Annotated in this window: 45 protein-coding genes and 2 pseudogenes (1 of these 47 running past the window's edge); 20 read left to right on the top strand and 27 right to left on the bottom strand. The window is 50.8% G+C overall.

The genetic code is table 11. The features are described 5' to 3' along the window. The 4 genes from eutQ to maeB all read right to left on the bottom strand — a co-directional run. On the bottom strand, nt 1-461 hold the 5' portion of the coding sequence (eutQ, locus tag FEK42_RS00230; RefSeq protein WP_047668824.1) for an ethanolamine utilization acetate kinase EutQ. The gene continues 241 nt to the left of window position 1, outside the view; only the first 461 of its 702 coding nucleotides appear in the window; it begins with the start codon at nt 459-461; its stop codon lies beyond the left edge, outside the window. Next, nucleotides 436-915 carry an ethanolamine utilization acetate kinase EutP gene (gene eutP / locus FEK42_RS00225; RefSeq protein WP_000820782.1) on the bottom strand — a complete coding sequence of 160 codons (480 nt, stop codon included), beginning with the start codon at nt 913-915 and terminating at the stop codon, nt 436-438. Before eutP ends, eutQ begins: the two co-directional genes overlap by 26 nt. A gap of 12 nt (nt 916-927) precedes the next feature. Beyond that, nucleotides 928-1,263: an ethanolamine utilization microcompartment protein EutS gene (eutS, locus tag FEK42_RS00220; protein ID WP_000356956.1), complete on the bottom strand. Its 336-nt coding sequence runs from the start codon at nt 1,261-1,263 to the stop codon at nt 928-930. Between the two features lie 280 nt (nt 1,264-1,543). Next, nucleotides 1,544-3,823, bottom strand: coding sequence for an NADP-dependent oxaloacetate-decarboxylating malate dehydrogenase (gene maeB / locus FEK42_RS00215; protein ID WP_130207423.1), 2,280 nt, complete (start codon nt 3,821-3,823; stop codon nt 1,544-1,546). Nucleotides 3,824-4,110: 287 nt separating this feature from the next. Here maeB and tal point away from each other — a divergent pair, with 287 nt between their 5' ends. Together tal and tkt are read left to right on the top strand one after the other, a co-directional pair. Continuing rightward, a complete protein-coding gene (gene tal / locus FEK42_RS00210; protein ID WP_130207425.1) occupies nt 4,111-5,061 on the top strand; it encodes a transaldolase in 951 nt (316 codons plus the stop codon). Between the two features lie 20 nt (nt 5,062-5,081). Further along, on the top strand, nt 5,082-7,085 hold the full coding sequence (tkt, locus tag FEK42_RS00205; RefSeq protein WP_135492881.1) for a transketolase: 2,004 nt from the start codon (nt 5,082-5,084) through the stop codon (nt 7,083-7,085). Nucleotides 7,086-7,136: 51 nt separating this feature from the next. On the opposite strand, the gene FEK42_RS00200 is transcribed toward tkt, so the two are convergent. The 3 genes from FEK42_RS00200 to aegA form a co-directional block, all read right to left on the bottom strand. Continuing rightward, nucleotides 7,137-8,180: a DUF1176 domain-containing protein gene (locus tag FEK42_RS00200; protein WP_135492882.1), complete on the bottom strand. Its 1,044-nt coding sequence runs from the start codon at nt 8,178-8,180 to the stop codon at nt 7,137-7,139. 125 nt (nt 8,181-8,305) lie between these two features. Further along, nucleotides 8,306-8,881 carry a GDP-mannose pyrophosphatase NudK gene (gene nudK, locus FEK42_RS00195; RefSeq protein ID WP_089641172.1) on the bottom strand — a complete coding sequence of 192 codons (576 nt, stop codon included), beginning with the start codon at nt 8,879-8,881 and terminating at the stop codon, nt 8,306-8,308. Nucleotides 8,882-8,948: 67 nt separating this feature from the next. Further along, nucleotides 8,949-10,928 carry a formate-dependent uric acid utilization protein AegA gene (aegA, locus tag FEK42_RS00190; protein WP_135492883.1) on the bottom strand — a complete coding sequence of 660 codons (1,980 nt, stop codon included), beginning with the start codon at nt 10,926-10,928 and terminating at the stop codon, nt 8,949-8,951. A 205-nt stretch (nt 10,929-11,133) separates the two neighbouring features. Between aegA and narQ the strand changes: the two genes are divergently transcribed. Together narQ and acrD are read left to right on the top strand one after the other, a co-directional pair. Next, nucleotides 11,134-12,834: a nitrate/nitrite two-component system sensor histidine kinase NarQ gene (gene narQ / locus FEK42_RS00185; RefSeq protein WP_130207433.1), complete on the top strand. Its 1,701-nt coding sequence runs from the start codon at nt 11,134-11,136 to the stop codon at nt 12,832-12,834. 163 nt (nt 12,835-12,997) lie between these two features. Then, nucleotides 12,998-16,111, top strand: coding sequence for a multidrug efflux RND transporter permease AcrD (acrD, locus tag FEK42_RS00180; RefSeq protein ID WP_130207435.1), 3,114 nt, complete (start codon nt 12,998-13,000; stop codon nt 16,109-16,111). Nucleotides 16,112-16,203: 92 nt separating this feature from the next. Here the strand turns inward: acrD and ypfM are convergent, their stop codons facing one another. After that, nucleotides 16,204-16,263, bottom strand: a complete 60-nt coding sequence (gene ypfM / locus FEK42_RS00175) for a protein YpfM (RefSeq protein ID WP_001386977.1) — start codon at nt 16,261-16,263, stop codon at nt 16,204-16,206. 378 nt (nt 16,264-16,641) lie between these two features. On the opposite strand from ypfM, the gene FEK42_RS00170 reads away from it, so the two are divergent. Genes FEK42_RS00170 through FEK42_RS00160 form a run of 3 tightly spaced genes read left to right on the top strand, consistent with a single transcriptional unit; the run spans nt 16,642 to nt 18,357 of the window. Beyond that, a complete protein-coding gene (locus FEK42_RS00170) occupies nt 16,642-16,998 on the top strand; it encodes an ArsC family reductase (RefSeq protein ID WP_130207437.1) in 357 nt (118 codons plus the stop codon). A gap of 3 nt (nt 16,999-17,001) precedes the next feature. Continuing rightward, nucleotides 17,002-18,129: a succinyl-diaminopimelate desuccinylase gene (gene dapE / locus FEK42_RS00165; protein WP_130214573.1), complete on the top strand. Its 1,128-nt coding sequence runs from the start codon at nt 17,002-17,004 to the stop codon at nt 18,127-18,129. Between the two features lie 27 nt (nt 18,130-18,156). Further along, nucleotides 18,157-18,357 carry a YpfN family protein gene (locus tag FEK42_RS00160; protein WP_000383836.1) on the top strand — a complete coding sequence of 67 codons (201 nt, stop codon included), beginning with the start codon at nt 18,157-18,159 and terminating at the stop codon, nt 18,355-18,357. 97 nt (nt 18,358-18,454) lie between these two features. Here the strand turns inward: FEK42_RS00160 and ypfH are convergent, their stop codons facing one another. The 6 genes from ypfH to dapA all read right to left on the bottom strand — a co-directional run bounded on the left by ypfH (nt 18,455) and on the right by dapA (nt 25,142). Further along, nucleotides 18,455-19,153 (bottom strand): esterase, encoded by a 699-nt coding sequence (gene ypfH / locus FEK42_RS00155; protein ID WP_130260492.1) that lies wholly within the window; start codon nt 19,151-19,153, stop codon nt 18,455-18,457. A gap of 73 nt (nt 19,154-19,226) precedes the next feature. Beyond that, nucleotides 19,227-21,242 carry a tRNA cytosine(34) acetyltransferase TmcA gene (gene tmcA / locus FEK42_RS00150; protein ID WP_138211695.1) on the bottom strand — a complete coding sequence of 672 codons (2,016 nt, stop codon included), beginning with the start codon at nt 21,240-21,242 and terminating at the stop codon, nt 19,227-19,229. A 14-nt stretch (nt 21,243-21,256) separates the two neighbouring features. Then, nucleotides 21,257-22,120: a neutral zinc metallopeptidase gene (locus FEK42_RS00145; RefSeq protein ID WP_130207445.1), complete on the bottom strand. Its 864-nt coding sequence runs from the start codon at nt 22,118-22,120 to the stop codon at nt 21,257-21,259. A gap of 167 nt (nt 22,121-22,287) precedes the next feature. Continuing rightward, nucleotides 22,288-23,001, bottom strand: a complete 714-nt coding sequence (purC, locus tag FEK42_RS00140) for a phosphoribosylaminoimidazolesuccinocarboxamide synthase (RefSeq protein WP_061357655.1) — start codon at nt 22,999-23,001, stop codon at nt 22,288-22,290. Nucleotides 23,002-23,212: 211 nt separating this feature from the next. Beyond that, nucleotides 23,213-24,247, bottom strand: a complete 1,035-nt coding sequence (bamC, locus tag FEK42_RS00135) for an outer membrane protein assembly factor BamC (protein WP_130207447.1) — start codon at nt 24,245-24,247, stop codon at nt 23,213-23,215. 16 nt (nt 24,248-24,263) lie between these two features. After that, nucleotides 24,264-25,142, bottom strand: coding sequence for a 4-hydroxy-tetrahydrodipicolinate synthase (dapA, locus tag FEK42_RS00130; RefSeq protein ID WP_130207449.1), 879 nt, complete (start codon nt 25,140-25,142; stop codon nt 24,264-24,266). Between the two features lie 146 nt (nt 25,143-25,288). Here dapA and FEK42_RS00125 point away from each other — a divergent pair, with 146 nt between their 5' ends. Beyond that, a complete protein-coding gene (locus FEK42_RS00125) occupies nt 25,289-25,861 on the top strand; it encodes a glycine cleavage system transcriptional repressor (RefSeq protein WP_135492884.1) in 573 nt (190 codons plus the stop codon). Further along, nucleotides 25,861-26,331 carry a thioredoxin-dependent thiol peroxidase gene (gene bcp / locus FEK42_RS00120; protein WP_130207453.1) on the top strand — a complete coding sequence of 157 codons (471 nt, stop codon included), beginning with the start codon at nt 25,861-25,863 and terminating at the stop codon, nt 26,329-26,331. The genes FEK42_RS00125 and bcp overlap by 1 nt, the downstream gene beginning before the upstream one ends. 108 nt (nt 26,332-26,439) lie before the next feature. Here bcp and FEK42_RS00115 read toward each other — a convergent pair whose 3' ends face one another. After that, on the bottom strand, nt 26,440-27,501 hold the full coding sequence (locus FEK42_RS00115; protein WP_130207455.1) for an AI-2E family transporter: 1,062 nt from the start codon (nt 27,499-27,501) through the stop codon (nt 26,440-26,442). Nucleotides 27,502-27,713: 212 nt separating this feature from the next. Between FEK42_RS00115 and bepA the strand changes: the two genes are divergently transcribed. Both bepA and arsC read left to right on the top strand, forming a co-directional pair. Continuing rightward, nucleotides 27,714-29,177: a beta-barrel assembly-enhancing protease gene (gene bepA / locus FEK42_RS00110; protein WP_130260490.1), complete on the top strand. Its 1,464-nt coding sequence runs from the start codon at nt 27,714-27,716 to the stop codon at nt 29,175-29,177. Nucleotides 29,178-29,197: 20 nt separating this feature from the next. After that, on the top strand, nt 29,198-29,557 hold the full coding sequence (arsC, locus tag FEK42_RS00105; protein WP_131162103.1) for an arsenate reductase (glutaredoxin): 360 nt from the start codon (nt 29,198-29,200) through the stop codon (nt 29,555-29,557). A 137-nt stretch (nt 29,558-29,694) separates the two neighbouring features. Here arsC and FEK42_RS00100 read toward each other — a convergent pair whose 3' ends face one another. The 3 genes from FEK42_RS00100 to upp all read right to left on the bottom strand — a co-directional run bounded on the left by FEK42_RS00100 (nt 29,695) and on the right by upp (nt 32,495). Continuing rightward, nucleotides 29,695-30,396, bottom strand: a complete 702-nt coding sequence (locus FEK42_RS00100; protein ID WP_074399451.1) for a DnaA inactivator Hda — start codon at nt 30,394-30,396, stop codon at nt 29,695-29,697. 95 nt (nt 30,397-30,491) lie between these two features. After that, the gene (gene uraA, locus FEK42_RS00095; RefSeq protein WP_135404531.1) at nt 30,492-31,781 is read right to left on the bottom strand and encodes a uracil permease; all 1,290 of its coding nucleotides are present in this window, start codon (nt 31,779-31,781) and stop codon (nt 30,492-30,494) included. A gap of 87 nt (nt 31,782-31,868) precedes the next feature. Beyond that, nucleotides 31,869-32,495, bottom strand: coding sequence for a uracil phosphoribosyltransferase (gene upp / locus FEK42_RS00090; protein WP_130207463.1), 627 nt, complete (start codon nt 32,493-32,495; stop codon nt 31,869-31,871). Between the two features lie 168 nt (nt 32,496-32,663). Between upp and FEK42_RS00085 the strand changes: the two genes are divergently transcribed. After that, nucleotides 32,664-33,440 carry a hypothetical protein gene (locus tag FEK42_RS00085; RefSeq protein WP_135410254.1) on the top strand — a complete coding sequence of 259 codons (777 nt, stop codon included), beginning with the start codon at nt 32,664-32,666 and terminating at the stop codon, nt 33,438-33,440. Nucleotides 33,441-33,470: 30 nt separating this feature from the next. Here FEK42_RS00085 and FEK42_RS00080 read toward each other — a convergent pair. After that, nucleotides 33,471-33,818: pseudogene (locus tag FEK42_RS00080) on the bottom strand (family 1 glycosylhydrolase); the annotation flags it as partial. After that, nucleotides 33,811-33,915 (bottom strand): annotated as a pseudogene (locus FEK42_RS22890) (family 1 glycosylhydrolase); the annotation flags it as partial. The pseudogenes FEK42_RS22890 and FEK42_RS00080, both read right to left, overlap by 8 nt. 398 nt (nt 33,916-34,313) lie before the next feature. Here FEK42_RS22890 and purM point away from each other — a divergent pair. The 4 genes from purM to ppx all read left to right on the top strand — a co-directional run bounded on the left by purM (nt 34,314) and on the right by ppx (nt 39,776). Continuing rightward, on the top strand, nt 34,314-35,351 hold the full coding sequence (gene purM, locus FEK42_RS00070; RefSeq protein WP_130207469.1) for a phosphoribosylformylglycinamidine cyclo-ligase: 1,038 nt from the start codon (nt 34,314-34,316) through the stop codon (nt 35,349-35,351). Beyond that, nucleotides 35,351-35,992: a phosphoribosylglycinamide formyltransferase gene (gene purN / locus FEK42_RS00065; RefSeq protein ID WP_135492885.1), complete on the top strand. Its 642-nt coding sequence runs from the start codon at nt 35,351-35,353 to the stop codon at nt 35,990-35,992. Before purM ends, purN begins: the two co-directional genes overlap by 1 nt. Before the next feature lie 172 nt (nt 35,993-36,164). Continuing rightward, on the top strand, nt 36,165-38,231 hold the full coding sequence (gene ppk1 / locus FEK42_RS00060) for a polyphosphate kinase 1 (RefSeq protein ID WP_130207473.1): 2,067 nt from the start codon (nt 36,165-36,167) through the stop codon (nt 38,229-38,231). A gap of 3 nt (nt 38,232-38,234) precedes the next feature. Continuing rightward, nucleotides 38,235-39,776, top strand: a complete 1,542-nt coding sequence (gene ppx, locus FEK42_RS00055) for an exopolyphosphatase (protein WP_135492886.1) — start codon at nt 38,235-38,237, stop codon at nt 39,774-39,776. A gap of 44 nt (nt 39,777-39,820) precedes the next feature. Here the strand turns inward: ppx and FEK42_RS00050 are convergent, their stop codons facing one another. After that, nucleotides 39,821-42,064, bottom strand: a complete 2,244-nt coding sequence (locus FEK42_RS00050; protein ID WP_130207477.1) for a sensor domain-containing phosphodiesterase — start codon at nt 42,062-42,064, stop codon at nt 39,821-39,823. A gap of 181 nt (nt 42,065-42,245) precedes the next feature. After that, entirely contained in the window at nt 42,246-42,386 is a 141-nt protein-coding gene (locus FEK42_RS22735) for a hypothetical protein (protein WP_165383276.1), read from the bottom strand. Nucleotides 42,387-42,414: 28 nt separating this feature from the next. On the opposite strand from FEK42_RS22735, the gene FEK42_RS00045 reads away from it, so the two are divergent. From FEK42_RS00045 to FEK42_RS00035, 3 genes are all read left to right on the top strand, one after another. Next, nucleotides 42,415-42,606: a YfgG family protein gene (locus FEK42_RS00045; RefSeq protein WP_165383277.1), complete on the top strand. Its 192-nt coding sequence runs from the start codon at nt 42,415-42,417 to the stop codon at nt 42,604-42,606. A gap of 312 nt (nt 42,607-42,918) precedes the next feature. Further along, nucleotides 42,919-43,437 (top strand): glycine zipper 2TM domain-containing protein, encoded by a 519-nt coding sequence (locus FEK42_RS00040; RefSeq protein ID WP_165382790.1) that lies wholly within the window; start codon nt 42,919-42,921, stop codon nt 43,435-43,437. A gap of 15 nt (nt 43,438-43,452) precedes the next feature. Next, on the top strand, nt 43,453-43,992 hold the full coding sequence (locus FEK42_RS00035) for a DUF5384 family protein (protein WP_130207481.1): 540 nt from the start codon (nt 43,453-43,455) through the stop codon (nt 43,990-43,992). Between the two features lie 132 nt (nt 43,993-44,124). Here the strand turns inward: FEK42_RS00035 and guaA are convergent, their stop codons facing one another. Next, entirely contained in the window at nt 44,125-45,702 is a 1,578-nt protein-coding gene (gene guaA, locus FEK42_RS00030) for a glutamine-hydrolyzing GMP synthase (protein WP_000138266.1), read from the bottom strand. Nucleotides 45,703-45,770: 68 nt separating this feature from the next. After that, a complete protein-coding gene (gene guaB, locus FEK42_RS00025) occupies nt 45,771-47,237 on the bottom strand; it encodes an IMP dehydrogenase (protein ID WP_001296289.1) in 1,467 nt (488 codons plus the stop codon). A gap of 161 nt (nt 47,238-47,398) precedes the next feature. Between guaB and xseA the strand changes: the two genes are divergently transcribed. Further along, the gene (xseA, locus tag FEK42_RS00020; protein WP_135492887.1) at nt 47,399-48,775 is read left to right on the top strand and encodes an exodeoxyribonuclease VII large subunit; all 1,377 of its coding nucleotides are present in this window, start codon (nt 47,399-47,401) and stop codon (nt 48,773-48,775) included. 68 nt (nt 48,776-48,843) lie between these two features. Here xseA and FEK42_RS00015 read toward each other — a convergent pair whose 3' ends face one another. The 3 genes from FEK42_RS00015 to sinH all read right to left on the bottom strand — a co-directional run. Then, entirely contained in the window at nt 48,844-54,411 is a 5,568-nt protein-coding gene (locus FEK42_RS00015; protein ID WP_138211694.1) for a DUF823 domain-containing adhesin, read from the bottom strand. A gap of 116 nt (nt 54,412-54,527) precedes the next feature. Then, the gene (locus FEK42_RS00010) at nt 54,528-55,493 is read right to left on the bottom strand and encodes a SinI family autotransporter-associated protein (protein ID WP_131162108.1); all 966 of its coding nucleotides are present in this window, start codon (nt 55,491-55,493) and stop codon (nt 54,528-54,530) included. Nucleotides 55,494-55,548: 55 nt separating this feature from the next. Continuing rightward, nucleotides 55,549-57,671 (bottom strand): intimin-like inverse autotransporter SinH (gene sinH / locus FEK42_RS00005; RefSeq protein WP_138211693.1); only part of this gene is annotated, 2,123 nt, incomplete at its 5' end.

Raw genomic sequence — 57,671 nt, 5'->3', positions numbered from 1 at the left:
CCGTCGTCTCCGGTCACAAGATCAGTCAAGCCCACGCAATGCGGCTCTGCGCCATCAAAGCGACCAAACTTGACGCTGCTGCCATCAATCACTTTGATACCGCCTTTGCCGGTCACCGATTTGAAGCTCGGCTGCATTGCGCCCTGCTCCAGCGACTGTTTTTCCTTCATCACTTTTTCCATCAGCTGCGCGACCAGGCTTTCGGTAAACTGGCCTTCCGGCAGCTGGGCGATAATGGTTTCGCGGATGCGCTGGCTTTCGGTTTTATCGGCTGGCACGCTGGCGGGCACGGACGCCGTTACCGGGATCGATTCATCACATTCGGTGATGGTAAAACCCAGTAGATCCGCCACTTCACGGGCTTCCGGGGTAATAATGCTGGCGCGCAGAACCACGGACATTGCCTGTTCGCCGCGCGCGTGTGCTTCACGAATATCATTCGCTGTGATGAGTTTTTTCACCTGCTTCCTCCTGTTTGGTGAGAGATGCCAGATAATCCACCAGTTGCTGCACGCTTTGCGGGTCGTGGCTGTTTAGCTCGAAAATCGGCTCTTCGAAACCCGTCTCAAGCAATAACTTTCGCGTTGCGGCGACGTCAGCATCTGGCATGTCCGTTTTACTGATGACGGCGATTTGCCGTTTGCTGACGCCAATATCCAGCAACCCGGCAGGCAACCGACTTTCCGGGTCATTCGCGCCGTGGACATAGATCAGCATGTCCACATCCTGTAGCGTGGTAATTAAGGCGTGATACCAGCGGGGATGGCTAAAATATTCACCCGGCGTATCAATATCGCCCTTATCATTAAATTCCACGGCCTGTGTTTTTCTGGCGAGGGTATAATTCCCCTGCAACGCATTAAATAACGTTGTTTTTCCTGCCCCGACGGTACCCACAAACGCAATTCGTTTCATGAATGCCTCGTATTAACTTTTGGTCATTTCACACAGCGTATAATTTAATAAGCGTCCTAAACCACTGACGGTTTGTGATAACGCCTCTTCTACTGCGCCCACCGAGCCATAAATCACCAGCGCGCCGCTAAAACGGTCGAGAAAACCGATATGCACATCAGCGGCTTTCAGCGCTAAATCACCGGCGATCATCGCCGTTTCGCCGGGAGTTAGCGTCATAATGCCAATTGCGCCAGCATCCGGAACGCCGATTTTCTTCGCCAGTTCTTCACCCGGATGCGCAATCAAATGCGCCAGCGTGACCTGTTTCCCGGGTACAAATTCCTGAATGATGCGTTCTTTGTCCATGAGTCGCCGCCTGTAAAAAACGTGCGTGTATCGTGACAATTTTTCGTCAGAGTAAATAACAAAATTCGGCAAGCGTGTTTAAAAGGTGAGGTAGATCACTAAGAATGGAGAGATATTTACCGTGATACATAAACTTTCATATGCAGAGCATGAATAAATATATTGCTTTATTTTATGTCGGGTAATTTATTTGCTATTAGTAAAAGCAGTAAGACGTATTAATAATATAAAAATCGCTTACCCCGAATTACTCAGGGTAAGCGTGATAGTTAAGCAAGAATTACAGCGGTTGGGTTTGCGCTTCAACCACGGCGAGCGCCACCATGTTGACGATACGACGCACTGACGCGATCGGTGTTAACACGTGAACCGGTTTCGCCACGCCCATCAGCACCGGGCCGACGGTGACACCTTCCGAGCTGGAAACGCGCAGTAAGTTGTAACTAATACGAGCAGCTTCCATGTTCGGCATCACCAGAATATTAGCGGAACCTTTCAGGGTGCTGTCCGGCATACGGTCGTTGCGAATCGCTTCTACCAGCGCCGCATCACCGTGCATTTCGCCATCAATCATCAGCTCAGGCGCACGTTCCCTGACCAGCTCCAGCGCTTTACGCATTTTGCTCGACGACGGGCAGTTGGAAGAACCGAAGTTGGAATGCGACAACAGAGCAACACGCGGCTCAATACCGAAACGACGGACAGTTTCTGCCGCCATCAGCGTGATCTCCGCCAGCTCTTCTGCGTCTGGGTCATCATTAACATAGGTATCAGCAATAAAGGTGTTACCACTCGGCAGCAACAGCGCGTTCATTGCGCCTGCGGTGTGAACGCCATCGCGATAACCAAAGACATTTTTCACTACGCTAAAGTGTTCGTGATAATCGCCCACCGTTCCGCAGATCATCGCATCGGCTTCACCACGCTGAACCATGATCGCACCGATCACCGTCGGGTTGCTGATCAGCGCACGTTGTGCCTGTTCCTGAGTGACACCACGACGCTTCATGATCTGGAAGTATTCGCTCCAGTACTCTTTAAAGCGTGGATCGGATTCGTTATTGACGATCTCAAAATCAACGCCCGCTTTGATCTGCAAGCCCAGTTTCTGAATACGCATTTCGATCACGTTCGGACGGCCAATAAGGATCGGTTTTGCCAGTCCCAGGGTTACCAGTTCCTGCGTCGCATGCAGAACGCGCGCCTCTTCCCCTTCCGGCAGAACAACGCGCTTCGGCGCTTTGCGAGCCTGGGAGAATATCGGCTTCATAAACAGGTTGGTTTTGTAAACGAACTCGGTCAGCTTGTCGATGTAGACGTCAAAATCGGCAATCGGGCGCGTCGCCACGCCGGACTCCATTGCCGCTTTGGCGACCGCAGGGGCGATCTTAACGATCAGGCGCGGATCAAACGGTTTTGGAATGATGTATTCGGGGCCAAAGCTCAGATCCTGATCGCCATACGCAGAAGCCACCACTTCACTCTGTTCGGCATGGGCCAGTTCCGCAATCGCGCGGACTGCCGCCAGTTTCATCTCTTCATTGATAGCCGTTGCGCCAACATCCAGCGCGCCTCGGAAGATGAACGGGAAGCAAAGCACGTTGTTAACCTGGTTCGGATAGTCGGAACGACCGGTACAGATGATGGCATCCGGACGCACTTCTTTCGCCAGCGGCGGCAGAATTTCCGGTTCTGGGTTCGCCAACGCCAGGATCATCGGCGCGCGGGCCATTTTCTTCACCATTTCCTGAGTCAGCACTTTCGGGCCGGAACAACCAAGGAAAATATCCGCGCCTTCAATCACATCGTCGAGGGTACGTTTGCCGTCATCCACCACCGCGTAAGCCGCTTTGGTTTCCGCCATGTTCGGCTCACGACCCTGATAAATAACGCCTTTTGAGTCGCATACCACGATGTTATGTTTTTGCAGACCCAGCGCCACCAGCAGGTTCATACAGGCAATTGCCGCTGCGCCCGCACCAGAAACTACCATCCGTACGTCAGAGATATTTTTCTCTACTACGCGTAAGCCGTTGAGAATGGCGGCGGTGCTGATGATTGCCGTCCCGTGTTGGTCGTCATGGAATACCGGAATGTTCATCCGCTGGCGCAGTTTCTGTTCAATATAGAAACATTCTGGCGCTTTAATATCTTCGAGGTTGATACCGCCGAAGGTCGGCTCAAGTGCGGCGACCACTTCGATAAATTTGTCCGGGTCGAGTTCATCAACTTCGATGTCAAACACATCTATCCCGGCGAATTTCTTAAACAGAACGCCCTTACCTTCCATCACCGGTTTGCCTGCCAGCGCGCCAATATTACCCAACCCCAGCACCGCCGTACCGTTAGAGATAACTGCCACCAGGTTACCGCGCGCGGTATATTTGTAGGCGTTTAACGGATCTTTTTCGATTTCAAGACAAGGCGCGGCGACACCCGGTGAATAGGCCAGCGCCAGATCGCGCTGGGTTGCCAGAGGTTTGGTCGGAGAAACCTGGATTTTTCCTGGTACAGGAAATTCATGGAAATCAAGTGCACTTTGTTTTAACTGCTCATCCATTTGGTTGTTCCTTTCACGTAACGTTCACAAAAATAGGTGTGGGCAACTGCCTCAGCCCACAACGTGGCGCACATTATTACCTTGCCGGAGCTTCGAGATTCTGAGCAAGCCCAAACTCTCTCCCATCAAATAATGTTTTGGTAATAATCCCATAACACTGATGTTACCTGCTTCATCCAGCAATACCATGCCTGTCTGCTATGCTTTTTTGATGCGTTTAGCGAAATTTCTCAGAAGTGTGAATTAACGCACTCATCTAACACTTTACTTTTCAAGGAGTATTTCCTATGAACGAGTTAGACGGCATCAAACAGTTCACCACTGTCGTGGCAGACAGCGGTGATATTGAGTCCATTCGCCATTATCATCCCCAGGATGCCACCACCAATCCTTCGCTGTTACTCAAGGCTGCCGGTTTATCACAATATGAACATTTAATAGACGATGCTATTGCCTGGGGAAAAAAAAATGGCAAGACCCAGGAACAACAAGTCATCGCGGCCTGCGACAAACTGGCAGTCAATTTCGGTACAGAAATTCTCAAAATCGTACCCGGTCGCGTGTCGACAGAAGTTGACGCACGCCTCTCTTTTGACAAAGAAAAAAGTATCGAAAAAGCACGCCATCTCGTGGAGTTGTACCAACAACAGGGCATTGAGAGATCTCGCATTCTGATCAAGCTGGCCTCCACCTGGGAAGGAATTCGCGCAGCAGAAGAACTGGAAAAAGAAGGCATTAACTGCAACCTGACGCTGCTGTTTTCCTTTGCTCAGGCACGGGCCTGTGCAGAAGCGGGCGTTTTTCTGATTTCGCCGTTTGTAGGTCGTATTTATGACTGGTATCAGGCGCGCAAACCGATGGACCCGTATGTGGTAGAGGAAGATCCGGGTGTCAAATCTGTGCGCAACATCTACGACTACTATAAGCAGCATCGCTACGAAACCATTGTGATGGGTGCCAGCTTCCGTCGTACCGAACAAATCCTCGCGTTAACCGGCTGTGACCGTCTGACCATCGCGCCGAATTTGCTGAAGGAGTTGCAGGAAAAGGTTTCGCCAGTGGTTCGCAAACTGATCCCGGCATCGCAATCCTTCCCTCGCCCCTCCCCGATGAGCGAAGCGGAATTTCGTTGGGAGCACAATCAGGATCCGATGGCGGTAGAAAAACTGTCTGAAGGCATCCGCCTGTTCGCCGTTGATCAACGCAAACTGGAAGATCTTCTTGCCGCCAAATTCTAAAACCAGCCACGGAGTGTTTTATGTCCCGAAAAGACCTTGCCAATGCGATTCGCGCGCTCAGTATGGATGCGGTGCAAAAAGCCAATTCTGGTCATCCCGGCGCGCCGATGGGCATGGCCGATATTGCCGAAGTGCTGTGGAACGACTTTCTCAAACATAACCCCACCGATCCGACCTGGTATGACCGCGACCGCTTTATTCTTTCCAACGGTCACGCCTCGATGTTGCTCTACAGTTTGCTACATCTGACTGGTTATGACCTGCCGCTGGAAGAGCTGAAGAACTTCCGTCAGTTGCATTCGAAAACCCCAGGTCACCCGGAGATTGGCTATACGCCAGGTGTTGAAACCACCACCGGTCCACTTGGACAAGGTTTGGCGAACGCGGTTGGACTGGCGATAGCGGAGCGCACGCTGGCAGCGCAGTTTAACCAGCCGGATCATGAGATTGTCGATCACTTCACCTATGTGTTTATGGGCGACGGCTGTCTGATGGAAGGTATCTCTCACGAAGTCTGTTCACTGGCAGGAACGTTGGGACTCGGCAAGCTGATCGGCTTTTACGACCACAACGGTATTTCGATTGATGGTGAAACCGAAGGCTGGTTTACCGACGATACGGCAAAACGGTTTGAAGCCTACCACTGGCATGTTGTCCACGAGATCGACGGCCACGATCCGCAGGCGGTCAAGGAAGCGATCCTCGAAGCGCAAAGCGTGAAAGATAAGCCGTCGTTGATTATCTGCCGCACGGTGATTGGCTTTGGTTCGCCTAATAAAGCGGGTAAGGAAGAGGCCCACGGCGCCCCGCTGGGCGAAGAAGAAGTCGCGCTGGCACGGCAAAAACTGGGCTGGCATCATCCACCCTTTGAGATCCCCAAAGAGATTTATCACGCCTGGGATGCCCGCGAAAAAGGTGAAAAAGCCCAGCAGAGCTGGAATGAGAAGTTTGCCGCTTATAAAAAGGCCCATCCACAACTGGCTGAAGAGTTTACTCGCCGAATGAGCGGTGGTCTGCCGAAGGACTGGGAGAAAACGACTCAGAAATATATCAATGAGTTGCAGGCGAATCCGGCGAAAATCGCTACCCGTAAAGCGTCGCAAAATACGCTTAACGCCTACGGCCCTATGCTGCCGGAGCTGCTTGGCGGTTCGGCGGATCTGGCCCCAAGTAATCTCACCATCTGGAAAGGGTCTGTGTCGCTGAAGGAAGATCCCGCAGGGAATTATATTCACTACGGGGTACGCGAATTTGGTATGACTGCTATTGCCAACGGCATTGCACACCACGGTGGCTTTGTGCCGTATACCGCAACGTTTCTGATGTTTGTTGAATACGCCCGTAATGCCGCGCGGATGGCGGCACTGATGAAAGCGCGGCAGATTATGGTTTATACCCACGACTCAATTGGTCTGGGCGAAGATGGTCCGACGCACCAGGCGGTGGAGCAACTGGCAAGTCTGCGCTTAACGCCGAATTTCAGCACCTGGCGACCGTGCGATCAGGTGGAAGCGGCGGTGGGCTGGAAGCTGGCGGTCGAGCGTCACAACGGGCCGACAGCGCTGATCCTCTCAAGGCAGAATCTGGCTCAGGTTGAGCGTACGCCGGATCAGGTTAAAGAGATTGCTCGTGGTGGTTATGTGTTGAAAGACAGCGGTGGCAAGCCGGATATCATTTTGATTGCTACCGGTTCAGAGATGGAAATCACCCTACAGGCCGCAGAGAAACTGGCGGGAGAAGGTCGCAATGTTCGCGTGGTTTCCCTGCCCTCGACCGATATTTTCGACGCCCAGGATGAGGAATATCGCGAGTCAGTGTTGCCTTCTAACGTTGTGGCCCGCGTGGCGGTAGAAGCGGGTATAGCCGATTACTGGTACAAATATGTTGGTTTGAAAGGGGCGATTGTCGGAATGACGGGTTACGGGGAGTCTGCTCCGGCGGATAAGCTGTTCCCGTTCTTTGGCTTTACCGCCGAGAATATTGTGGCAAAAGCGCATAAGGTGCTGGGAGTGAAAGGTGCCTGATGCTGATTGCCGGATGCGTCTTATCCGGCCTACCTGTCCCCGCCATGATGTTTAACGGGTGATCCACAACGTGGGCCAGGCGTCTGGCCCATGCCAGTTATCGCAGGTCGGTTCTGCGGCGTAACGCACCAGGCGAAAACGCTGGCCGTCAAAACGCCAGCGCGCCTGAATGCCACAATCGCTTAATCCGCGACCTTTCGCTAAGGTCACCAGTTCACGCGTTTTTTCATCAAATGTTGCGTTCATCAACTCCAGTTCATTCGTCTCCTGACCGTTGTTGAACGGCAAGCGTAACCGTACCGGGCGCGAGGCCAGTGGCTTTTTACGCGATACAATCCATGCCAAATCAATGGTGTTATAAGCACCTGCCTCACAGCTAATCATCATTAATGCTTTATCATCGGTCAGTGCCGTAACGCTCACTTCACGACGCAACGGATCAAGCGAGCAGCGCAGACCATTCATCCGCCAGTTACCATAATCCAGCAAATCGTTACGTTCTTCGAGTGAGAGTGGTGTCGGCGTTGGGTTAACCACCGCGACCTCTTTCAGCGCAGGCGCGGGCGGTACGCTGAGCGGCGGTTCGTCCCCTTTCTTTATCCACGCGGTTTCACTGCCAACGCGCTTTTGCTGGGCATCAATAAACAACAACGCCGCTTTTAATCCATTCAAAGAAATGGTCTGATCGCCATCGCGTAAGGTGATTGCCTTCCCTTCCTGAATCATCTGCAAAAACGTGGTGATGGTTGCCGTATCATCGGTTACTAATAACCATGGTGAAATCCGCCACTTGTCACCACTTAACGCCAACGGCTCACCATCTAACAGCAGCCGTGGCGCTATTTCCCCTTCCGACACATCCGGTGATTTCAACCCGCCGCGCTCAATACGTAAAACGGCGTCGGTATGCGCCCCGGCGCTGCGGCTCAGGGTCATCACCAGTCCATTATGATCGCCAGTATTGCGTGCCACACAGAAGTTTTGGTTATTACAGGTGACCTGCCAGTCGGAAAACGCCCGTTGTGCTGGTGCCGCCCACGCCAAAGACGTCGGCAACAAAGCGAAAAAAAAGAGAAGAAAAATGCGATAGCGCATGGACGGTACGACCCCAGAAGTTCAAACAAACAGCACAAGTCGTATCTTCGTTGCGCAGGTAGCGCGGCTCAATCGGATTTATCGGATTGAGCCAATAATAAACAACGAAATATTATTGTTATTTTTCAGTCCATTAAATGTGACGTTTGCAAATAGTTAAGCAATAACACCGTCTTACCGTCACGTATCTCGCCGGTTTTGATCATCTCCAGCGCCTGGCTGAACGGCAGCTCGAGCACTTCAATATCTTCATCTTCGACACCGCCACCGGCGTTAGCGCGCTGATTGTCACTGTATTCGGCGATAAAAAAGTGGATTAGCTCAGTCACACCGCCTGGCGACATATACAGTTCAAATAATTTGCGCACTTCGCCCACTTCATAGCCCGTCTCTTCAATCGCTTCTTTGCGAATACAGACTTCCGGTTCGTCGTTATCCAGCAGCCCGGCGCAGGTTTCAATCAGCTGCCCGCTTTCATTGCCATTAACCCAGGTAGCGACGCGGAACTGACGAATCAGAACTACGGTCTTTTTCTTCGCGTTGTAGAGGAGGATCGTCGCACCATTACCGCGATCGTAAACTTCACGTTTATGGCGGATAACTTCGCCATCTTTGCGGGTAAGATCGTAGGTAATGTTGCGCAGGGTGAAATAGTTATCGGAGAGAATTTTGTCTTTGATGAGGGTGATTTGTTGCGTCATACCGACTCCACAGCGCGAAATGAACAATTATCTTACGCTGTGAAGTCGGGTTTGTCTGCGTAGGCTATCAGTGAGATTTGACTGATTTTACGCCTAGCCAGTCAATGATCCCCTGTGCCGCATGACGTCCTTCTGCCATTGCGGTAACCACCAGATCCGCGCCACGCACGGCGTCGCCACCGGCGAAGATTTTCGGATTGGTGGTCTGGTAACGGTACTGGCTTTCAACGTCCGCCACGATGCGGCCCCACTTATCCACCGTTACACCGTGCGACTCCAGCCACGGCATCCCGTGCGGGTTGAAGCCAAATGCCATGATCACCGCGTCGGCTGGCATCACAAATTCACTGCCCTCAATCGGTACCGGACGCCGACGCCCTTGTGCATCCGCTTCGCCAAGACACGTGCGCAGGAAACGAATCCCGCAGACGTGACCTTGTTCATTCAGCTCAATCGCCACTGGCTGAACATTAAACTCGAAGTTCGCCCCCTCTTCGCGGGCGTTCTTCACCTCTTTTTTCGAACCTGGCATGTTGGCTTCATCACGACGGTAGGCACAGGTGACGTTGCTCGCGCCGTGGCGCAGCGCAGTACGCACACAGTCCATCGCGGTATCCCCACCGCCCAGTACTACCACATTCATCCCGGCGGTATTAATAAATGGCTCTTCCGGTAACTCTTCAAGTCCCATCACTTGTTTGGTGTTGGCAATGAGGAACGGTAGCGCGTCATAAACGCCCGGCGCATCTTCATTGGGTAAACCCGCTTTCATGGAACGGTAAGTGCCTACGCCAACGAAGACTGCATCGTATTGTTCCAAAAGCGAATCCAAAGAGACATCTTTACCCACTTCACAATTGAGTTCGAAGTGAATCCCCATCGCGCTGAAGATTTCCCGGCGGCGTGCCAGCAGGGATTTATCCAGTTTGAAAGAAGGAATGCCGAAAGTGAGCAAGCCACCGATTTCCGGATGGCGATCGTACACCGTCACCGCCACGCCATTGCGGGTCAGAACATCCGCACAGGCCAGCCCTGCCGGCCCCGCGCCAATAATCGCCACTCGCTTGTCGACTTTGGTGACATGACTTAAGTCAGGACGCCAGCCTTTCGCCAGCGCCTGATCCGAAATGTAGCGTTCAATATTGCCGATAGTCACCGCACCGTGCTCATCGCGAATAGTACAGGCACCTTCGCACAGACGGTCTTGCGGGCAGACGCGTCCGGTAATTTCCGGCAGGGTGTTGGTCTGGTGAGAAAGCTCAACGGCGGCGTCGATGTTTCCGGCTTTCACCAGTTCAATCCATTGTGGAATGTGGTTATGCAGTGGGCAGGTCCATTCACAAACGCTATGCTCGCCGCACTTCAGGCAGCGCGAGGCTTCCCGTTGTGCCTGGTCGGCACGAAACGGCAGATAAATTTCATCAAAACCAGTTTTGCGCGCTTCAATCGCCAGTTTATCCGGCTCGCCACGCGCGGGCGTTGCCTGCATTTGCTCGACTTTACTCATTACCGGCATTTCTTGTGCCGCGGTACTGGCATGCCACGGTTGATGTTCCTGCCGCGCGGTGCGCAGGCGGCGGGATTTCGCCATGCCGGAGAGTGCAGCGTCAGTGACCAGTTGCAGCGCGTCCGCCGGGCAATTCTCGACACAGGCAGGGCCGTTTTCGCGCCCTGCACACAGGTCGCATTTATGCGCGGTGGCTTTAACTTTACCCACGGCGACGGGCGTCAGGACGATTTGCATCGTACCAAATGGACAGGCCACCACGCAGGATTTACAGCCAATACACTTTTGCTGATTGACCTGAATGCTGTCATCAACGTGGCTGATCGCGCCATTAGGGCAGCTACGGGCGCAGGGCGCATCTTCACAATGGTGACAAGTCACTGCGCTACGTTGCTGCTGATGTTTAATAACCGTAATTCGGGGGTGGAAATGGTGCTGACTCAACACGTGTTGCTCATCATTGTGAGCCATCACACAGGCCACTTCACAAGCATGGCACCCCAGACATTGCTGACTGTTGGCCATAATAAAACGATTCATAACGACCTTCTTTTTTGGTTGTAAAAACCTTATTCTTTATATGAGTGTTGTTATTACCCGACTTAAACGGGGATCGGCAATGTTCATGTGCCCAGAACAAGTAACTATTTCGCTATAAACTGTGGCAGATCAAATAATCTCATCGCTTATCAAATTGCGTTTCAGCGAGCTGTAACATTCATTATTTTATGTGGAGAAGACGCGTGTGATTGTCAAACGCCCCGTCTCGGCCAGTCTGGCCCGGGCCTTTTTTTACATTGTGCTGCTGTCGATTCTTTCCACGGGTATCGCTCTGTTAACTCTGGCGAGCAGTTTGCGCGACGCTGAGGCTATCAATATTGCCGGATCGCTGCGTATGCAGAGTTATCGTCTGGGTTACGATCTGCAAAGCGGAAGTCCACAGCTTAACGCACACCGCCAACTGTTCCAGCAGGCACTGCATTCACCGGTATTAACCAATCTCAACGTCTGGTATGTGCCAGAGGCAGTAAAAGCCCGCTATGCGCATCTGAATGCCAACTGGCTGGAGATGAATAATCGGCTCATCAAGGGTGATTTGCCGTGGTATCAGGCCAATATTAATAATTATGTTAATCAGATAGACCTGTTCGTGCTGGCTCTACAGCACTACGCCGAACGAAAAATGCTGCTGGTGGTGGCGATTTCGCTGGCTGGCGGTATTGGCATTTTCACGCTGGTCTTTTTTACTTTGCGCCGCATACGCCATCAGGTGGTAGCCCCGCTGAATCAACTGGTTACCGCCAGTCAGCGTATTGAACACGGGCAGTTCGACTCGCCGCCGCTGGATACCAGCCTACCCAATGAACTGGGCCTGCTTGCAAAAACCTTTAACCAGATGTCGAGCGAGCTGCATAAGTTGTACCGCTCGCTGGAAGCGTCAGTAGAAGAAAAAACTCGCGATCTCCACGAGGCCAAGCGTCGCCTGGAGGTGTTGTATCAGTGTTCGCAGGCACTGAACACCAGCCAGATTGATGTGCATTGTTTCCGCCATATTTTGCAGATTGTTCGCGACAATGAGGCTGCTGAATATCTGGAGCTGAACGTTGGGGATAACTGGCGGATTAGCGAAGGGAAGCCAAACCCTGAGCTGCCAATGCAGATTTTACCGGTCACCATGCAAGAGACGGTTTACGGCGAGTTGCACTGGCAAAATAGCCACGTGTCATCATCAGAACCACTGCTTAACAGCGTTTCATCGATGCTGGGACGCGGTTTGTACTTTAATCAGGCGCAGAAGCATTTTCAGCAGTTGCTGTTGATGGAAGAACGCGCGACCATCGCCCGCGAACTGCACGACTCGCTGGCCCAGGTGCTTTCTTATTTACGTATCCAGTTGACGTTACTGAAGCGTTCGATACCCGAAGATAACGCCACTGCACAAAGTATCATGGCCGACTTCTCCCAGGCGCTGAATGATGCTTATCGGCAGTTACGCGAGCTGTTAACCACTTTCCGACTGACGCTACAGCAAGCGGATCTTCCCTCTGCGCTGCGTGAAATGCTGGATACATTACAAAACCAAACCAGCGCCAAACTGACGCTCGACTGCCGTCTGCCAACCCTGGCGCTGGATGCGCAGATGCAGGTGCATTTGTTGCAAATTATTCGCGAAGCGGTGCTGAACGCCATGAAGCACGCCAACGCCAGCGAAATTGCCGTTAGCTGCGTCACCGCGCCGGATGGCAATCACACAGTTTATATTCGCGACAACGGTATTGGCATCGGTGAACCGGAGGAACCCGAAGGCCATTATGGTCTGAATATCATGCGCGAGCGCGCGGAAAGATTGGGTGGGACGCTGACTTTTTCGCAACCTTCCGGCGGCGGCACGTTAGTGAGTATTAGCTTTCGCTCTGCGGAGAGCGAGGAAAGCCAGCAGATATGATGCTGCCTACTATTCATTAAATACTGGCATTTTAGGTTCAGTATAAAAGGGCATGATAATTTACATTATCTCCTTTTTTTCTCCACGATTGGCTCGTACCTTGCCGCTACAGTGAAGCAAGGCATGCCCATAACGATACGCAGAACTACGAGGTCCTCTTTTAATGGCGAATTTCTTTATTGATCGCCCCATTTTTGCCTGGGTGCTGGCAATTCTGTTGTGTCTGACAGGAACCCTGGCCATTTTCTCATTGCCCGTTGAACAGTACCCGGATCTCGCGCCCCCCAACGTGCGAGTGACCGCTAACTATCCTGGCGCATCGGCCCAGACGCTGGAAAACACCGTGACCCAGGTTATCGAACAGAATATGACTGGCCTCGATAACCTGATGTATATGTCATCACAAAGCAGCGGTACTGGACAGGCGTCAGTAACGCTCAGTTTTAAAGCTGGCACAGATCCAGACGAAGCAGTGCAACAGGTGCAGAACCAGTTGCAGTCTGCCATGCGTAAACTACCGCAGGCGGTGCAAAATCAGGGCGTGACGGTGCGTAAAACCGGCGATACCAACATTCTGACCATTGCCTTCGTCTCTACCGATGGTTCGATGGATAAACAGGATATTGCCGATTACGTTGCCAGTAATATTCAGGACCCGTTAAGCCGCGTGAACGGCGTTGGTGATATCGACGCTTACGGTTCGCAATATTCGATGCGTATCTGGCTGGATCCGGCAAAACTGAACAGTTTCCAGATGACCGCTAAAGATGTCACTGACGCCATTGAATCGCAGAACGCACAGATTGCGGTTGGACAGCTTGGCGGTACGCCTTCTGTCGATAACCAGGCACTCAACGCCACCATTAACGCCCAATCACTGTTGCAAACGCCAGAACAGTTCCGTGATATCACTCTGCGGGTAAATCAGGACGGTTCGGAAGTGAAACTGGGTGATGTCGCCACCGTCGAAATGGGAGCGGAGAAATACGATTATCTTAGCCGTTTCAACGGTAAACCAGCCTCGGGGCTGGGGGTAAAACTGGCCTCCGGTGCGAACGAAATGGCAACGGCAGAACTGGTGATCAACCGTCTGGATGAACTGGCGCAGTATTTCCCGCCCGGACTGGAGTACAAGGTGGCGTATGAAACCACCTCGTTTGTTAAGGCCTCCATTGAAGACGTAGTGAAAACTCTGTTAGAAGCTATCGCGCTGGTTTTCCTCGTCATGTATCTGTTCCTGCAAAACTTCCGCGCTACGCTGATTCCAACTATCGCCGTGCCGGTAGTGTTGATGGGAACCTTCTCGGTGCTTTATGCCTTCGGCTATAGCGTCAACACCTTAACCATGTTCGCGATGGTGCTGGCTATCGGCCTGCTGGTGGATGACGCCATTGTGGTGGTGGAAAACGTCGAACGTATTATGAGTGAGGAAGGACTCACTCCTCGCGAAGCCACACGTAAATCGATGGGGCAAATCCAGGGCGCACTGGTCGGGATTGCAATGGTGCTTTCTGCTGTATTTGTGCCAATGGCCTTCTTTGGCGGCACCACCGGGGCTATCTATCGCCAGTTCTCTATAACCATTGTTGCGGCAATGGTGCTGTCGGTTCTGGTGGCGATGATCCTGACTCCGGCATTGTGCGCTACGCTACTTAAGCCACTGAAAAAAGGTGAACATCACGGGCAGAAAGGCTTTTTTGCCTGGTTTAACCAGATGTTCAACCGCAACGCCGAACGCTACGAAAAAGGGGTGGCGAAAATTCTCCACCGCAGCCTGCGCTGGATTTTGATTTACGTCCTGCTGTTAGGCGGCATGGTGTTCCTGTTTCTGCGTCTGCCGACGTCGTTCCTGCCTCTGGAAGACCGTGGCATGTTTACCACCTCGGTACAGTTACCCAGCGGTTCGACTCAGCAACAGACTCTGAAAGTGGTGGAACAGATCGAGAAGTATTACTTCACCCATGAGAAAGACAACATCATGTCGGTGTTTGCCACTGTCGGTTCTGGCCCAGGGGGGAACGGGCAAAACGTGGCACGAATGTTTGTCCGCCTGAAAGACTGGAGCGAACGCGACAGTAAAACAGGCACCTCGTTTGCCATTATCGAACGTGCAACAAAAGAATTTAATAAAATCAAAGAAGCTCGCGTTATCGCCAGTAGCCCGCCTGCTATCAGCGGTCTTGGCAGTTCCGCTGGATTTGATATGGAGTTGCAGGACCACGCCGGGGCTGGTCACGATGCGCTGATGGCCGCGCGTAATCAGCTGCTGGCGCTCGCGGCGGAAAACCCAGAACTTACTCGTGTGCGCCATAACGGTCTGGACGACAGCCCGCAATTGCAGATTGATATCGACCAGCGCAAAGCGCAGGCACTGGGCGTTGCCATTGACGATATTAACGACACGCTGCAAACCGCGTGGGGCTCGAGCTATGTGAATGACTTTATGGATCGCGGTCGCGTGAAGAAAGTCTATGTGCAGGCTGCCGCGCCGTATCGCATGCTGCCAGATGACATTAACCTGTGGTATGTGCGTAACAAAGACGGCGGCATGGTGCCTTTCTCCGCCTTCGCGACCTCTCGCTGGGAAACAGGCTCGCCGCGTCTGGAACGCTATAACGGCTATTCTGCGGTAGAAATTGTCGGGGAAGCCGCCCCGGGCGTCAGTACGGGTACCGCGATGGATATTATGGAATCGTTGGTGAAGCAGTTGCCGAACGGCTTTGGACTGGAGTGGACAGCGATGTCGTACCAGGAACGACTTTCCGGAGCACAAGCTCCGGCGCTGTACGCCATTTCATTGCTGGTGGTATTCCTGTGTCTGGCTGCACTTTATGAAAGTTGGTCAGTACCGTTCTCGGTAATGCTGGTTGTACCGCTGGGGGTTATCGGCGCGCTGCTGGCAACCTGGATGCGTGGGCTGGAAAACGATGTGTACTTTCAGGTTGGCCTGCTAACAGTCATTGGTTTGTCGGCGAAAAACGCCATCCTGATTGTTGAGTTTGCCAACGAGATGAATCAAAAAGGCCACGACCTGTTTGAAGCGACACTCCACGCATGCCGTCAGCGTTTACGTCCGATTCTGATGACATCGCTGGCGTTTATCTTCGGCGTATTGCCGATGGCGATCAGCAGTGGTGCCGGTTCCGGTGGTCAACACGCCGTCGGTACTGGCGTAATGGGCGGGATGATTTCTGCCACCATTCTGGCGATTTACTTCGTGCCGCTATTCTTTGTGCTGGTGCGTCGTCGCTTCCCACTGAAGCCTCGACCAGAATAAGCAATAAAAAAGGCGACATACGTATGTGTCGCCTTTTTCAACTCTCTGATAAAGAACCTGACGTCAGGTTCTTTCATTTCCTGTTCTGAAAATTACTTACGAAGCATAACTTCGATAAAGTCTTTCCAGTTCCCCAGTTCACGTTCAATCATAACAACCTCTCTTATAATTATGGGTATTCTACGGAAACAATATACCGTGGTGAAGCTAATTTATTCGATTGCTGTGATTACTACCTCCGGGGTGAAGCCTACGTTAATACTATGGCCCTGTGACAGGGATTTTTATGTGATGAACAGCAACATTTCGACATATTCATACGGATTCTAATACTGAATTAATTCTGTTTAAAATACAAAAATATACCAAGAGGAACATTCTTAATAATTGCATTAAAATTGTTCACAACCATTTAATAATTGTTAAGTTAAATACCTTAATAATGTTATATTGCCTGATAATCATTTTCGGGAAATATGTATTGACCGTTAAATGATTAGTTATTCTTAATAATCGCAAAAGGATTCATTATGGTTACCCTTTACGGTATCAAAAATTGTGACACCATTAAAAAAGCACGTCGTTGGCTGGAAACCAATAACATCGACTTTCGCTTTCACGATTACCGTGTTGATGGCCTGAACAGTGAATTGTTGAACTCTTTTATCAATGAATTAGGCTGGCAAGCGTTACTTAACACCCGTGGCACCACCTGGCGCAAGCTGGACGAAGCTACCCGCAACAATATCACCGATGCGGCCTCCGCTATGGCATTAATGACTGAAATGCCTGCAATTATCAAACGCCCATTGCTCTGTGCGCCAGGGAAGCCTATGCTGCTGGGTTTCAGTGAATCCAGTTATCAGCAATTTTTCCATGAGGTGTAGTCTATGTCGTGTCCGGTTATTGAGCTGACACAGCAGCTTATTCGCCGCCCATCCTTAAGTCCTGATGATGCAGGATGTCAGGCAATCATGATCGACCGTCTGCAGGCAATCGGTTTTACCATTGAACGCATGGATTTTGCGGATACGCAGAATTTTTGGGCGTGGCGTGGACAGGGAGAAACCCTGGCCTTTGCCGGACATACTGACGTAGTCCCTCCTGGCGATGCCGACCGTTGGATCAACCCACCATTTGAGCCAACCATTCGCGATGGCATGTTGTTCGGGCGCGGCGCGGCTGATATGAAAGGTTCGCTGGCGGCAATGGTAGTGGCAGCAGAACGTTTTGTCGCGCAACATCCCAACCATAAAGGCCGACTGGCATTTCTGATCACCTCAGACGAAGAAGCCAGCGCCCACAATGGCACGGTCAAAGTAGTCGAAGCGTTAATGGCGCGTAATGAACGGCTGGATTACTGCCTGGTCGGTGAGCCGTCGAGTATCGAAGTGGTTGGCGATGTAGTGAAAAATGGCCGTCGCGGATCGTTAACCTGCAATCTCACCATTCATGGCGTGCAGGGGCATGTGGCCTATCCACATCTGGCAGATAACCCGGTACATCGTGCTGCGCCATTTCTCAATGAGTTAGTAGCTATTGAATGGGATCAGGGGAATGAATTTTTCCCGGCAACCAGTATGCAGATTGCCAATATTCAAGCGGGAACCGGCAGTAACAATGTTATTCCGGGTGAGCTGTTTGTGCAGTTTAACTTCCGCTTCAGTACTGAATTGACCGACGAAATGATCAAAGCGCAGGTGCTTGCCTTGCTGGAGAAATATCAACTGCGCTACACCGTCGACTGGTGGCTTTCTGGTCAGCCATTTTTGACAGCGCGCGGTAAACTGGTGGATGCGGTGGTGAACGCCGTTGAGCACTATAATGAAATTAAACCGCAGCTACTGACCACAGGCGGAACGTCCGACGGGCGCTTTATTGCTCGCATGGGGGCGCAGGTGGTGGAACTCGGGCCGGTCAATGCTACCATTCATAAAATTAATGAATGTGTGAATGCTGCCGACCTGCAGCTACTTGCCCGTATGTATCAACGTATCATGGAACAGCTCGTCGCCTGATGAGTCGTTCTGTAAGAGGAAATAAGCATGGACTGGCTGGCTAAATATTGGTGGATTCTGGTGATTGTCTTTTTGGTGGGCGTCCTGCTGAACGTGATTAAAGATCTCAAGCGCGTCGACCATAAGAAATTTCTCGCCAACAAGCCGGAGCTTCCCCCGCATCGTGATTTCAACGATAAGTGGGACGATGACGACGACTGGCCGAAAAAGGATCAACCGAAGAAGTAAGCTGAGGGGCCGGATAAGGCGTTAACGCCGCATCCGGCAACGGTGAACAATGCCTGATGCGACGCTCACGCGTCTTGTCAGGCCTACGCAGCTGTTATTACATCATTTCAATTACATCATCATCGCCAGGCTTACCACCACTTAGCGCTTCGTCGAAATAATGTTTCGGAATGGTATAACGCAAGTGATCCAGGGCAAATTGCATACTACGATTGTCGATCGCATGGCCCAAATTCTCCACGATATCCAGCGTTACATCACCACCGGCACTGATTAACGCTTCCTGCGCCGCAACCGCATGCGCCAAATCGATAACCGGATCTTCACCACCATGAATCAAGTGAATTGTCGTGGCTGTAGACGCGGTTTCCGGCAGGCTGGCATAGCGTCCATTAAAAGCAATGACGCGCGAGGCAAGGCCTGGCTCGGCTTTAATACTCTCCAGCGCCATAATCGCGCCTTGTGAGAAACCGATTAGCGCCGTGGCGTTAGCCGCTACTCCGCTCTGTTTCTGCCAGTAGCGCACCGTCTCAATAAAGGTCGGCATGATGGCATCCACACGCGCCTGGCGATTATCTTCCGTTATGCCCTGCACCGAAAACCACTGACGCCCCGCCGGATTACCGCTCGGCTCCGCGCCACCGACACTCACCACCAGCGCATCCGGGAACAGCGGCGCAAACCAGCTGCCGATCTCCCCCATCGCTACCGGGTTATCGCCGACGCCGTGAAAAAGCAGCAACAACTGTTGCGCAGGTTTATCCGGGCTTTGAACAACAAAATGGTCATGTTTCATGGCGAACTCCTTAACTGATGTCATTAATTTTACGCCGCTGACTCACAATGACCATGGGATAAAATTGAAGGAGTCAGTGAAAAAATTGCCATTGCGTTATGCGATCGCGCAGGCGTTCAGTGCGGGTATCATCAAGCGCGAATAGCGCCTGTGCCGCCTCTTCACGCTGACGGGCCAACAACGCCTTACGCCCCGAAAGTTTAAGTGTGGTACATAACTGCGCGTCGCTGACGTTTTTCTGCAAGCGCCCACGCAGCGCTGGTAATGTCAGTTCGCTGATTTGCAGCAGACGCATTAAACAGCCTAATGACGTTAAAAGCGGACGATGAGCGAAAGCAAAACCAGCCAGTTCCAGCCAGTCGCCGTCAGTAACCACGATATCGTTAAGCGGATCGACTGGAATAGTTTCGCCATTCCACTGCGCGATAATTTGCGCATCGCGGCGTAAACGAAAATGCTCACGTTCTGCCAACTGTTTACCCGCTTCGCTAATCGGTAACAACGCCATCGCCGTATAACAGCCGCTGCTGGCTTCGCGATGATTGCCCATCCGCACCAACACAAAACCGCATCGTTGCCAGAAACACCATAATTCCTCGGTGTAGCCAAAGCTTACCGAAAGGTAGTCGAGGCCATGCGTATATTGCAAAGCGCTGGCAATGAGCTGTTGCCCAACGCCTTCGCGCTGACGCGCCGGATGGACTGCAATCCGGCTGACCCGCCGTCCGCGCAATGTCGCCGCCTGTGGATTGCTGCCGTGCGCCGCCAGCGACTGGGCCACCAGATTACCCCGCGGGCGACGAAACCCCGCCCATACCGCCTGACTGAGTTCTTGAGATAATCCGCCCTCATCCACCAGCCACAGCGCCCCGGCGATCTCGTTTTCGCCAGCCGCCTGTAAAAAATGTTGCCCAGGCGCATCCATCATCCGGCGTAAATCCAGCGGCGAGGTCCGGTAGTGCGCACCAGACAATAGCTGATATACCTTTAACGGTGTATCTGGTTCGCTTCTCCATAACGCCTGTTCAAAAGCGGAAATGACGATGTCACCTTGTGGTTCGTGAGTGAAGTTTTCATCGTCAAAAACCAGTGCCTCACTGACTATTTTTTCCAGCGGGCATCCCTGCGCCCAGCGGATCGGCTGTTGCAGTTCAAAACGGTGTAAATGCGGAAAGCGGGCGCAAAATTTCAGCAAAAAACCACGTCCGGTGCCTTCATAGCCCTGTACCGTTGTAGTTAACAAAGTGCGTGAGAAACGCGATACAAGCTGATGCAACAGTGGTGCAGGAATGGCTGCGGCTTCGTCAACCACCAGCCAGTCGGCTTTTTCATCACTGGCTAATAAGGCATCTGGCGCCACAAAGCGATACTTCTCGCCCGCAAACTGCGCCAGCACATCCGTTGCAGCCTTCGCAGGTGCTGTAACAATCGCACTGCCAGAGATACGGGAAATGAGTTGCCCCGCCAGCGCCGACTTACCGCGCCCGCGCGCAGCAGTTACCGCAGCCACGCCTGGCGGCATGGTCAGCAGTTGCTGTAATATGTGCTGTTGTTCTGGTTGCGGCTCGCCAGTAGCAGGACGCCAGTCTGGATAAGGAGCAAAATGCGCCAACTTGAACGGCTGATTTTGTCGCCAGAGGATAGCGTTGTTATCCGCCGCAAGTACACGTTTGAGATGTTGGACAAAATGCGGCGTCGCAATAGGACCAGGGCAATCACTCCAGCGCAGCGAATCGACATCAGGATGGTTTTCCCATTCTTCCCACGCAGGGAGCAACAACACCAGCCAGCTTCCCGCTTTCAGCGTTCCGCTAAGTGCCGCAAAAGCAGCGGCATCAAAACCCTGGCGGGCGTCGAATACCGCATGCTGGAACTCGCGCCCAAGTAAAGTTTGTAGCGCTGATGGCGTACAGTGGTTTTCAGAAGCTGGCTGCGGCGAAACCCACAGCCAGTCGCCCGGTAATACGTCACGCAACTTAAGCGCATGCTCACCGCACCAGCTTCCTTCGCCGCTCAACACTAACAAGCGGCGAATCCCTTCACGTTTCATTTGCGCTGTTAATGTGTGAAACGCAGTCAGTTCAGCCATCCCTGCCCCGGAAGTTAAATGCTTTTACCAAAAGTATTGCATTGGGCCGGATCGCCGCTGTCGAAACCACGTTTAAACCAGCTGTAGCGCTGCTGAGATGTACCATGGGTAAAGCTGTCTGGCACCACCTGCCCCTGACTTTGCTGTTGTAAACGGTCATCGCCGATGGCCTGCGCCGCGTTCAGCGCCTCTTCCAGATCGCCGGTTTCCAGAACGCCTTGCTGCTGCATGCTATGCCCCCAGACACCGGCAAAGCAGTCGGCCTGGAGTTCCATACGCACAGATAAGCGGTTGGCTTCCGCTTGCGTCGCGTTTTGTTGCAGTTGACGGACTTTCGGCTCGATACCTAACAGTTTCTGCACGTGATGACCGACTTCATGGGCGATAACGTACCCTTGAGCAAAATCACCATCCGCGCCCAGTTTGTCTTTCATGTCATCATAGAAGGAGAGATCGATATAGACTGTGCCATCCGCCGGGCAATAAAACGGTCCCATAATGGACTGCCCCGCCCCGCAACCGGTGCGAGTCATTCCACGGTACATGACCAGCTTCGGTTGCTGGTAGGTCTTACCCATCTTCTCGAATTGCTGTCCCCAGGTGTCTTCCGTGGTTGCCAGAATCACCGAAGTGAATTTTGCTGCTTCGTCTTCATTTGGGCTAATTGAACGCGTTGATTGCTGTTGGGAAACGGGCTGCCCGGTCATTAATCCAGTTAAATCAACACCATAGTAGCCAGCGACCAACACAACCACCAGTAAAATTAACCCGCCTTTACCGGTTGGTAGGCGAAAACCGGGACCGCCCATTGACGGACCACCGGAACTGTTTCGCCTGTCTTCAACATTGTCACTTTCACGACGCCCTTGCCAGCGCATAGATACCTCAACAATATATTCATTATAGGAATGATCGTAGGTGGTTCAGGGGAAGATTACCACAGGAAAACGGGAGGAAATGATGGAGGAATGAGCGTTCAATGCACATCTTACGAGAGCGGTTGTCTTGCCGTGCCAGCAGCACGGCAAGACGATGAACAGAAAAATCAGTCCAGCTGTACACCCAGGCGGCGGGCGACGGCTTCATAGGCTTCGATCAGGCCACCGAGGCTCTGGCGGAAACGGTCTTTGTCCATTTTCTCCAGCGTTTCTTTGTCCCACAGGCGGCTACCGTCCGGGGAGAACTCATCACCCAGTACCACTTCGCCTTTGTACAGACCAAACTCCAGCTTGAAATCGACCAGAATCAGACCGGCATCGTCGAACAGTTTTTTCAGCACGTCGTTCGCTTTGTAGGTCAGCTCTTTCATGCGCGCCAGGTTCTCTTTGCTTACCCAGCCAAAGGTTTCGCAGTAAGATTCGTTGACCATCGGATCGTGCATGGCGTCGTTTTTCAGGAACAGATCGAACAGCGGCGGGTTCAGCTCAATACCTTCTTCGATTCCAAGACGTTTCACCAGAGAGCCAGCAGCACGGTTACGCACGACACATTCAACCGGCACCATATCCAGTTTTTTCACCAGACATTCGGTATCAGAGAGCAGACGCTCCATTTGAGTCGGGATACCCGCTTCAGCCAGTTTGCTCATAATGAAGTAGTTGAACTTGTTGTTCACCATACCTTTGCGATCAAACTGCTCAATGCGCGCGCCATCCCCTGCTGACGTATCATTGCGGAATTCGAGCACCAACAGGCCCGGGTTTTCCGTGCTGTATACGGTTTTCGCTTTACCACGATACAACTCAGCTTGCTTTTGCATCTTTATCACTCCTGGGTGTGAATTAACGTTTTAAAATCTTTTGCTGTCTGGTGTGCCTGTCGTTTTGTCGGCTGTACCGTGAACGCCTTAACCGACCTACGCCGACAAACAAATTTCGTGCGAATTAACGCTAAAATCGCGTTTTTCTGCTGACGCACACGTTTGCGTATCATATCAGAAAAAAGGGCCGGATGACTCCAGCCCTGTATTTTTACTTGCTAAACGCAGCCTGGAAGACTGATACCAGTGCGTCGTTTTGGCTTTGGGTCAGCGTATGACCTTTTGGATCAATAAACTGTAAGCTGCTGCGGTTATCTAAATCACCGACCTGCAATTTGTAGTCGCCGGATGCCAGTTCAGGATCACGGGCGCCCAGTTCCTGCCAGTCGCTGTCAGACAGTGGCTTGTAAGTTACGGCCATGCTGCCCTGTGAACGAGTGCTGTCGGTCACTTTCATGCCCACTTTTTCCAGCGCAGCAGGCAGACGTTGCCATACTACGTTGAACGGACCACGCACGACCAGCATCGGTAAACCAGTGTCGTCAGCGCCGCTTTGTACATCCATTGTTGTGGAAGCACGGTTTTGCGCCGCATTAGCCGCGTCAGTGACGGATTTATCCAGGCCAGCGGAAATGACGTTCATCATCTCAGCACTGTAACGCTGCATAGACGCCGCATCTGCAACCGGCTTGCCAGCCTGCTCCAGGTTCAGCAATTTCACCGTTACCGCCTGCTGATAACCCTGCGGTTTAACGGAGATTTGATAACGACCACGATATTGCTCGTCTTCGTCCAGACGGTTCCATTGAACCCAATCGGTGGTCAGCGTCTGACCGGCATCATCGCGTTGGGTAATGGTATAGTTTTTCGCCTGCAGCACGCTAACGACCTGCGGCCACAGAGTATTGCCACGACCATTTTCCACCAGCAGCGAAGCTGTATCGCCCGTGAACTGGGTACGCGCACCTGAAACCAGCGCCAGCGGCTGGGCTGGTGGACGAATATCTAACGCTTTGCCAACTGCGCCACTACCGTTAGTTACCGGAATCGCATAGTCGCCGGAGGTCACCGGCAAAATCATTCCTGCCGGGGCGTGAAGTTCTGCAAGCGGTGCCGCTTCCAGGTAGGCTTCATCGCCGCTCACCTGACGCTTATAACGTGAGTCCGAACTACAGGCTGCGAGTAAAAGAACAAGCGAAACACCCGCAACCTTCGCCAGGCGCGACTTTTGTACAGAGTAAGCCATCAAATCTCCCTAAACTTTACAGCAAACCGGCATGCTTAAGCGCCGCTCTGACCGTCTCACGACCACTGTCGGTGATTGGCGTCATTGGCAGGCGTAGCGTATCGGTCGCCACAAGACCCAGTTCCTTACATGCCCATTTCACAGGGATTGGATTGGGTTCGACAAATAGTTTGTTGTGTAATGGCATCAGACGCTGATTAATAACGCGTGCCTCGGCAAAATGCCCTTCTGCCGCCAGTTTGCACATCTGGGCCATATCTCGCGCTGCGACGTTAGCCGTAACGGAAATTACGCCATGACCGCCTAACTGCATGAAATCCAGCGCGCTTGCATCATCGCCGCTCAGCAGAACAAAATCGTCTGAAACCAGCTCTTTGATCTGGTTTACCCGCGTTAAGTTCCCTGTTGCTTCTTTGATTCCGACAATATTTTTTACTTTCGCCAGACGGCCCACCGTTTCTGGTAGCAGATCGCAACCAGTACGGGACGGCACATTATACAGAATTTGCGGCAGGTCAGTATGTTCAGCGATGGCCTTGAAATGCTGATACAGACCTTCTTGCGATGGGCGGTTGTAATAAGGGGTTACCGTCAGGCAGCCAACAACACCGCTGTCGTTGAAGCGCTGCGTCAGGTTAATGGCTTCTGTGGTGGCGTTAGCACCGGTCCCGGCAATCACCGGAATGCGCCCATCAGCCAGCTCCAGCGTCATCATCACGACATCGACATGCTCGTCATGGTTCAGAGTAGCGGACTCACCAGTAGTACCAACAGAAACGATCGCCGAAGTACCGCTGGCGACATGATAATCAATCAGTTTTTTTAAGCTAGCCCGACAGACATTACCTTTTTCATCCATCGGAGTAACAATCGCGACAATACTTCCCGTGAACATGGGCCATCCTCTGTGCAAACAAGTGTCTCAATGGTACGTTTGGTATGGCATTAAAAGCAAGCAAACAGAACCGTTCTGATTGTTGTATGCATGTTTTTTTTATGCTTTCCTTAGGAACATCTCACCCCCTTAAAGGAATAACCAGTTTGACACTGTCATCGCAACATTATCTGGTGATCACTGCGCTGGGTGCCGATCGCCCAGGAATTGTGAATACCATCACCCGTCATGTCAGTAGTTGCGGCTGTAATATCGAAGACAGTCGCCTGGCGATGTTGGGAGAAGAGTTCACGTTTATCATGCTGCTTTCCGGTTCATGGAACGCCATCACCTTGATTGAATCAACGTTACCGTTGAAAGGCGCCGAGCTGGATCTTTTAATCGTGATGAAACGAACGACCGCTCGCCCATGTCCACCTATGCCCGCATCTGTCTGGGTTCAGGTCGATGTGGCGGACTCCCCGCATTTAATTGAGCGCTTCACAGCACTTTTCGACGCGCACCATATGAACATTGCAGAACTGGTGTCACGCACGCAACCTGCTGAAAATGAAAGGGCTGCGCAGCTACATATTCAGATCACCGCCCACAGCCCGGCGTCTGCGGACTCAGCAAATATTGAGCAAGCGTTCAAAGCACTATGTACAGAACTCAATGCGCAAGGCAGTATTAACGTCGTCAACTATTCCCAACATGATGAACAGGATGGAGTTAATTAATGAATCCACTGAAAGCCGGTGACATCGCACCGAAATTTAGCTTGCCGGACCAAGACGGAGAACAAGTTAATTTGACCGACTTCCAGGGACAGCGTGTTCTGGTTTATTTCTACCCGAAAGCCATGACCCCCGGCTGTACCGTACAGGCCTGCGGCTTACGCGATAACATGGAAGAGTTAAAAAAAGCGGGCGTTGATGTGCTCGGTATCAGCACCGATAAACCTGAAAAACTTTCCCGTTTCGCAGATAAAGAACTGCTTAACTTTACGCTTCTGTCCGATGAAGACCACCAGGTATGCGAACAATTCGGCGTCTGGGGCGAGAAGTCTTTCATGGGCAAAACCTACGATGGTATTCACCGTATCAGCTTCCTGATCGATGCCAACGGCAAAATCGAACACGTATTTGACGATTTCAAAACCAGCAATCACCACGACGTAGTGCTTAACTGGCTAAAAGAACACGCCTGATTACTTTGCTCCATTCCGTGCTGGCTGCGCTTGCGGCCAGCACATTTCACATCCGGTGATGTAAATCACGCCCTGCGACACTCGTTTCAAAGCCCTTTTCGCTGAAGATTACTCTTGCGGGATTTGACCATCCGGCCAGGCATGGATTACTGCTTTGATTAGCGTTGCCAGTGGGATAGCGAAGAATACGCCCCAGAATCCCCACAGCCCACCGAAAATCACCACCGATAAAATAATCACCAGCGGATGCAGGTTCACGGCTTCAGAGAACAACACCGGTACGAGTAAGTTACCGTCCAGCGCCTGGATAATCAGATACACCGCGAAGCAGCTCCAGAACTCGGTGCCAGCGCCAAACTGGAATAGCGCCACGCCGACCACCGGAATGGTCACCACAAATGCGCCAATGTACGGAATAAGCACCGAGAAACCAACCAGCACCGCCAGCAGCAGCGAATAGTTCAGCCCGAAGAGTAAGAATCCCAGCCAGGTGGCGATCCCCACCACGATCATCTCCAGTACCTTGCCACGGATGTAGTTGGTGATTTGCTGGTTCATCTCCTTCCACACCTGCCCTGCCAGTCCACGGTTGCGCGGCAGCACCCGACGAACGGCATTCAGCATTTGCTCTTTGTCTTTCAGCAGGAAGAAGACCATCAATGGCACCAGCACCAGATAGACGGCAATGGTCAGCAAACCGACCAACGAGGCGAGGGAGATTTTCACCACTGAATCGCCCATGGTAAGCATCCGGCTACGCATATTCTCAGCCATCGCATCAATAATGCCCGCGTCCATCAACGCCGGATAGCGGCGCGGCAACGTGGCGGCAAAATCAGAAAGCTTATTGAGCATACCCGGCATATCGCGGATTAAATAAATGCCCTGTTGCCAGGCGATAGGCATGACCACAAATGCCATCAGTAGCAGGATGCCAACAAACAGGACCAGCACAATCGACGTCGCCCAACGGCGGGAACAGCCAATAGATTGCAGGCGCACAGTGGGCCATTCCAGCAAATAGGCCAGCACAATAGCCACCAGCAGCGGCGCGAGTAATCCACTAAAGAAAAAGATAATGCCAAAACCGGCAACTAAAATAACCAGCAAGGCAATCGCTTCCGGGTCGCTAAAACGGCGGCGATACCATTGCATCAACATTTCGAGCATAAAGACCTTCCCTGAACCTCAAGAGGGGGATTGCGATCCGCAATTGTATCGAAATGTCACAAAAAAGACTTCGCTTTTTATGACGGATTCAGGAAACTAAAAAGTCATTTGAGTGGGTTAATCTTCACCGTTACACTCAAAGGCGGCGCGGTGGGAACGATATTTCACAGTATCGGTCAAATGACTATCTCCAGAAATACAGGACAGAGGTTATGTTCAGGCAGTTGAAAAAAAACCTGGTTGCTACCCTCATTGCTGCTGTGACCCTCGGTCAGGTAGCCCCGGCGTTTGCCGATAGCGCAGACACCTTGCCGGATATGGGAACCTCCGCAGGAAGCACGCTTTCCATTGGTCAGGAAATGCAAATGGGCGACTATTATGTTCGCCAGTTACGCGGCAGCGCGCCGTTAATTAATGATCCGCTATTAACGCAATACATTAACTCGCTGGGGATGCGTCTGGTTTCGCATGCCAATTCAGTTAAGACGCCATTCCATTTCTTTCTGATCAATAACGACGAAATTAACGCCTTTGCTTTCTTTGGCGGCAACGTAGTGCTGCATTCTGCCCTGTTCCGTTATTCCGATAACGAAAGCCAACTGGCTTCGGTTATGGCGCATGAAATCTCCCACGTCACCCAGCGCCACCTGGCGCGAGCGATGGAAGATCAGCAACGTAGCGCACCACTCACCTGGGTCGGGGCGTTAGGTTCTATTTTACTGGCGATGGCCAGCCCGCAGGCGGGAATGGCAGCGCTGACCGGTACGCTGGCGGGAACACGCCAGGGGATGATCAGCTTCACCCAGCAAAACGAACAGGAAGCAGACCGCATTGGGATTCAGGTGCTGCAACGCTCGGGGTTCGATCCGCAGGCGATGCCGACCTTCCTCGAAAAATTGCTCGATCAAGCGCGTTACTCTTCGCGTCCGCCGGAAATTTTGCTGACTCACCCGTTGCCGGAAAGCCGTCTGGCTGATGCTCGTAACCGTGCTAATCAGATGCGCCCGATGGTGGTGCAATCGTCAGAAGATTTCTATCTGGCGAAAGCGCGTACTCTAGGGATGTACAATTCCGGACGTAATCAGCTCACCAGCGACTTGCTGGATGAATGGGCGAAAGGCAATGTTCGTCAGCAACGGGCGGCACAGTATGGCCGTGCTTTACAGGCGATGGTAGCCAATAAATTCGATGAAGCACGGAAAACGCTTCAGCCATTATTGGCGGCAGAACCGGCTAACGCATGGTTTCTCGATCTGGCAACCGATATTGACCTTGGGCAACACAAAGCCAATGACGCGATCAATAGGCTGAAAAATGCCCGCGATTTACGCACCAGTCCGGTGTTGCAGCTCAACCTGGCAAACGCGTATCTGCAAGGCGGTCAACCGCAGGAAGCGGCCAATATTCTGAATCGCTATACTTTTAATAATAAAGATGACAGCAATGGCTGGGATTTGCTGGCACAGGCGGAGGCCGCGCTAAATAACCGCGATCAGGAACTGGCTGCGCGAGCAGAAGGTTATGCGCTGGCCGGGCGACTCGACCAGGCCATTTCTCTGTTAAGTAGCGCAAGTTCGCAGGTGAAATTAGGCAGTCTACAACAAGCGCGTTACGATGCGCGCATCGACCAGTTGCGCCAGTTGCAGGAACGCTTTAAGCCTTATACCAAGATGTAATTCGCATTAAAGGAAGAACAATGACCAAACAGGTAAAAATCTACCACAACCCACGCTGCTCAAAGAGCCGTGAAACGCTGAACCTGCTGAAAGAAAATGGTGTGGAGCCGGAAGTGGTGCTCTATCTTGAGACACCCGCCGATGCGGCAACGCTACGTAATTTGCTGAAAATGTTGGGTATGAATAGCGCCCGTGAATTGATGCGCCAGAAAGAGGATCTTTATAAAGAGCTGAATCTTGCAGACAGTTCGCTTAGCGAAGAGGCGCTGATTCAGGCGATGGTGGATAATCCGAAGCTGATGGAACGCCCGATTGTGGTCGTGAATGGCAAAGCGCGTATTGGTCGTCCACCGGAGCAGGTGCTGGAAATCGTGGGTTAAGATGTACCCCTTCGGTAGCTAAGGCATATTGCCGGATGCGACGCTTGCCGCGTCTTATCCGGCCTACAAATACAATGAACTTGATTCGAGTAAGTCGGATAAGGCGCTCGCGCCGCATCCGACAATAAACGTCCTGTCTACAGCTTCAGGATCTCTTTCACAAACGGAATGGTCAACTTACGTTGTGCCGTAATCGATGCGCGATCCAGCTGATCCAACGTCATAAATAACGTGCGCATCTCTCTATCAAGCCGCTTCAGCAAGAAACGTCCCACATCTTCCGGCAGTTCAAAACCACGCAAACGGGCGCGTAACTGTAAAGCCTGCAATTTGTCTTCATCAGAAAGTGGCTGCAACTTGTAGATCTGCCCCCAGTCGAGACGTGACGCAAGATCCGGTAACCCCAGATTCAACTGACGAGGTGGACGATCACCAGTGATCAGCAACCGTGTTTTACCTGACTCCAGAATCCGATTGTAGAGATCGAAAATCGCCATCTCCCACAACTCATCGCCAGCAATACACTCAATATTGTCGATGCAAACCAGCGACAGTTGTTCCATACCATCGAGCACTTCCGGAACAAACCAGGTGCGTTTATCCAGCGGGACATAACCTACCGCATCGCCACGCTGCGACAATTCCGCGCAAGCCGCGTGCAGCAGATGGCTGCGCCCCGCGCCTTCGCGTGCCCAGAGATAGATGTAACCGCTATGTTCCTGACGCAGCACGTTTTTCATCGCGGCCAGTAAAGAGGAGTTATCCCCCGGCCAGAAACTTGCAAAGGTTTCGTCGTCAGGAAGATAAAGTGGCAAAGAGAGCTGTGCCGGTGTGTTCAGAGATACCTCAACCAGGGATTTCACAAAATCACGAGAAGTTTACCACAGAATTCCATCATGTTTGAACCGGGCAGCATTACTGCCCGGTCGCTACATTATTTTTCTGTTATATCGGCGTCTTCTGCATCCAACACCACTTCTTCCGGACGGAGCACGCTAATCAATTTAAAGATCAGGCTTAAGCCAATGCCGACGATGGTCGCCAACGCCATACCTTTCAGCTCTGCCGCACCGATGTTTACCTTCGCACCGCTGACACCGATGATCAGGATCACGGAAGTCAGGATCAAGTTCTGTGCTTTGTTGTAGTCCACTTTCGATTCAATAAGTACACGAATACCAGAAGCGCCGATGACACCGTAAAGCAGCAGCGAAACGCCGCCCATCACCGGCAGTGGGATCATCTGGATAGCCGCAGCCAGTTTACCAACACAGGAGAGCAGAATGGCGAAGATCGCCGCACCACCGATTACCCAGGTACTGTAGACGCGGGTGATCGCCATAACGCCGATGTTTTCCCCGTAGGTAGTGTTTGGCGTGGAACCAAAGAACCCGGAGATAACGGTCGACAGGCCGTTAGCGAACATGGAACGGTGCAGGCCCGGATCGCGCAGCAGATCTTTTTTCACGATGTTAGCCGTTACCACCAGATGCCCCACGTGTTCGGCAATAACCACCAGCGCCGCAGGCAGAATGGTCAAAATGGCAAACCACTCAAAGCGCGGCGTGTAAAAGGTCGGCAGAGCAAACCAGTGAGCGTTAATAATCGGCGTGGTATCGACAATACCCATTGCGAAGGAGAGCGCGTACCCCACCAACACGCCAATCAAAATCGGGATAATCGCCAGGAAACCGCGGAACAGAACGGAACCTAAAACCGTAACCGCAAGGGTAGTAATGGAGATAATGATGGTTTTGGAATCTGGCGTTTGCCCTTCAGCCGGGAGTAAGCCAGCCATGCCAGCGGCCACGCCCGCCAGCTCCAGACCGATGACAGCAACGATTGCCCCCATTGCCGCTGGAGGAAACAGCACATCCAGCCAGCCAGTCCCTGCTTTCTTCACAATAAAAGAAACCAGACAGAACAGCACGCCGCACATAATAAAGCCGCCCAGCGCGACTTCATAACCCAACGGCAACAGCAATAACACCGGAGAAATAAAGGCAAAGCTCGAACCAAGATAAGCCGGGATTTTCCCTTTACAGATGAAGAGATACAGCAGCGTTCCGATACCGTTAAATAACAGTACGGTCGCCGGGTTGATATGAAATAAGACGGGCACCAGGACGGTTGCACCAAACATGGCGAACAAATGTTGTAAACTAAGCGGGATTGTCTGTAAAAGTGGCGGTCTTTCACTCACCCCGATAGCACGGCGCGTCATAGTATTATCCTCTGTATATTATGTGTTATAGGCGCTTTACTCAAAAAAAAGCCGACTCTTAAAGTCGGCTTTAATTATTTTTATTCGTTATTTCGTACCAAAGATTTTATCACCAGCATCGCCGAGGCCCGGAATAATGTATCCGTGCTCATTCAGCCCCTGGTCAATCGATGCGGTATACAGCTCGACGTCCGGATGCGCTTTTTCCAGCGCAGCGATACCTTCTGGCGCAGCCACCAGCACCAGCACTTTAATGCTGCTGCAGCCCGCTTTTTTCAGCAGGTCGATGGTCGCGATAACGGAACCACCGGTTGCCAGCATTGGGTCAACGATCAGCGCCATACGCTCATCGATGTTAGAAACCAGTTTCTGGAAGTACGGTACCGGCTCCAGTGTTTCTTCATCACGGTACATACCGACTACGCTGATGCGCGCGCTCGGAACGTTTTCCAGAACACCGTCCATCATCCCCAGACCCGCACGCAGAATTGGCACCACGGTAATTTTCTTACCTTTGATCTGGTCAATTTCTACCGGGCCGTTCCAACCTTCGATAGTGACTTTTTCCGTTTCGAGGTCGGCGGTCGCTTCGTAAGTCAGCAGGCTACCCACTTCGGAAGCGAGTTCGCGAAAGCGCTTGGTACTGATATCTTGCTCACGCATCAGTCCCAGCTTGTGTTTGACGAGTGGGTGTTTGACTTCCACGATCTTCATACTCTTTCTCCTTTGAGGGCAGCCACAAAAAAAATCGACGGATTATACCGCCATTCTTTTCATCGACAACATTTTTTTACTTGATGCTGATCAAGCATAGGCGGGGTTGCCAGGAATAGAGTAGCAAATCTCAGTACTCATCAGCTTTTGCGCCAGGATGCGCGAGACATGAAAAAACGGAAAAGTAAAAAAGAGCAAGCGTGGGCGGAAGCCTCTACTTTTGAGAAGGTGTTATACCGGAGCTATCAGGCAGCTTTTGTGATTTTTAGCCTGTGGACTGGCTGGGTGGTTTATGATGAAGTGCAGATGCGGCAAGACTCAGTTGCGACGATGTCAACGATTTACAATGTGCGTTTCATCTCACCGGAAGAAGCTGCAAGTAAAGGCTTATGTAAACTACATGGCCGGAACGCGAATTGCGATTTTCGATATACCTTCACCGTTGAATTTCAGGCGAGTGGACGCAAAAGAACAGCAGAATTTATTGATACGTCCTGGAATCCCGGCAACAGAAAGTCTGTCTGTATCAATTATGTGAAAAGCAAACCCGAGATTGTAAAATTTTGCCACGCCTTCTGGTTCAAACTTCACAAAGACTATTTTGGGTTCCCCTTCGGCTTCTGGTCATTGACCATAATGGGTGCATTAGGCATCGCTGTCACCATTGCCGCTGAAAAAGTAAAACAGCGATTCCGGCGAGCATCTCAACCGCCACCAAAACAGCAGTGGTATCGGATTAGCGACAGGCAAACCGGACAGCTACTGTTGGAAACAAATAATAAAAAAGAGGTCAATATTCTGCTGAATCAAAAGAAAATAACCGCCATCAGAGGCGGGGGAAACAGCGAGATTGTGACGATCAACGGCAGGAAAATAGCGCGTTCCTGGGTTATTTACGAGGTGATTGAACGCAATTCCAGGCGCACGAAGAAAAAAGCATCCTAACGCGGCCAGCTTTCGCTGGTCGTTCCATGATTACAGCTTCTCGCCGTTAGAGACGATCACCTCTTTATACCAGTTGAACGATTTTTTACGGCTGCGTGCTAGCATGCCGTTACCTTCGTTATCTTTATCAACGTAAATAAAGCCGTAGCGTTTTTTCATCTCGTTAATATGGGCTGCGAGATAATCAATACGGTACTGGTCGTTCACCGTACCGTCGCTTTCCTGCACGTCGATCGAGCCAAAACCGTTCTCTACGATAAACAGCTGTAGCTGATAGTGGTCACAGAACCAGTTCAGCGAATAGCGCAGCCCTACCGGGTCAATCTGCCATCCCCAATAGAATTTATGCACGTATGGGTTAGAAACCAGGCTGGTTGTTTATCTCGTTAAAGGTCATCCAGTACTTCACTGGATGCTGATAATGGGTGAAGACAACCTGGGCAAAGCGCACGAAGAAGTCGATGAGTTTACGGTTACGCCTGCCGTCATTACATCAGCCACGTTTTCATAGCAAAGTTATCGAAGCGACGGATAGCGCCGCCCATTTTTAGCGCGGTGCCGCCAATATCAAATGCTGCAATGCCCATCGTTCTCATCCTTCCCGAATGGTAAAACGACACGCTGACTTCTCGTTTCCGCAAAAACAGAAACCGATTTCAGTTGCACCATGTGCATTCAACGCAACTGATGCAAGGACAAAAATGTACCCGGTTTCATTTTCGTGAATAGTATCAAAGTTGACCGCGTTCTCAGGCCGAACGGCAAAAATCCACCCCCTAAAAAATGGATGCACAATGGGCTCGCAAACGTTTGCTTAGACTGTTAGAATTGCGCCGATTTTTCTTGCTAACGCAAACGCGTGGAGACTTAGCAGTGACCGACAAAACCTCTCTCAGCTATAAAGATGCCGGTGTTGATATTGACGCAGGAAACGCTCTGGTTGACCGAATCAAGGGGACTGTGAAGAAAACCCGTCGCCCGGAAGTGATGGGGGGATTGGGTGGATTCGGCGCATTGTGCGCGCTGCCGCAAAAATATCGTGAACCCGTACTGGTTTCCGGCACTGACGGTGTAGGCACCAAGCTACGTCTGGCGATGGACTTAAAACGTCACGACACCATTGGTATTGATCTGGTCGCCATGTGTGTTAATGACCTGGTGGTGCAAGGCGCGGAACCGCTGTTTTTCCTCGACTATTACGCAACCGGAAAACTGGATGTTGATACCGCTTCAGCGGTGATTAGCGGCATCGCGGAAGGTTGTCTGCAATCGGGCTGTTCGCTGGTGGGTGGCGAAACGGCAGAAATGCCGGGGATGTATCACGGCGAAGATTACGATGTCGCTGGTTTCTGTGTTGGGGTGGTAGAAAAATCAGAAATCATCGACGGTTCTAAAGTTAGCGACGGCGATGTGCTCATTGCGCTCGGCTCCAGCGGCCCGCACTCGAACGGTTACTCGCTGGTACGCAAAATTCTCGAAGTCAGCGGTTGCGACCCGCAAACTACAGAGCTGGACGGAAAACCTTTAGCCGATCATCTGCTGGCGCCAACCCGTATTTATGTGAAGTCAGTGCTGGAATTGATTGAAAAGGTTGATGTTCACGCCATTGCGCACCTGACCGGCGGCGGTTTCTGGGAAAACATTCCTCGCGTATTACCAGAAAACACTCAGGCAGTGATTGATGAATCCTCCTGGCAGTGGCCGGAAGTGTTCAACTGGCTGCAAACGGCAGGTAACGTCAGCCGCCATGAAATGTATCGTACCTTCAACTGCGGCGTCGGGATGGTTATCGCCCTGCCTGCTCCGGAAGTGGACAAAGCTCTCGCCCTGCTCAATGCCAACGGTGAAAACGCGTGGAAAATCGGTATCATCAAAGCTTCTGATTCCGAACAACGCGTGGTTATCGAATAATGAATATTGTGGTGCTTATTTCCGGCAACGGAAGTAATTTGCAGGCAATTATTGATGCCTGTAAAACCAACAAAATTAAAGGCACCCTACGGGCAGTTTTCAGCAATAAGGCCGACGCGTTCGGCCTTGAGCGCGCCCGCAAAGCAGGTATCGCAACGCATACGCTAATTGCCAGCCAATTTGACAGTCGGGAAGACTATGATCGGGAGTTGATGCACGAAATCGACATGTACGCCCCCGATGTAGTAGTTCTGGCCGGTTTTATGCGCATTCTCAGCCCAGCGTTTGTTTCCCACTTCGCCGGGCGTTTGCTAAACATTCACCCTTCCCTGCTACCGAAATATCCCGGCTTGCATACCCATCGTCAGGCACTGGAAAATGGCGATGAAGAACACGGTACATCAGTGCATTTCGTCACCGATGAGCTGGACGGCGGCCCGGTGATTTTGCAGGCTAAAGTTCCGGTTTTTGCCGGTGATACGGAAGATGAAATCACCGCTCGCGTGCAAACTCAGGAACATGCTATTTACCCGCTGGTCATTAGCTGGTTTGTTGATGGTCGTCTGAAGATGCATGAAAACGCCGCGTGGCTGGATGGTCAGCGTCTTCCACCGCAGGGCTACGCCGCCGACGACGAGTAATCTTCCGCATATTTAAAGCGCCAGCGCTACTGCTGGCGCATCTCATTTCTCCTGTAAATCGCAGGCTTCAGCAGTTTTTTTCCCCCTTTTCTGGCATAGTTGGACATCTGCCAACATTGCTCGCCATAATATCCAGGCAGTGTCCCGTGAATAAAACGGAGTAAAAGTGGTAATGGGTCAGGAAAAGCTATACATCGAGAAAGAGCTCAGTTGGTTATCGTTCAATGAACGCGTGCTTCAGGAAGCGGCGGACAAATCTAACCCGCTGATTGAAAGGATGCGTTTTCTTGGGATCTATTCCAATAACCTTGATGAGTTCTATAAAGTTCGCTTCGCTGAACTGAAGCGACGGATCATTATTAGCGAAGAACAAGGTTCTAACTCTCATTCCCGCCATTTGCTGGGCAAAATTCAATCCCGCGTGCTGAAAGCCGATCAGGAATTTGACGGCCTTTACAATGAACTGCTACTGGAGATGGCGCGTAACCAGATCTTCCTGATTAATGAACGCCAACTCTCCGTTAATCAACAAAACTGGCTGCGTCATTATTTTAAGCAGTATCTGCGTCAGCACATTACGCCGATTTTAATCAATCCTGACACTGACTTAGTGCAGTTTCTGAAAGATGATTATACCTATCTGGCGGTGGAGATAATTCGTGGCGATACCATCCGTTACGCGCTGCTGGAGATCCCATCGGATAAAGTTCCGCGCTTTGTGAATTTGCCGCCGGAAGCACCGCGTCGACGCAAGCCAATGATTTTATTGGATAACATTCTGCGTTACTGCCTTGATGATATCTTCAAAGGCTTCTTTGATTATGACGCGCTGAATGCCTATTCGATGAAGATGACCCGCGACGCCGAATACGATTTAGTACACGAGATGGAAGCCAGCCTGATGGAGCTGATGTCTTCCAGTCTGAAGCAGCGTTTAACCGCAGAACCCGTACGTTTTGTTTATCAGCGTGATATGCCTAACGCGCTGGTTGAAGTGTTGCGTGAGAAACTGACTATTTCCCGTTACGACTCTATCGTCCCTGGCGGTCGTTACCACAATTTTAAAGACTTTATTAATTTCCCTAATGTCGGCAAAGCGAATCTGGTTAACAAACCACTGCCGCGTTTACGCCATATCTGGTTTGATAAAGCCCAGTTCCGCAACGGTTTTGATGCCATTCGCGAACGCGATGTTCTGCTCTATTACCCTTATCACACCTTTGAGCACGTACTGGAACTGTTGCGTCAGGCCTCGTTCGATCCGAGCGTGCTGGCGATTAAAATCAACATTTACCGTGTGGCAAAAGATTCACGCATCATCGACTCGATGATCCACGCAGCGCACAACGGCAAGAAAGTGACCGTGGTGGTTGAACTACAGGCACGTTTTGACGAAGAAGCTAACATTCATTGGGCGAAGCGACTAACCGAAGCTGGCGTGCACGTTATCTTCTCTGCGCCGGGGCTGAAAATTCACGCCAAACTGTTCCTGATTTCACGTAAAGAAAACGGTGAAGTCGTCCGTTATGCGCATATCGGGACCGGGAACTTTAACGAAAAAACCGCACGTCTTTATACCGACTATTCGCTGCTGACCGCCGATGCGCGCATCACCAACGAAGTGCGGCGGGTGTTCAACTTTATTGAAAACCCATACCGTCCGGTGACATTTGATTATTTAATGGTGTCGCCGCAAAACTCCCGCCGCCTGTTGTATGAAATGGTGGATCGCGAGATCGCCAACGCACAACAAGGGCTGCCCAGCGGTATTACTCTGAAACTGAATAACCTGGTCGATAAAGGACTGGTCGATCGTCTGTATGCGGCATCCAGTTCCGGCGTGCCGGTAAATCTGCTGGTACGCGGGATGTGTTCGTTGATCCCCAATCTGGAAGGCATTAGCGACAATATTCGTGCTATCAGCATTGTTGACCGTTACCTTGAACATGATCGGGTATATATTTTTGAAAATGGTGGCGATAAAAAAGTTTACCTCTCTTCCGCCGACTGGATGACGCGCAACATTGATTATCGTATTGAAGTGGCTACGCCGCTGCTCGACCCGCGCCTGAAGCAGCGGGTACTGGATATCGTAGATATTCTGTTCAGCGATACGGTGAAAGCACGTTATATCGATAAAGAACTCAGTAATCGCTACGTTCCCCGCGGTAATCGCCGGAAAGTTCGGGCGCAGTTGGCGATCTACGACTACATAAAATCACTCGAACAACCAGAATAACCTATGCCAATACACGACAAATCCCCTCGCCCGCAGGAGTTTGCTGCGATCGATCTTGGTTCAAACAGTTTCCACATGGTTATTGCCCGTGTGGTGGATGGCGCCATGCAGATTATTGGCCGCCTGAAACAACGGGTACACCTGGCAGATGGTCTGGGGCCAGATAATATATTGAGTGAGGAGGCGATGACGCGCGGTTTAAGCTGTCTGTCGCTGTTTGCCGAGCGCTTGCAAGGTTTCTCTCCCTCTAGTGTCTGCATTGTCGGGACACATACACTGCGTCAGGCGCTGAACGCTACTGATTTTCTGAAACGCGCCGAAAAGGTTATTCCCTATCCGATTGAAATTATTTCCGGCAACGAAGAGGCTCGTCTGATTTTTATGGGTGTGGAACATACCCAGCCGGAAAAAGGTCGCAAACTGGTTATTGATATTGGCGGCGGCTCAACAGAGCTGGTAATTGGAGAAAATTTCGAACCGATTCTCGTCGAAAGCCGCCGGATGGGTTGCGTTAGCTTTGCCCAGCTTTATTTTCCGGGCGGAGTCATCAATAAAGAGAATTTTCAGCGCGCACGCATGGCGGCTGCACAAAAACTGGAAACATTAACCTGGCAATTCCGTATTCAGGGCTGGAACGTTGCTATGGGGGCTTCCGGCACCATTAAAGCCGCCCACGAAGTGTTGCTGGAAATGGGCGAGAAAGACGGCATCATCACACCAGAGCGCCTCGATAAACTGGTGAAAGAAGTTTTACGGCATCGTAACTTCTCGGCGTTAAGTTTGCCGGGTCTTTCGGAAGAACGTAAAACAGTTTTTGTTCCTGGTCTGGCTATTTTGTGTGGTGTATTTGATGCCTTAGCTATTCGTGAACTGCGGCTTTCTGACGGGGCGCTGCGTGAAGGCGTTTTGTATGAAATGGAAGGACGTTTCCGCCATCAAGATGTGCGTAGCCGCACCGCCAGCAGTCTGGCCAACCAGTATCACATTGACAGTGAACAGGCCCGACGGGTGCTCGACACAACTATGCAAATGTACGAACAATGGCGGGAACAGCAACCGAAGCTGGCGCATCCACAACTGGAAGCATTACTGCGCTGGGCCGCCATGCTACATGAAGTCGGATTAAGCATTAATCATAGCGGCCTTCATCGCCATTCTGCGTATATCTTGCAAAACAGCGACTTGCCAGGGTTTAATCAGGAACAACAACTGATGATGGCGACGCTGGTGCGTTATCATCGTAAAGCGATTAAGCTCGACGATTTGCCACGCTTTACGCTGTTTAAGAAAAAACAGTTCCTGCCGTTAATTCAACTGTTGCGTCTTGGCGTATTACTTAACAATCAACGTCAGGCAACCACAACACCGCCGACATTGACTCTGATTACTGATGATAGCCACTGGACGTTACGTTTTCCGCATGACTGGTTTAGCCAGAACGCGCTGGTATTGCTTGATCTGGAAAAGGAGCAAGAATACTGGGAAGGCGTGAATGGCTGGCGGTTAAAAATTGAAGAAGAAAGCACGCCGGAAATCGCGGCTTAATATGAAATGAAAACGGGCCAACCTGTTGCGTTGGCCCAAATGAATTACGCGCTTTCTCGAACAGGTTCTCTTTCAGCTGTAATCGCAATTAACGGCTGCGGTTCACCAATCAAAAAGCCTTGCAGGTAATCAATACCCAAAGAGTGTACGGCTTTGCGAATCTCTTCATTTTCAACATACTCCGCAACCACTTGCATTTTCTTCATTCGTGCCAGATGACAAATCGATGCCACTATCTGGTAATCCAGACTATTCGAGGCAATATTACGGATGAAGCTGCCATCAATTTTTAATAAATTGGCATTCACATTTTTTAGCCGCGCATAACTTGCGTATCCGGTGCCGAAATCATCAATAGCAATCTGGCATCCTAACTCCTGAAGATGTTGTAACGTATTCTGTGCCTGCTTAACATTGGTAAGGGCATTACTTTCGGTGACTTCAAAGATAAGCTGCCACGCCTCTATTTGGTATTTCGCTAATAACTTACTAATTTTAACAGGAAAGCGGGCCTGACAAACTGAAGTTGGCGACAAATTAATCGCAAATCGTTGGGCGGGCATTTTCTCTTTATTTTCCGCCATAAATTGCAATGTATGTTCGATGACCCACATGTCGATACTGGACGATAAGCCAAATTCATGCGCAACCGGCAAGAAATTATCAGGATTGATGAGTTCATCATTCTCCCCTCGCATACGCAGCAAAATTTCATGATAGATATCGCCGCGCACTCCAGTAATTGGCTGGGCCATAAGGCAAAAATCGTCGTGCTCAAGCGCCTGCTGTAGCCGATTCATCATTGCCACTTTGTCTTTTAATTCTCGCTGCAGATACATTGCTCCGCGACGCTGCATATTTTCCGGGGCATTAGTCACTATAGAGAGTTCAGCAACCGTACTTAACTCGCCTAACAGCAAATAAATATGATTCACTGGCGAACGGACATAGCAATAGCTGACACCAATCTGTGGTTGCAATGGCATATCATCCCAAAAGAAACGAAACTGCTTAAGATGGTTATCCAATGCGATAATGCGCTCCTGGTGAGACTCTGTATTCAGTCGCAGCGCGAGATCATTGCCAGAAAGCTGATAAACGTCTTCTCCGGGTTCCAGTAAAGGTGCCAGCCAATGTGAAAGCTTTTGTTTGTATTGGATACGCAGCATGATGCCATAGTTCTTTACCAGCATTTCCATACCGGGAATGCGTAAAAAACATAGCGCGGACCAGGGCGCATCACGCAACGCGCGATTCAAAGCTCGAACATTCGGCAGATGAACAACCGGGTCCACGTAAGCCAGCCGCTGAATGCGTTTGGTCACCGCTCGTTGACGTGTTGCCAGAACCGCCATGTAATTGACGATAAAAGAAAATACCAGATAGCTGGAGGAAGTTATGGTTAGTTGAGTGGTATACCCATGATAAAGGGGAATATAATTCTGGTAGCTATGGATACTGATCATCAGCACTATTGCCCAGAGCAACGAGATCAGCTTGTAGCCATAACGCATCGCTCCCCACATCATCAGCGGCAGCAATAACGACAAGGTATAGTTGGTGCTGAAAATTGTGCTTTTTTCATTTAAAGGCATACATAGCAGAAATAACAATGCGCCCAGAGCAAGCAACCACAGCGCGAACTCTTTTTTTGTAACTTTACTGTCAATCTGTTGTTTTAATTGAGAATAATAGCTTCGCAAATAAAATGGATTTCGTACAGAACGAACGATGAAGTAGCAAAGCGGGACGCCGATTAGATTACCCACCAGTAAAGCCTGATAATTAATTAAGGTTCCCAGATTAAAGGGCATGACGCCAACCAGATTTGTTCTGTTCGCCAGTAAACCTACAAACGCCGCAAACTGGAAGAGCACCAGAAACAACGTTGCAGGGAAAACAATCTGCCAAAAAATGCGCTGGGAAATTAAGCGGGTATCGCCATGTGAAACGTTGTTACGTCGGGGAGTAAACACCCTGTAGCCGCCCCAACAAAGAATGATAATGATAATGAAATTAACCGTTAACGAGAGCGTTTCATAAAAACCAAGCTCGGCATACTTGCGAATAAAAATCCCTAAAGCAATACCTGGCAATGCTGCCCAGCTAAAAAACATCATCATACTGATCATCAGCGCTAGCGGCAGATAAAAGAGAAAAACTTCACCAGAAGAAATATGTGCGTACGTATTTATATGGGCAAAAACAGGCAAGATTATAGACGGCAGGATCAGCGGAAGCCCCCACCATTTATCACGTATATTTATATAAGTTGCATTCAGTTTCATAGATGCTCAGCAGAACCCCTTACATCCTGAAAGGGTGTATTCAGACAGGCATCCCACCTGACTTCGATGGATGATTATTCATCGCAATTAAGGAGCATTGATTCTAATTGTCATATGAAAGTTCCAATTGATATATATCAAACAAAATTACCCTGTTCAATGAATTATTACGTTTATCATGTTAACCCGTCATTATTACATCATTATTGTAAATAATTAAATTAACTTCCATAACATTAAAATATGTATCAACTGACGCTTTTTTACATAATGAACAATTGACCATTGCGCCCGGGTATGCCTTAATGTAAGTACCGTCCATGGCATGGACATACCTTGAGGAACCCTTTGTGAGTCAGCCAACCAGTATGCGAAAACGACACCGATTTAACAGTCGCATGACTCGTATCGTATTGCTTATCAGCTTTCTCTTCTTCTTTGGCCGCTTTATCTACTCCTCCGTTGGCGCCTGGCAGCATCATCAGAGCAAAAAAGAAGCTCAGCAATCCACATTCTCTATCGAATCCCCGGTACAACGTTAGCGGTTACCTTCGTCACCTTTACTGAACAAGACGGCTCAATGCTGTCAGATACGGTTGCTCTTTGTTGTTATCAAAGCGGCAGGCATTTATTTATCTAAATTTTTACCTCTTTGTTCTGATTTCGAATCATTCTGCAATAAGACGCAATGTATATTAAACATAATATATATGTTTTTATTATGCGTTAATGCATATATATTTATTCAATGAATTTAAATAAATTTAATCTATTCCTTCATAGTCTATACATTTACTTTCCTCTTTCGATGATCTTAAATGTCTTGTTTTTCGTAAAGTCTATAACAAGGAATAGTGATGAAATTTAAAAAATGTCTTCTGCCTGTGGCAATTTTAGCGTCATTCATGTTGGCAGGATGCCAATCAAATGCTGACGATCATGCCGCCGATGTTTATCAAACTGATCAACTGAATACCAAGCAAGAAACTAAAACCGTTAATATCATTTCCATTCTTCCCGCAAAAGTTGCCGTAGACAACTCCCAAAATAAACGGAACGCACAAGCCTTCGGCGCACTTATTGGCGCAGTCGCTGGCGGCGTTATCGGCCACAACGTCGGGTCTGGCAGTAATTCCGGAACGACGGCAGGTGCAGTTGGCGGCGGAGCTGTAGGCGCAGCAGCAGGTTCTATGGTGAATGATAAAACCTTAGTGGAAGGTGTTTCTTTAACTTATAAGGAAGGCACCAAAGTGTATACATCCACACAGGTGGGTAAAGAATGCCAGTTTACGACGGGTTTAGCTGTCGTTATTACCACAACGTATAACGAAACGCGTATTCAGCCAAATACCAAATGTCCTGAAAAGAGCTAATAATCAGGAGGAGTCATGAAGAAAGTTTTTCTTTGCGCCATCTTAGCCTCCTTAAGCTATCCGGCTGCCGCCTCATCATTGCAGGATCAACTCTCGGCTGTCGCAGAAGCGGAACAGCAAGGTAAAAATGAAGAGCAAAGGCAGCATGACGAATGGGTCGCGGAGCGCAACAGGGAAATTCAACAAGAGAAACAGCGTCGCGCAAACGCTCAGGCCGCCGCCAATAAAAGAGCGGCGGCAGCAGCAGCGGATAAGAAAGCTCGCCAGGATAAACTGGACGCCGAAGCCACTGCGGATAAAAAACGCGATCAAAGTTATGAAGATGAGCTGCGCAGCTTAGAGATTCAGAAACAAAAACTGGCGCTGGCGAAAGAAGAAGCCCGCGTTAAGCGCGAGAACGAATTTATCGATCAGGAGCTGAAGCACAAAGCCGCGCAAACTGATGTCGTGCAATCTGAAGCTGACGCTAACAGGAATGTGACAGAAGGTGGTCGCGATTTGATGAAAAGCGTGGGTAAAGCAGAAGAGAATAAATCGGACAGTTGGTTTAATTAATCGCTGTCAGTAACTTCAAGCCTATGATTCGTGAGGATTACAGGCTTTTTTATATTGCTAACTTTAGTCAGCAATATAAAAAACCCTCTGTAGCAACAGAGGGTTTTGTTCATTCATAGTGCAGGAATTAAATCATTCCCACTCAATGGTAGCTGGTGGCTTGCCGCTGATGTCATACACCACGCGGGAAATACCGTTCACTTCATTGATAATGCGGTTGGAAACGCGACCGAGGAAATCGTACGGCAGATGTGCCCAGTGTGCGGTCATAAAGTCGATGGTTTCGACTGCACGCAGAGAGACAACCCAGTCATACTTACGACCATCGCCCATTACGCCAACGGAACGTACCGGCAGGAAGACAGTAAACGCCTGGCTGACTTTGTCGTACAGATCCGCTTTACGCAGTTCTTCAATGAAGATGGCATCAGCACGGCGCAGCAGGTCACAATACTCTTTCTTCACTTCGCCCAGCACACGAACGCCGAGGCCCGGTCCCGGGAACGGGTGACGGTACAGCATGTCGTATGGCAGGCCCAGCTCCAGACCAATCTTACGCACCTCGTCTTTGAACAGCTCTTTCAGCGGTTCAACCAGGCCCATCTTCATCTCTTTCGGCAGGCCGCCCACGTTGTGGTGAGATTTGATGACGTGTGCTTTACCGGTTGCAGATGCGGCAGATTCGATAACGTCAGGGTAGATGGTGCCCTGCGCCAACCACTTCACGTCTTCCAGTTTCAGCGCTTCTTCATCGAATACTTCAACGAAAACGCGCCCGATGATTTTACGTTTTGCTTCTGGATCGTTTTCGCCAGCCAGCGCTGCCAGGAAACGCTCTTCTGCCGGAACGTGAATGATGTTCAGACCGAAACGATCGCCGAACATATCCATTACCTGTTCAGCTTCATTCAGACGCAGCAGACCGTTGTCGACAAATACACAAGTCAGGTTTTTACCGATTGCACGATGCAGAAGCATCGCGGTAACGGAAGAATCCACGCCACCAGAGAGGCCGAGGATCACTTTATCGTCGCCCACCTGCTCGCGAATGCGGGCTACAGCGTCGTCGATAATTTTAGCTGGCGTCCACAGCGCTTCACACTGGCAGATATCGCGCACAAAACGCTCCAGCATACGCATACCCTGACGAGTATGAGTCACTTCCGGGTGGAACTGAACACCATAGAAACGTTTTTCTTCGTTAGCCATGATGGCAAATGGGCAGCTTTCGGTGCTGGCGACGGTAACAAAGCCTTCAGGAATTGCTGTTACCTTATCGCCGTGGCTCATCCACACATCAAGCAGCGGCTTGCCATCTGCGCTTAACGCATCTTCGATACCACGAATCAGCGCACTATCAGTTTGAACTTCAACCTGCGCATAACCAAATTCACGTTCGTTGGAGGCTTCAACATGACCGCCCAGCTGCATTGCCATGGTCTGCATGCCATAGCAAACGCCGAATACCGGTACGCCTGCTTCAAAGACATACTGCGGCGCACGCGGGCTGTTTTCTTCGGTGGTACTTTCCGGGCCGCCGGAAAGAATAATGCCGCTTGGATTGAAGTCACGAATTTGTGCTTCTGTCACATCCCACGCCCACAGTTCGCAGTAAACGCCCAGCTCACGCACGCGGCGCGCAACCAGTTGAGTATACTGGGAACCGAAGTCCAGAATGAGGATGCGATGCTTATGAATGTTTTCCGTCATTGACGCTTATTCCGAGGCAAGTGAAACAGATAATATAAATCGCCCGACATGAAGTCGGGCGAAGAGAATCAGGAGCCCAGACGGTAGTTCGGGGACTCTTTGGTGATGGTCACGTCGTGAACGTGGCTTTCCTGAATACCCGCACCGCTGATACGTACAAACTCCGCTTTAGTACGCAGTTCGTCGATAGTACCACAGCCGGTCAGGCCCATACAGGAGCGCAGGCCGCCCATCTGCTGGTGAATGATCTCTTTCAGACGACCTTTGTAGGCTACGCGACCTTCGATACCTTCCGGAACCAGTTTGTCGGCAGCGTTGTCGCTCTGGAAGTAACGGTCAGAGGAACCTTTGGACATCGCGCCCAGAGAACCCATCCCACGGTAAGATTTGTAAGAGCGGCCCTGGTAGAGTTCGATTTCACCTGGAGATTCTTCAGTACCCGCCAGCATAGAACCTACCATCACCGCGCTTGCACCTGCGGCGATAGCTTTGGCGATGTCGCCGGAGAAGCGAATACCACCATCTGCGATAACCGGAATACCGGTGCCTTCCAGCGCTTCAACTGCGTCAGCAACGGCAGTGATCTGCGGGACACCTACGCCAGTAACGATACGAGTCGTACAGATAGATCCAGGGCCGATACCGACTTTGACCGCGCTGCAACCGGCTTCTGCCAGAGCGCGTGCACCCGCAGCTGTTGCCACGTTGCCGCCGATGATTTGCAGATCCGGATATTTAGCACGAGTTTCACGGATACGCTGCAGAACGCCTTCAGAGTGACCGTGAGAGGAGTCGATCAGCAGAACGTCAACGCCTGCGGCAACCAGCGCATCAACACGCTCTTCGTTACCCGCACCTGCGCCAACCGCAGCACCAACACGCAGACGACCTTGTTCGTCTTTACAGGCGTTCGGTTTACGTTCTGCTTTCTGGAAATCTTTCACGGTGATCATGCCGATCAGGTGGAATTCATCATCAACCACCAGCGCCTTTTCAACGCGTTTTTCGTGCATTTTTGCCAGCACAACTTCACGGGCTTCGCCTTCACGCACAGTTACCAGACGCTCTTTCGGCGTCATGTAAACGCTAACCGGCTGGCTCAGGTCGGTCACAAAACGCACGTCACGACCAGTGATGATGCCGACCAGTTCGTTTTCTTCGGTAACAACCGGGTAGCCAGCAAAGCCGTTACGCTCGGTCAGTTCTTTCACTTCACGCAGCGTCGTGGTTGGCAGAACAGTCTGCGGGTCAGTTACCACGCCAGATTCGTGTTTTTTCACACGGCGAACTTCTTCCGCCTGGCGTTCAATGGACATGTTTTTGTGGATAAAGCCGATACCGCCTTCCTGAGCCAGAGCAATAGCCAGGCGCGCTTCCGTTACGGTATCCATTGCTGCGGAAAGCATAGGAATATTCAGACGAATAGTTTTCGTCAGCTGAGTGCTGAGGTCAGCAGTATTCGGCAGAACGGTAGAATGAGCAGGAACGAGGAGAACGTCGTCAAACGTCAGAGCTTCTTTAGCGATACGTAGCATGGGCAATATCTCGACCAGAGTGGTTAATAAATATTGCCGCGGCATTATACAGAGCGTAACCGATTGCATCTACCCCTTTTTGCAAATAATGCTTGCGCTCCCCGGTCAGCACGTTACTATCGATTGAATAACCTGCTGATTTAGAATTTGATCTCGCTCACATGTTACCATCTCAATCCCCCGCAATTTTTACGGTTAGTCGCCTGAATCAGACCGTCCGTTTGCTGCTAGAGCAGGAGATGGGGCAAGTGTGGATCAGCGGCGAAATTTCTAACTTCACGCAACCGGCTTCCGGTCACTGGTACTTTACGCTCAAAGATGATACCGCCCAGGTACGCTGCGCAATGTTCCGCAACAGCAACCGCCGGGTGGCCTTTCGCCCGCAACACGGGCAGCAAGTGCTGGTTCGCGCCAATATTACACTCTATGAGCCACGCGGCGATTATCAGATTATCGTCGAAAGTATGCAGCCCGCCGGTGAAGGTTTGTTGCAACAGAAATACGAACAACTCAAAGCGAAATTGCAGGCTGAAGGTCTGTTCGATCAGGAGCTTAAGAAACTACTCCCCTCCCCTGCGCACTGTGTAGGTGTCATCACCTCAAAAACAGGTGCCGCACTGCACGATATTTTGCATGTGCTTAAACGTCGCGATCCGTCATTGCCAGTGATTATTTATCCTACCGCGGTACAGGGTGACGATGCGCCAGGGCAAATCGTTCGTGCCATTGAGCTGGCGAATCAGCGCAACGAGTGCGACGTGTTAATTGTCGGGCGCGGTGGCGGTTCGCTGGAAGATTTATGGAGTTTTAACGACGAACGCGTGGCGCGGGCAATTTTTGCCAGTCGCATTCCGGTTGTCAGTGCCGTTGGACATGAAACCGATGTGACCATTGCCGATTTCGTTGCCGATTTACGAGCACCAACTCCGTCGGCTGCCGCTGAAGTGGTGAGCCGTAATCAGCAGGAGTTACTGCGCCAGGCGCAGTCTGCGCAGCAGCGGCTGGAAATGGCGATGGATTATTATCTCGCCAACCGCACGCGTCGCTTTACGCAAATTCATCATCGCTTGCAGCAACAGCATCCGCAGCTCCGGCTGGCGCGTCAGCAGACTACACTCGAACGTCTACAAAAGCGGATGAGCTTTGCGCTGGAAAATCAGCTTAAACGTGCCGGACAGCAACAGGTGCGGTTAACACAGCGACTGAATCAGCAAAATCCACAGCCGAAGATTCATCGCGCGCAAACGCGTATTCAGCAACTGGAATATCGCCTGGCTGAAACCCTGCGCGCGCAGCTTAGCGCCACGCGTGAACGTTTCGGTAATGCGGTGACGCATCTGGAAGCGGTTAGCCCACTGTCAACGCTGGCGCGCGGCTATAGCGTCACCAGCGCCGCAGATGGCGCGGTGTTAAAGCAGGTGAAACAGGTAAAAGCGGGCGATACGATGACCACGCGTTTAAATGATGGCATTGTAGTAAGCGTAGTGAGCAACGTGACGAAAACCCGCAAACCACGCAAAAAAGCGGCTAATCCGTAGGTCGGGCAAGATGCGCCAGCATCGCATCCGGCAATATCACCATGTCAGCACCAGATACAACCATGCCATCACTGAAAGCAGGCGATTAGACCTGCCTTATTTTGCAGAACTACACTACAATCCTGCGTCCCCGTGTCTTCAAACATTCCGCATTGCTCGGAGGATAAATAGGGATAGCTTGGCGTAATTGAAGGCCACCCCAACGAGCTAAAACTTGTGTGCAGCGTTTCTAACTCACTGTACGTTGGCGCATTGCTCATACTTCCACACTGCTTTGCTATATCCCATTTGGCTGAATCAACTCTGTGTCCCAACGCCCAGGTTTCGTTGACCACATTTGGAGCCACCACAGCAACCGCACCAGCAGGTAATTCTGTTTTCAGCAAAGGTCGATGTAATGTTTTGCCATTCACCACTACCGAGTCTGCCATATGTCCCCAGAAGTGAGCTGAAGAGACATTTGGACTGGTTAAAACGGTAAAAATAGTGTCCATCGTTGCAGTCACAGTTGGGTAATTATCCAGCGTTACTGTTAGCGGCGTTTTATAACCCGGCGTATTGTCCTGACGAACAGTAAAGCTTGCCGTGCCGTCTGCACCTGTCACGCCACTGATCTCGTCCCCACTTGCAGCCAACCGAGTAGCCACTCCTGATGATGGCTGGATGGTGATATCATCCATTTCCGCTACACTAACTCCATTTGCAGGCGACAACGTCGCCCCGCTGTTACGCGGCGCAGCATCGCCGCGGTGTAACATAAAGGCCACGTTCGGCACCGCTCTTCCGGAACTGTCTTTCACCGTAACCATCACCGACATGGCATCGCCTTTTTTTGCCACCGCCGCCTGATAAGCAGAATCAAACGTCGTCGAGGTCAGCGTCACGGCAGAAACCGTCGAGTGTGGATGCACCAGGCACGCCTCATAGGCCCAGGTTTTCCCTGATGCCAGTAGCCCCGTGTACAGATCTATTGCTTCACAAACAGTGGACCCTTCTTTCGCTGGACAGGTTGCATTGGTCCACCACGCATAACCGCTCTGCTTCACTGGCCAACCAATCTCTTTCACGATAGTGCCATTAGGGTAGCGAGCGTATAACGATTTAAGTTCGTCCAGCGAAGGGTGGCGCGCTTCTTCACACGGATCGGTTCCCCCCGCATCGCCTCTCTGCGAGGAATGTGGTGCAGGCCAGTCTTCATTATTAAGCTTCACTTTAGTGAGCGTTTTACCCGCACCGCTGGTGGCACCCATTTCAGCCCACAGTTTGGGTCGTTCAAATTCCGTACCGTCAGCCGCGGTGACCGTTTCCGGCATATGGCCCCAGTAGTTCGCTTTCGGCGTATCAGGGCTGGTCACAACCGTAAAGATCGCACTCAAACTCTGCGACACTACGCTGGTATCATCCAGCGTAGCCTGCATCGGTATTCTTTCACCAAAACCGGTATTGGGCTGGTTGATGGTCAGCGTCGCCGTACCGTCCGACCCGGTCGTGCCATAAAAATTATCACCAGTGTTCAGCAGATAGGCCTGGTGATTATACTGGTCTGTCACTGAAATCAGTCTGGACTGATAATCGGTCACCTCGACATTCTGGCGACTAACCGTTTTCCCGTGGCTCAGTAAGAATGGCGTGTTGCCTACAACATTCCCCTGGGCATCACGGGTCGTCACTTTGAACGTCATTTGCTCATGAACATCTTCATAATTGGTTTTGACTTTTACTGCATCAAGACCGTCCACGCTAACCGTTTGTTCTGACGTCAGCTCAATTTTCTCTACTTTCTTATTTGCCGTCGTCTGACAACTCAGGTATCCCCCGTTCGTCTCCAGCACGCTGCTGGTACCGCTACTGAGCTGTACGCCGAGATAATTACGATTTCCCACGCTGGCGCTATCCGCCGTACTGGAGTCATAAACTTTCAACACCGGCCAGCCGTCTACGGTATGCCCACCCCAGTTGCCGGACAACGTAGTCAGCGCGTCTTTTGTCGGGATAAAATCCGCGCCGCAGCCGTTATTTTTGGCAGCCTGCGCTTCGGTAAACAGCGCCCAAATCTCATTGTCTTCTTCAGGCCCTTTGCGCGCATTGCCCGCTGAACCGCTCAGTTCCGAGAACAGCAAAGGACGTTTAAACGTTAGCCCGCCCGCCGTTAGCGTTTCCGGCATATGGCCCCACATTTTTGCATTTGCGCTATCCGGGCTGGTCACCACAGTGAAGATGGTGTCCATACTGGCTTTTTTGGTCGGGTCGGAATACAACGCTGCGATCAGCGCCGTTTTAGTGCCGTGGGTATCCGGACGGGTAATGGTGAGGATCTTGCTGCCATCGCTGCCGGTCATTGCGATATAGCTCGTGGCGGTATCGTTCAGCGTTATCTCATCAGGCTGGCCGCCATCGACAACCACTGAGGATACAATGCCATCGCCGCTGCCCGCCACATGACGTTCCTCTGAACGGGTATAACCATCACCACGTTGAAGGATAAACGGCATATCTGCCATTGGATTACCCGCGGCGTCTTTTACTGTCACCTTGACCTGTAATGTCTCGCCCTTTTTCAGCTTTGCCGCATTGAGGCTACTATTCCACTGAGCTGGATCCACAATTTCTAACGTGATGCTGTTGGCAACAGTATTTGCAGTAGTCAGACAGCTTATATAAACAGGAGGGGTAACATTGCTTTGTACATTACCATTATTTAACCAGACTGCCGCAAAATGCGGCACCTTATCGACTGGAGTGCTACTCCAGTATTCCTGGAGCTGAGTCGGCCAACCGTGTACTGTCTGAATGGCATTGTTAGTGTTGGCGCTGTACAACGCAGCAAGTTGGTTTTTGCGTGGTACTTTATTTTTTTCACAACCGCCCGCAGCACTGTTTTCAATATCCGCCTGATTGACTCGTACCCAGCTTTCATTATTTTCTACTTGTGGACTACGCCCGCCACTGACCTCCTGAATTAATTTCGGGCGATTAAAGGTCATGGTTCCAACAGTAATTGAGTCATCCATATGCCCCCACATTTGTGCCACAGAAACATCAGGACTTGTTGGCACGGTAAAGGTCACATTGTAATTTACAATATTATTCGGAACCGCTGATTGAGTTGGGGTAATTGTCAGTGGTGTACTTAAGCCAACGCCTGCGGGCTGCTCAATTACGATTGTCGCCACTCCCTGCGCATCCGTAAGACCTGAATAAATTACTGATGGTTGCGAGGTACCATAGGCGGTTCCGTTCATTGTGAGAGCACCACCAGACGGATCGGTAAAACCAGATACCAACCCAGCTCTGTTCTGACTCATCCCTTTGGTAACGGTAAATGCGGTAAAAGGGACAGGAGTATCATTGTTCATCGCGTTAACGGTACGAACCGTCATGGTTATTTTTTCACCCACCTTCGCTTTAGCAGAATTGGAACCGGGTGAGATATCTTTGTCTGTTTCTACCACGACACGAGCCACGAGATCATTGGCAGAACAAGTGAGATAGTTTTGCCTGAAACCAGAATAAGTGGTAACCGAGCCATTATCGAGAGCAACAGAGGAATGTGAATCTGCTTGTTCAACCGCTGTGAGGTAATCTTGTTTTATCGTCGGCCAACCATACTCAGTACCAATCGCATTTCCTTGATTTGCTACGTATAAAGCTTCCAGAGAACGTTGCCTCGGAATATGTCCAACGCCGCATTCCTTCTGCATACTGGACTCTTGATCAAACAAGGCCCAGTCCTCGTTGTTTTCGCGCATTACCCCCACTTCATGCGCCGTTTCATCTGCCAGCAGTGGGCGTTTATAGATATTCCCATCAGAAATAATCCCTCTTGCCATATGCCCCCACATCCGGGCCTGATCGCTGTCCGGACTGGTGATAACTGTAAAAATCACGTCCTTCTCATCCGATGCAGCAAAGTTGCTGCGCATTGTCGCGGTGATATGCGTTTTAACACCAGCACCGTCTGGTTGCGTAAGTGTAAGCGTAGCCTGACCGTTAAAGTCGGTTATGCCTTCATAGTTGTGTGCATCAATCTGGTGTAAATTCGAGTCGCCGGAAATATGTACTGGGTGCACTTCCCACGTGGGATCGGATTGATTTTTACGGTTAATTCCATCATCTAAATGAAGTGAGAAATAGTAGTAAGCCAGCGGCTGATTATTATTTTTTTTATCGGTAATGGTCAGGCGCATGAGTGTATCTTCACCCACCGGAACTTTTACTGCCTGCAAACTCTCATCATAGTTTTCGGGGGTCAGCACCAGTTCGGGGTCAACCTCCGGTGCGTCTGTGTCCACACAACTCACCAGATACTTCGTACTATCTGCTTGCTGTGCTTCGCTATGGTTCGTAACATCTGCGGCATGATGCTTCCCGGAGGTCCCTGCCAGCGAAGACCAGTAATAATCTCCCTGCATTGGCCAACCGACGACTTCTTGCACTGAAGTAGGAATGACGGTTTTCATCGCACCAAACTGCCGCATACCAGGCAGAATGTCGCAGTGGTTATCTGCACCACTCCAGGTGAAGGTTGACCATGTTTCGTTATGATCGATGACTGTACCCGCTTTATTATCCACTTCTGCTGCCAGTTTCGGACGGCTGAAGGTGTATTGCATCGCCTTTAACGTTTCTGCCATATGGCCCCACATATTAGCCTGCGGGACATCCGGGCTGGTGAGAACGGTAAAGATCACCGCCGTTTCGCTGCTTTGCGTAATGCCAGAAAGACTGACAACCAGGGGCGTTTTTACACCGGGACCATTCGCCTGCGTTACCGTAACAGTAGCGGTGCCATTGGCATCGGTAGTACCACGATATTCCGTAGCTGTAGTCGTTAACTCTGTACTTCCGAGTCTTACTGGACCGGTGTTATTCACAACATTCTGCCGGTTTACCGCATCTTTACGTTTGATAATAAAAGGTATATTACCTGCCGAATTACCCTGACAATCTTTGGTCGTTACGGTTAAAGTGATTGAGTTGCCAACGGTAGTTTTAGCCGCGTTTAGTGTTTCATCATAGTCACTGGCACTGACAGTAACCAGATCACCCACTGCGCTGGCAATATTTAACGTGACCTGTTTTTCATTAAGTAACACCGTTCCCTGATTAGGTACGCCTGTAAGGGTAAAGAGATCCAATGTTGGGAGCGTTTTGTCTGGATCAAACTGCGGAATCGCCACCAGTTTATGACCCGCCAGGTTTTGTACACAAAAGGAACGATCAGGACGTGGTTGTGGGGTGAGCGGCACATCGGGCGTAGCGGCGTCTGCCCAGATAAGGGTGACGGCTGGCAACATTTGATCTTCCCAGCGCAGTAATGGCGGACTGTTGAATATGTCACCTTCATTGTCGCGCGGGTTGGTTAAAATCATGCTCGTTGCGCTGGCCTCAATGCTGAAATTACCGGGCATAGCTGTATTAGCAATATCATGCTCCACAGTGGGATCAAGCTGAACACTTCCTTGATAGACGGGTACGCTGGCGCTATCTGCAAAGGGAACGGTGCCATTTATAGCATCAGTTGAAGCACTTGATTGTTGCCACTGTCCCCCTTTTAACACGGCCATTGCCGGCAAGGTCAGGGATAGCAATAAAATCGCCGTTATTACTTTTATTAGTTTCAAAGCCCCATCCATGATTGAAACCTGCCCGTTTAAAGTTGCGTTTTCACCTCAACCCACTTTGCTTAACGCTGGCTAAGCAAAGTGCGCGGAAAAACACCATTCCCTGGCGGGAATGGTGCTGGTAACGATTATTTTCTCTGGTAGTCGATAGATAAGCCGTAGCCCTGAACGCCATCGTTGCCGAGGACAACGCCACTTCCGGCAAAATCGAACGCGGTTTTCGCTTCGGCGTTGGTAACAGGGATAACCAGGTCGCTGTTGTTGTAAGTCGGATTAACAAGACCACCGGCTGTGCCCAACTGGAGGCTGGTTCCGGTAAAGCGCCAGCGATAGTTGTACTGGCTGGTAACCTCTTCGCCTGCATCATAAGTACTGTTGTTGTTTTTATCTTTCCACAACATGACTTGATAAGTGGTATTAGTTTTGAGTTTCGTCGTTTTACCCAACAGATTCGTATTGATGTCTTTTTCGTGAATTACGACGTGAACGGCATCATCAAATACCGGACCTTCCGGAATATCATCGCTGTCAGAACCACCGCCCGCATTGGTGGAAAGGTCAAGCATCACCACCTCATCCGCAACATTCGGATCACCGGTAGTGGTAGTCGGCGTGATTTTCAAACCTATGTATCGATCAGCATCCGCAGCCGCGATGGTATATGTATCGCTCCCTACGGTACCAATCTCTTTAGGATCTGCTCCTGACTGGTCGCTATAACTCATCCACTGGAGGGTTGCTTTAGTCGCTGTGTTATTGTCATCAAGGTCCCCCTGAGTATCACCAATCGCCCAGTTGGCTGTCAGTGTGTCCCCCACATGAAACTGCTTATCACCGTCCGTTGTGACCGTGCGGCTACCACGATCAATATCAATAGTGACATGTGATTTATCAGCATCCGCTATCTCTGAAGCACTTCTGGTGATCCACGGCACGGTCCCCTGAATGGTGCCGGTACTTTGTGATTCTGATTGCCACTGCCCAGCTCTAAGATTGCCCTGCCCTTCAGCCATTGCGACAGGCACTGCACAGTACCCCGCTAAAGCCAGCGCTAGCGCGACTTTCGTCAACGGCCGCGTTAAATGATTGTTCATTCAATTCTCTCCTTGATTAATATCCAGCGACTGGCCGATCGGCCATTACGCCGATCTAGTGCTTGCTGTAAACCACACGTAATCCATACCCCTGCACGCCATCTTCTTTTTGGGCACCAAATTTCTGTACGGCCTCTTCGTTTGTCGCAGGGATGACAATATCTTCATTACTGGTATTCGATTGCGCACCGGTATAGCCATTGACGCTGTGCCCGGTAAACTCCCACTGGTAGTCGTATTGCGCCATTTCCTCTTCCGTCAGTTTTTCCGACTGCTGGAAAACTCCATCGTTGTTGACATCGCGCCACAAGACAAAGCGATAGGCATTATCAACAGGCAAATGCTCTTTCTCATTGCCGATAAGATTGACAGGGTTAGTCGCAGATACACGGTAGATAAAGGCATTAACATCATTGCCCCCCGCGCCGAGGAAAGTCACATCTACATAGTTACTGTCGTCATACGGCGCGGCTCTCGCTTTCCAGCGGAAAGTACCGGGTAGCGTACTGGAGAGCGTAACGGTGCCTTTTTCTTTATCCTGCTTAGCGATAAAGACGCAGGGATTCTCGGTTGAACAGGGTTTATTGGTGAGCGTAACTTTTTTATCCTGCGCATCGTAAAGCTGCGGCGAAAGGTTATCTACTGGCAGAGCATTGCCGTTGCGGTCAGTGTCATCCCCAAAGCTATCGGTGACGTCGAGATCCATCACCACGCCATCGACGCCGTCTGCCTGGGCGCTGGCTTCGTGGCTGTGATTGTTCTCATCCGGCACATCTGCGATGTTGTTGACGATCAGCTCAATTTTACGATCCTGCTGCACGGTGATTTCCACCACACCGGAATTCTGCCGATTACCCTTTTCATCTTCCAGCGCCAGACGCACGCGCCAGGTATTGAGTTTTTCCTGGTCGGCAGGATCGGAGCTGTACTGCCAGGCTGGCAGCACCAGATTCCAGTGGTTGTTGTTACCTTCAGTGATGGTATTCGCTTTAACAACAGGCATGACCAGCGTGCGGGAAGCGTTATTTTTCGCCTGCCACGAGGCGGCGACAATTTTGTAATGGTGGTTGATCAGCGCGTTGATGGTCCATTTACATTTTTCCAGGCCAACCGCTTCCTCTGGCGTGTCTTTAATCACGCATTCCGGGTGCTCATTGGTGGCGTCTGCTTTAAGCCACAAGGTGACATCAAGTGGGTCTTTTTCTTTGTATTCCAGCACGATAAAGTTATTACGTTCGACGAAGTCATGGTGACTGCCCATCAGCGAGTGAGCAACTTTGACGTTATCGCTATTCAGTTGATCTTTTAGCGGAACACCGAACTGATAGTTAATCGTGGCGTTAACACTAAGATCACTGTTATCTCCGGTACCTGCTTTATAGTCTGTCCCGACCGTCAGTAACGGAACGGGTTGATAGTTCACGCCGAGCGTCACTGCATAGGGATCTTTTTCTAAATTATCGGTGCCGAAGAGCGCCACTTCGTCACCATAATATTGCTCGAAAACAATTTTGCCCCCCAGCTGCGGATAAGAAGGTAACCAGGCTTCCGCCCGGATATCCCAGCCACGTGCGGGTCGTTCTAAATAGAAATCAAAATCTTTTGAATCTTTCCAGTCTGAAAGCGGATGATAATAGTTACCAGAAAATTTTAAATAATCCGTCCAGGCTTCTGTTCCTAAGCCTAAACGGCGATGTCCACGGGTGAAATCATAATCATAAAATATATTCCCCCCCAGAAGCCATTTATCAAAATTATGTCTTACGCCTAAACCTATATTACCTATCGTTCGATCTTCTTTTCGTTGCGCAGAAAACTGACTGAAATAGACCGTACTCTGATTATCATACCAGGGGACAAAATAGTCGATTGAACTGCCGTCCAGATCGCCATCCTGACCGATGGAAAGGTTAGAGCGAACTTTACCATAAGGAGAAAGCGCACCTTCGATATAAGACTGTGCGGATGATGTGATTTGCCCTTGCAGATAGCTTCTCGCCTGGGATTCAAGCGCTTCTGGAGTCAGGTTCTCAAAGCCCTGTTGGGCGGACTCGGTAACGTAATTGGCACCACGTTCCTTGACGGATTTGCCTTTGTTACTTTGTTCTTCTTGTTGAGCAGATTCGCTTGCCAGATCAGGTAATGAAGATTCGCTTTGCTTAATATTTATCTCCGGTG

Source organism: Escherichia sp. E2748, from assembly GCF_005781125.1.
In the GTDB taxonomy this organism is placed as follows: Bacteria; Pseudomonadota; Gammaproteobacteria; order Enterobacterales; family Enterobacteriaceae; genus Escherichia.
Note: the sequence above shows the minus strand (reverse complement) of the source record. Positions and strands in the feature narration are given on the sequence as shown.

What these genes read in the sequence shown, in the direction of transcription:
- eutP (WP_000820782.1), bottom strand. Translation starts at nt 915, where the DNA reads ATGAAACGAATTGCGTTTGTGGGTACCGTCGGGGCAGGAAAAACAACG.
- eutS (WP_000356956.1), bottom strand. Translation starts at nt 1,263, where the DNA reads ATGGACAAAGAACGCATCATTCAGGAATTTGTACCCGGGAAACAGGTC.
- maeB (WP_130207423.1), bottom strand. Translation starts at nt 3,823, where the DNA reads ATGGATGAGCAGTTAAAACAAAGTGCACTTGATTTCCATGAATTTCCT.
- tal (WP_130207425.1), top strand. Translation starts at nt 4,111, where the DNA reads ATGAACGAGTTAGACGGCATCAAACAGTTCACCACTGTCGTGGCAGAC.
- tkt (WP_135492881.1), top strand. Translation starts at nt 5,082, where the DNA reads ATGTCCCGAAAAGACCTTGCCAATGCGATTCGCGCGCTCAGTATGGAT.
- FEK42_RS00200 (WP_135492882.1), bottom strand. Translation starts at nt 8,180, where the DNA reads ATGCGCTATCGCATTTTTCTTCTCTTTTTTTTCGCTTTGTTGCCGACG.
- nudK (WP_089641172.1), bottom strand. Translation starts at nt 8,881, where the DNA reads ATGACGCAACAAATCACCCTCATCAAAGACAAAATTCTCTCCGATAAC.
- aegA (WP_135492883.1), bottom strand. Translation starts at nt 10,928, where the DNA reads ATGAATCGTTTTATTATGGCCAACAGTCAGCAATGTCTGGGGTGCCAT.
- acrD (WP_130207435.1), top strand. Translation starts at nt 12,998, where the DNA reads ATGGCGAATTTCTTTATTGATCGCCCCATTTTTGCCTGGGTGCTGGCA.
- FEK42_RS00170 (WP_130207437.1), top strand. Translation starts at nt 16,642, where the DNA reads ATGGTTACCCTTTACGGTATCAAAAATTGTGACACCATTAAAAAAGCA.
- dapE (WP_130214573.1), top strand. Translation starts at nt 17,002, where the DNA reads ATGTCGTGTCCGGTTATTGAGCTGACACAGCAGCTTATTCGCCGCCCA.
- FEK42_RS00160 (WP_000383836.1), top strand. Translation starts at nt 18,157, where the DNA reads ATGGACTGGCTGGCTAAATATTGGTGGATTCTGGTGATTGTCTTTTTG.
- ypfH (WP_130260492.1), bottom strand. Translation starts at nt 19,153, where the DNA reads ATGAAACATGACCATTTTGTTGTTCAAAGCCCGGATAAACCTGCGCAA.
- tmcA (WP_138211695.1), bottom strand. Translation starts at nt 21,242, where the DNA reads ATGGCTGAACTGACTGCGTTTCACACATTAACAGCGCAAATGAAACGT.
- FEK42_RS00145 (WP_130207445.1), bottom strand. Translation starts at nt 22,120, where the DNA reads ATGCGCTGGCAAGGGCGTCGTGAAAGTGACAATGTTGAAGACAGGCGA.
- purC (WP_061357655.1), bottom strand. Translation starts at nt 23,001, where the DNA reads ATGCAAAAGCAAGCTGAGTTGTATCGTGGTAAAGCGAAAACCGTATAC.
- bamC (WP_130207447.1), bottom strand. Translation starts at nt 24,247, where the DNA reads ATGGCTTACTCTGTACAAAAGTCGCGCCTGGCGAAGGTTGCGGGTGTT.
- dapA (WP_130207449.1), bottom strand. Translation starts at nt 25,142, where the DNA reads ATGTTCACGGGAAGTATTGTCGCGATTGTTACTCCGATGGATGAAAAA.
- bcp (WP_130207453.1), top strand. Translation starts at nt 25,861, where the DNA reads ATGAATCCACTGAAAGCCGGTGACATCGCACCGAAATTTAGCTTGCCG.
- FEK42_RS00115 (WP_130207455.1), bottom strand. Translation starts at nt 27,501, where the DNA reads ATGCTCGAAATGTTGATGCAATGGTATCGCCGCCGTTTTAGCGACCCG.
- bepA (WP_130260490.1), top strand. Translation starts at nt 27,714, where the DNA reads ATGTTCAGGCAGTTGAAAAAAAACCTGGTTGCTACCCTCATTGCTGCT.
- arsC (WP_131162103.1), top strand. Translation starts at nt 29,198, where the DNA reads ATGACCAAACAGGTAAAAATCTACCACAACCCACGCTGCTCAAAGAGC.
- uraA (WP_135404531.1), bottom strand. Translation starts at nt 31,781, where the DNA reads ATGACGCGCCGTGCTATCGGGGTGAGTGAAAGACCGCCACTTTTACAG.
- upp (WP_130207463.1), bottom strand. Translation starts at nt 32,495, where the DNA reads ATGAAGATCGTGGAAGTCAAACACCCACTCGTCAAACACAAGCTGGGA.
- FEK42_RS00085 (WP_135410254.1), top strand. Translation starts at nt 32,664, where the DNA reads ATGAAAAAACGGAAAAGTAAAAAAGAGCAAGCGTGGGCGGAAGCCTCT.
- purN (WP_135492885.1), top strand. Translation starts at nt 35,351, where the DNA reads ATGAATATTGTGGTGCTTATTTCCGGCAACGGAAGTAATTTGCAGGCA.
- ppk1 (WP_130207473.1), top strand. Translation starts at nt 36,165, where the DNA reads ATGGGTCAGGAAAAGCTATACATCGAGAAAGAGCTCAGTTGGTTATCG.
- ppx (WP_135492886.1), top strand. Translation starts at nt 38,235, where the DNA reads ATGCCAATACACGACAAATCCCCTCGCCCGCAGGAGTTTGCTGCGATC.
- FEK42_RS00050 (WP_130207477.1), bottom strand. Translation starts at nt 42,064, where the DNA reads ATGAAACTGAATGCAACTTATATAAATATACGTGATAAATGGTGGGGG.
- FEK42_RS22735 (WP_165383276.1), bottom strand. Translation starts at nt 42,386, where the DNA reads ATGGACGGTACTTACATTAAGGCATACCCGGGCGCAATGGTCAATTGT.
- FEK42_RS00035 (WP_130207481.1), top strand. Translation starts at nt 43,453, where the DNA reads ATGAAGAAAGTTTTTCTTTGCGCCATCTTAGCCTCCTTAAGCTATCCG.
- guaA (WP_000138266.1), bottom strand. Translation starts at nt 45,702, where the DNA reads ATGACGGAAAACATTCATAAGCATCGCATCCTCATTCTGGACTTCGGT.
- guaB (WP_001296289.1), bottom strand. Translation starts at nt 47,237, where the DNA reads ATGCTACGTATCGCTAAAGAAGCTCTGACGTTTGACGACGTTCTCCTC.
- xseA (WP_135492887.1), top strand. Translation starts at nt 47,399, where the DNA reads ATGTTACCATCTCAATCCCCCGCAATTTTTACGGTTAGTCGCCTGAAT.
- FEK42_RS00015 (WP_138211694.1), bottom strand. Translation starts at nt 54,411, where the DNA reads ATGGATGGGGCTTTGAAACTAATAAAAGTAATAACGGCGATTTTATTG.
- FEK42_RS00010 (WP_131162108.1), bottom strand. Translation starts at nt 55,493, where the DNA reads ATGAACAATCATTTAACGCGGCCGTTGACGAAAGTCGCGCTAGCGCTG.